This window comes from Corynebacterium sp. HMSC058E07, assembly GCF_001809885.1.
Lineage (GTDB): Bacteria > Actinomycetota > Actinomycetes > Mycobacteriales > Mycobacteriaceae > Corynebacterium > Corynebacterium macclintockiae.
In genome coordinates this window covers 57,516-113,355 of the sequence record NZ_KV799275.1, presented here as the reverse complement: position 1 = coordinate 113,355, position 55,840 = coordinate 57,516, and the positions used below count along the sequence as shown (strand labels likewise).

The 55,840-nt window shown below is 63.1% G+C and carries 55 protein-coding genes and 1 tRNA gene (2 of these 56 only partly in view); 35 read left to right on the top strand and 21 right to left on the bottom strand.

Annotated features, from left to right (window positions below; genetic code table 11):
* Positions 1-395, top strand: the 3' portion of a protein-coding gene (locus HMPREF2678_RS05940) for a metal-sulfur cluster assembly factor (RefSeq protein ID WP_034967927.1). The gene continues 13 nt to the left of window position 1, outside the view; the window shows 395 of its 408 coding nt (coding positions 14-408); the start codon falls outside the window, past its left edge; the stop codon is at positions 393-395.
* Positions 396-426: 31 nt separating this feature from the next.
* Here HMPREF2678_RS05940 and HMPREF2678_RS05935 read toward each other — a convergent pair whose 3' ends face one another.
* Positions 427-1,503: a lycopene cyclase family protein gene (locus tag HMPREF2678_RS05935; protein ID WP_035001881.1), complete on the bottom strand. Its 1,077-nt coding sequence runs from the start codon at positions 1,501-1,503 to the stop codon at positions 427-429.
* Between the two features lie 429 nt (positions 1,504-1,932).
* Between HMPREF2678_RS05935 and HMPREF2678_RS05930 the strand changes: the two genes are divergently transcribed.
* Positions 1,933-3,564 carry an ABC-F family ATP-binding cassette domain-containing protein gene (locus tag HMPREF2678_RS05930; RefSeq protein WP_034981947.1) on the top strand — a complete coding sequence of 544 codons (1,632 nt, stop codon included), beginning with the start codon at positions 1,933-1,935 and terminating at the stop codon, positions 3,562-3,564.
* Positions 3,565-3,573: 9 nt separating this feature from the next.
* Here the strand turns inward: HMPREF2678_RS05930 and HMPREF2678_RS05925 are convergent, their stop codons facing one another.
* Together HMPREF2678_RS05925 and HMPREF2678_RS05920 are read right to left on the bottom strand one after the other, a co-directional pair.
* The gene (locus HMPREF2678_RS05925; RefSeq protein WP_035001884.1) at positions 3,574-4,317 is read right to left on the bottom strand and encodes a glutamine amidotransferase; all 744 of its coding nucleotides are present in this window, start codon (positions 4,315-4,317) and stop codon (positions 3,574-3,576) included.
* 5 nt (positions 4,318-4,322) lie between these two features.
* Complete coding sequence (locus HMPREF2678_RS05920; protein ID WP_070551367.1) at positions 4,323-7,751, bottom strand: DUF6537 domain-containing protein; 3,429 nt, start codon at positions 7,749-7,751, stop codon at positions 4,323-4,325.
* 236 nt (positions 7,752-7,987) lie between these two features.
* On the opposite strand from HMPREF2678_RS05920, the gene HMPREF2678_RS05915 reads away from it, so the two are divergent.
* Positions 7,988-8,467, top strand: coding sequence for an Lrp/AsnC family transcriptional regulator (locus HMPREF2678_RS05915; RefSeq protein WP_034967912.1), 480 nt, complete (start codon positions 7,988-7,990; stop codon positions 8,465-8,467).
* On the opposite strand, the gene HMPREF2678_RS05910 is transcribed toward HMPREF2678_RS05915, so the two are convergent.
* The 5 genes from HMPREF2678_RS05910 to HMPREF2678_RS05890 all read right to left on the bottom strand — a co-directional run bounded on the left by HMPREF2678_RS05910 (position 8,444) and on the right by HMPREF2678_RS05890 (position 14,383).
* On the bottom strand, positions 8,444-9,202 hold the full coding sequence (locus HMPREF2678_RS05910) for a hypothetical protein (RefSeq protein WP_034993978.1): 759 nt from the start codon (positions 9,200-9,202) through the stop codon (positions 8,444-8,446). The genes HMPREF2678_RS05915 and HMPREF2678_RS05910 overlap by 24 nt on opposite strands.
* 1 nt (position 9,203) lies before the next feature.
* Complete coding sequence (locus tag HMPREF2678_RS05905) at positions 9,204-10,577, bottom strand: PFL family protein (RefSeq protein WP_070551365.1); 1,374 nt, start codon at positions 10,575-10,577, stop codon at positions 9,204-9,206.
* Positions 10,578-10,596: 19 nt separating this feature from the next.
* Positions 10,597-10,866 (bottom strand): ACT domain-containing protein, encoded by a 270-nt coding sequence (locus tag HMPREF2678_RS05900; RefSeq protein WP_034967899.1) that lies wholly within the window; start codon positions 10,864-10,866, stop codon positions 10,597-10,599.
* 31 nt (positions 10,867-10,897) lie between these two features.
* Positions 10,898-11,467 (bottom strand): TetR/AcrR family transcriptional regulator, encoded by a 570-nt coding sequence (locus HMPREF2678_RS05895; RefSeq protein ID WP_034974378.1) that lies wholly within the window; start codon positions 11,465-11,467, stop codon positions 10,898-10,900.
* 105 nt (positions 11,468-11,572) lie between these two features.
* Positions 11,573-14,383 carry an aconitate hydratase gene (locus HMPREF2678_RS05890; RefSeq protein WP_034967892.1) on the bottom strand — a complete coding sequence of 937 codons (2,811 nt, stop codon included), beginning with the start codon at positions 14,381-14,383 and terminating at the stop codon, positions 11,573-11,575.
* 223 nt (positions 14,384-14,606) lie between these two features.
* Here HMPREF2678_RS05890 and HMPREF2678_RS05885 point away from each other — a divergent pair, with 223 nt between their 5' ends.
* Both HMPREF2678_RS05885 and HMPREF2678_RS05880 read left to right on the top strand, forming a co-directional pair.
* Positions 14,607-15,134: an Rv1476 family membrane protein gene (locus HMPREF2678_RS05885; RefSeq protein ID WP_035008163.1), complete on the top strand. Its 528-nt coding sequence runs from the start codon at positions 14,607-14,609 to the stop codon at positions 15,132-15,134.
* Between the two features lie 401 nt (positions 15,135-15,535).
* Entirely contained in the window at positions 15,536-17,335 is a 1,800-nt protein-coding gene (locus HMPREF2678_RS05880) for a DIP1281 family NlpC/P60 protein (protein WP_043015168.1), read from the top strand.
* Between the two features lie 5 nt (positions 17,336-17,340).
* On the opposite strand, the gene HMPREF2678_RS05875 is transcribed toward HMPREF2678_RS05880, so the two are convergent.
* Entirely contained in the window at positions 17,341-18,117 is a 777-nt protein-coding gene (locus HMPREF2678_RS05875; protein ID WP_070551363.1) for a hypothetical protein, read from the bottom strand.
* A gap of 25 nt (positions 18,118-18,142) precedes the next feature.
* On the opposite strand from HMPREF2678_RS05875, the gene HMPREF2678_RS05870 reads away from it, so the two are divergent.
* From HMPREF2678_RS05870 to HMPREF2678_RS05860, 3 genes are read left to right on the top strand one after another with little or no spacing between them, the layout of a single operon-like run.
* The gene (locus HMPREF2678_RS05870; protein ID WP_035008157.1) at positions 18,143-18,973 is read left to right on the top strand and encodes a DUF3097 domain-containing protein; all 831 of its coding nucleotides are present in this window, start codon (positions 18,143-18,145) and stop codon (positions 18,971-18,973) included.
* 22 nt (positions 18,974-18,995) lie between these two features.
* On the top strand, positions 18,996-19,436 hold the full coding sequence (locus tag HMPREF2678_RS05865; RefSeq protein ID WP_035008154.1) for an NfeD family protein: 441 nt from the start codon (positions 18,996-18,998) through the stop codon (positions 19,434-19,436).
* A gap of 19 nt (positions 19,437-19,455) precedes the next feature.
* Entirely contained in the window at positions 19,456-20,598 is a 1,143-nt protein-coding gene (locus HMPREF2678_RS05860; protein ID WP_034974369.1) for an SPFH domain-containing protein, read from the top strand.
* Here HMPREF2678_RS05860 and HMPREF2678_RS05855 read toward each other — a convergent pair.
* The 3 genes from HMPREF2678_RS05855 to HMPREF2678_RS05845 form a co-directional block, all read right to left on the bottom strand.
* Positions 20,595-21,215 carry a hypothetical protein gene (locus HMPREF2678_RS05855; protein WP_034967864.1) on the bottom strand — a complete coding sequence of 207 codons (621 nt, stop codon included), beginning with the start codon at positions 21,213-21,215 and terminating at the stop codon, positions 20,595-20,597. The two genes, HMPREF2678_RS05860 and HMPREF2678_RS05855, sit on opposite strands and share 4 nt — an antisense overlap.
* A gap of 5 nt (positions 21,216-21,220) precedes the next feature.
* Entirely contained in the window at positions 21,221-21,925 is a 705-nt protein-coding gene (locus tag HMPREF2678_RS05850; RefSeq protein ID WP_070551361.1) for a TVP38/TMEM64 family protein, read from the bottom strand.
* Positions 21,926-21,929: 4 nt separating this feature from the next.
* Positions 21,930-22,015, bottom strand: a tRNA-Leu gene (locus HMPREF2678_RS05845).
* Positions 22,016-22,166: 151 nt separating this feature from the next.
* Here HMPREF2678_RS05845 and HMPREF2678_RS05840 point away from each other — a divergent pair.
* A complete protein-coding gene (locus HMPREF2678_RS05840) occupies positions 22,167-22,724 on the top strand; it encodes a YbhB/YbcL family Raf kinase inhibitor-like protein (protein ID WP_034974368.1) in 558 nt (185 codons plus the stop codon).
* Here the strand turns inward: HMPREF2678_RS05840 and HMPREF2678_RS05835 are convergent.
* Positions 22,721-23,824, bottom strand: coding sequence for a quinone-dependent dihydroorotate dehydrogenase (locus HMPREF2678_RS05835; protein WP_070551359.1), 1,104 nt, complete (start codon positions 23,822-23,824; stop codon positions 22,721-22,723). The genes HMPREF2678_RS05840 and HMPREF2678_RS05835 overlap by 4 nt on opposite strands.
* Before the next feature lie 49 nt (positions 23,825-23,873).
* On the bottom strand, positions 23,874-24,995 hold the full coding sequence (locus HMPREF2678_RS05830; protein WP_237744629.1) for a hypothetical protein: 1,122 nt from the start codon (positions 24,993-24,995) through the stop codon (positions 23,874-23,876).
* A 70-nt stretch (positions 24,996-25,065) separates the two neighbouring features.
* Between HMPREF2678_RS05830 and HMPREF2678_RS05825 the strand changes: the two genes are divergently transcribed.
* Genes HMPREF2678_RS05825 through HMPREF2678_RS05815 form a run of 3 tightly spaced genes read left to right on the top strand, consistent with a single transcriptional unit; the run spans position 25,066 to position 27,698 of the window.
* Positions 25,066-25,938: an undecaprenyl-diphosphate phosphatase gene (locus HMPREF2678_RS05825; protein ID WP_070551357.1), complete on the top strand. Its 873-nt coding sequence runs from the start codon at positions 25,066-25,068 to the stop codon at positions 25,936-25,938.
* 11 nt (positions 25,939-25,949) lie between these two features.
* Positions 25,950-27,197 carry a cysteine--1-D-myo-inosityl 2-amino-2-deoxy-alpha-D-glucopyranoside ligase gene (gene mshC, locus HMPREF2678_RS05820; RefSeq protein ID WP_070551355.1) on the top strand — a complete coding sequence of 416 codons (1,248 nt, stop codon included), beginning with the start codon at positions 25,950-25,952 and terminating at the stop codon, positions 27,195-27,197.
* 24 nt (positions 27,198-27,221) lie between these two features.
* Entirely contained in the window at positions 27,222-27,698 is a 477-nt protein-coding gene (locus HMPREF2678_RS05815; protein WP_034976549.1) for a hypothetical protein, read from the top strand.
* On the opposite strand, the gene HMPREF2678_RS05810 is transcribed toward HMPREF2678_RS05815, so the two are convergent.
* Positions 27,695-28,540: a thioesterase family protein gene (locus HMPREF2678_RS05810; RefSeq protein WP_034976551.1), complete on the bottom strand. Its 846-nt coding sequence runs from the start codon at positions 28,538-28,540 to the stop codon at positions 27,695-27,697. The genes HMPREF2678_RS05815 and HMPREF2678_RS05810 overlap by 4 nt on opposite strands.
* A gap of 89 nt (positions 28,541-28,629) precedes the next feature.
* On the opposite strand from HMPREF2678_RS05810, the gene HMPREF2678_RS05805 reads away from it, so the two are divergent.
* The 3 genes from HMPREF2678_RS05805 to aspA are packed head-to-tail and all read left to right on the top strand — an operon-like array spanning position 28,630 to position 32,117.
* The gene (locus tag HMPREF2678_RS05805; RefSeq protein ID WP_070551353.1) at positions 28,630-29,628 is read left to right on the top strand and encodes a phosphoribosyl-ATP diphosphatase; all 999 of its coding nucleotides are present in this window, start codon (positions 28,630-28,632) and stop codon (positions 29,626-29,628) included.
* A 22-nt stretch (positions 29,629-29,650) separates the two neighbouring features.
* Positions 29,651-30,496, top strand: coding sequence for an ATP phosphoribosyltransferase (hisG, locus tag HMPREF2678_RS05800; RefSeq protein ID WP_034974360.1), 846 nt, complete (start codon positions 29,651-29,653; stop codon positions 30,494-30,496).
* 58 nt (positions 30,497-30,554) lie between these two features.
* Complete coding sequence (aspA, locus tag HMPREF2678_RS05795) at positions 30,555-32,117, top strand: aspartate ammonia-lyase (protein WP_080716115.1); 1,563 nt, start codon at positions 30,555-30,557, stop codon at positions 32,115-32,117.
* Here the strand turns inward: aspA and HMPREF2678_RS05790 are convergent.
* Entirely contained in the window at positions 32,087-32,890 is an 804-nt protein-coding gene (locus HMPREF2678_RS05790) for a RecB family exonuclease (protein WP_070551351.1), read from the bottom strand. The genes aspA and HMPREF2678_RS05790 overlap by 31 nt on opposite strands.
* Positions 32,891-32,944: 54 nt before the next feature.
* Here HMPREF2678_RS05790 and HMPREF2678_RS05785 point away from each other — a divergent pair, with 54 nt between their 5' ends.
* The 11 genes from HMPREF2678_RS05785 to HMPREF2678_RS05735 are packed head-to-tail and all read left to right on the top strand — an operon-like array spanning position 32,945 to position 45,039.
* Positions 32,945-33,778: a tRNA (adenine-N1)-methyltransferase gene (locus tag HMPREF2678_RS05785; protein WP_070551348.1), complete on the top strand. Its 834-nt coding sequence runs from the start codon at positions 32,945-32,947 to the stop codon at positions 33,776-33,778.
* Between the two features lie 13 nt (positions 33,779-33,791).
* Entirely contained in the window at positions 33,792-35,345 is a 1,554-nt protein-coding gene (arc, locus tag HMPREF2678_RS05780) for a proteasome ATPase (protein WP_034981929.1), read from the top strand.
* A 12-nt stretch (positions 35,346-35,357) separates the two neighbouring features.
* Entirely contained in the window at positions 35,358-36,881 is a 1,524-nt protein-coding gene (gene dop, locus HMPREF2678_RS05775) for a depupylase/deamidase Dop (protein WP_070551346.1), read from the top strand.
* A gap of 3 nt (positions 36,882-36,884) precedes the next feature.
* Positions 36,885-37,079 (top strand): ubiquitin-like protein Pup, encoded by a 195-nt coding sequence (locus HMPREF2678_RS05770; RefSeq protein WP_034967812.1) that lies wholly within the window; start codon positions 36,885-36,887, stop codon positions 37,077-37,079.
* A gap of 26 nt (positions 37,080-37,105) precedes the next feature.
* Positions 37,106-38,485, top strand: coding sequence for a Pup--protein ligase (gene pafA / locus HMPREF2678_RS05765; protein ID WP_070551745.1), 1,380 nt, complete (start codon positions 37,106-37,108; stop codon positions 38,483-38,485).
* A complete protein-coding gene (locus HMPREF2678_RS05760; RefSeq protein WP_070551345.1) occupies positions 38,482-39,417 on the top strand; it encodes a helix-turn-helix transcriptional regulator in 936 nt (311 codons plus the stop codon). Before pafA ends, HMPREF2678_RS05760 begins: the two co-directional genes overlap by 4 nt.
* A complete protein-coding gene (locus HMPREF2678_RS05755) occupies positions 39,414-40,382 on the top strand; it encodes a helix-turn-helix transcriptional regulator (protein ID WP_043012097.1) in 969 nt (322 codons plus the stop codon). The genes HMPREF2678_RS05760 and HMPREF2678_RS05755 overlap by 4 nt, the downstream gene beginning before the upstream one ends.
* Before the next feature lie 38 nt (positions 40,383-40,420).
* Complete coding sequence (gene tatA / locus HMPREF2678_RS05750) at positions 40,421-40,681, top strand: Sec-independent protein translocase subunit TatA (protein WP_034967801.1); 261 nt, start codon at positions 40,421-40,423, stop codon at positions 40,679-40,681.
* Positions 40,682-41,659 carry a twin-arginine translocase subunit TatC gene (tatC, locus tag HMPREF2678_RS05745; RefSeq protein WP_034967798.1) on the top strand — a complete coding sequence of 326 codons (978 nt, stop codon included), beginning with the start codon at positions 40,682-40,684 and terminating at the stop codon, positions 41,657-41,659.
* The gene (locus HMPREF2678_RS05740; RefSeq protein WP_070551339.1) at positions 41,646-44,318 is read left to right on the top strand and encodes a DEAD/DEAH box helicase; all 2,673 of its coding nucleotides are present in this window, start codon (positions 41,646-41,648) and stop codon (positions 44,316-44,318) included. Before tatC ends, HMPREF2678_RS05740 begins: the two co-directional genes overlap by 14 nt.
* Positions 44,311-45,039, top strand: coding sequence for an SDR family NAD(P)-dependent oxidoreductase (locus tag HMPREF2678_RS05735; protein WP_034974347.1), 729 nt, complete (start codon positions 44,311-44,313; stop codon positions 45,037-45,039). Before HMPREF2678_RS05740 ends, HMPREF2678_RS05735 begins: the two co-directional genes overlap by 8 nt.
* Here HMPREF2678_RS05735 and HMPREF2678_RS05730 read toward each other — a convergent pair.
* A complete protein-coding gene (locus tag HMPREF2678_RS05730) occupies positions 45,036-45,293 on the bottom strand; it encodes a hypothetical protein (RefSeq protein WP_034967787.1) in 258 nt (85 codons plus the stop codon). The two genes, HMPREF2678_RS05735 and HMPREF2678_RS05730, sit on opposite strands and share 4 nt — an antisense overlap.
* A 150-nt stretch (positions 45,294-45,443) precedes the next feature.
* On the opposite strand from HMPREF2678_RS05730, the gene HMPREF2678_RS05725 reads away from it, so the two are divergent.
* From HMPREF2678_RS05725 to HMPREF2678_RS05715, 3 genes are read left to right on the top strand one after another with little or no spacing between them, the layout of a single operon-like run.
* Entirely contained in the window at positions 45,444-45,881 is a 438-nt protein-coding gene (locus HMPREF2678_RS05725) for an FxsA family protein (protein ID WP_070551337.1), read from the top strand.
* Positions 45,878-47,305 (top strand): apolipoprotein N-acyltransferase, encoded by a 1,428-nt coding sequence (gene lnt, locus HMPREF2678_RS05720; RefSeq protein WP_070551335.1) that lies wholly within the window; start codon positions 45,878-45,880, stop codon positions 47,303-47,305. The genes HMPREF2678_RS05725 and lnt overlap by 4 nt, the downstream gene beginning before the upstream one ends.
* Positions 47,298-48,089: a polyprenol monophosphomannose synthase gene (locus tag HMPREF2678_RS05715; protein ID WP_070551333.1), complete on the top strand. Its 792-nt coding sequence runs from the start codon at positions 47,298-47,300 to the stop codon at positions 48,087-48,089. Before lnt ends, HMPREF2678_RS05715 begins: the two co-directional genes overlap by 8 nt.
* Here HMPREF2678_RS05715 and HMPREF2678_RS05710 read toward each other — a convergent pair.
* On the bottom strand, positions 48,080-48,454 hold the full coding sequence (locus HMPREF2678_RS05710; RefSeq protein WP_034967776.1) for an RNA polymerase-binding protein RbpA: 375 nt from the start codon (positions 48,452-48,454) through the stop codon (positions 48,080-48,082). The genes HMPREF2678_RS05715 and HMPREF2678_RS05710 overlap by 10 nt on opposite strands.
* Before the next feature lie 70 nt (positions 48,455-48,524).
* Here HMPREF2678_RS05710 and HMPREF2678_RS05705 point away from each other — a divergent pair, with 70 nt between their 5' ends.
* The 3 genes from HMPREF2678_RS05705 to HMPREF2678_RS10375 are packed head-to-tail and all read left to right on the top strand — an operon-like array spanning position 48,525 to position 49,748.
* Complete coding sequence (locus HMPREF2678_RS05705) at positions 48,525-48,866, top strand: hypothetical protein (protein ID WP_043012093.1); 342 nt, start codon at positions 48,525-48,527, stop codon at positions 48,864-48,866.
* Positions 48,867-48,886: 20 nt separating this feature from the next.
* Entirely contained in the window at positions 48,887-49,570 is a 684-nt protein-coding gene (locus HMPREF2678_RS05700) for a YceI family protein (RefSeq protein ID WP_070551330.1), read from the top strand.
* Between the two features lie 10 nt (positions 49,571-49,580).
* Positions 49,581-49,748: a hypothetical protein gene (locus tag HMPREF2678_RS10375; RefSeq protein ID WP_168163089.1), complete on the top strand. Its 168-nt coding sequence runs from the start codon at positions 49,581-49,583 to the stop codon at positions 49,746-49,748.
* 23 nt (positions 49,749-49,771) lie between these two features.
* Here the strand turns inward: HMPREF2678_RS10375 and HMPREF2678_RS05695 are convergent, their stop codons facing one another.
* On the bottom strand, positions 49,772-51,031 hold the full coding sequence (locus tag HMPREF2678_RS05695) for an alpha/beta fold hydrolase (RefSeq protein ID WP_070551328.1): 1,260 nt from the start codon (positions 51,029-51,031) through the stop codon (positions 49,772-49,774).
* A gap of 89 nt (positions 51,032-51,120) precedes the next feature.
* Here HMPREF2678_RS05695 and HMPREF2678_RS05690 point away from each other — a divergent pair, with 89 nt between their 5' ends.
* Together HMPREF2678_RS05690 and HMPREF2678_RS05685 are read left to right on the top strand one after the other, a co-directional pair.
* The gene (locus tag HMPREF2678_RS05690) at positions 51,121-52,347 is read left to right on the top strand and encodes a glycoside hydrolase family 1 protein (protein ID WP_070551326.1); all 1,227 of its coding nucleotides are present in this window, start codon (positions 51,121-51,123) and stop codon (positions 52,345-52,347) included.
* Positions 52,347-53,558: an MFS transporter gene (locus HMPREF2678_RS05685; RefSeq protein WP_070551324.1), complete on the top strand. Its 1,212-nt coding sequence runs from the start codon at positions 52,347-52,349 to the stop codon at positions 53,556-53,558. Before HMPREF2678_RS05690 ends, HMPREF2678_RS05685 begins: the two co-directional genes overlap by 1 nt.
* A gap of 3 nt (positions 53,559-53,561) precedes the next feature.
* Here the strand turns inward: HMPREF2678_RS05685 and HMPREF2678_RS05680 are convergent, their stop codons facing one another.
* Complete coding sequence (locus HMPREF2678_RS05680) at positions 53,562-54,782, bottom strand: HNH endonuclease signature motif containing protein (protein WP_083303428.1); 1,221 nt, start codon at positions 54,780-54,782, stop codon at positions 53,562-53,564.
* Between the two features lie 157 nt (positions 54,783-54,939).
* On the opposite strand from HMPREF2678_RS05680, the gene HMPREF2678_RS05675 reads away from it, so the two are divergent.
* Entirely contained in the window at positions 54,940-55,734 is a 795-nt protein-coding gene (locus HMPREF2678_RS05675) for an SDR family NAD(P)-dependent oxidoreductase (protein ID WP_034967761.1), read from the top strand.
* On the opposite strand, the gene HMPREF2678_RS05670 is transcribed toward HMPREF2678_RS05675, so the two are convergent.
* Positions 55,709-55,840, bottom strand: partial view of an amidase family protein gene (locus tag HMPREF2678_RS05670; protein WP_070551321.1) — the 3' end only. The gene runs 1,146 nt beyond the window's last position; the window shows 132 of its 1,278 coding nt (coding positions 1,147-1,278); the start codon falls outside the window, past its right edge; it ends in the stop codon at positions 55,709-55,711. The two genes, HMPREF2678_RS05675 and HMPREF2678_RS05670, sit on opposite strands and share 26 nt — an antisense overlap.

Sequence of the window (55,840 nt, the reverse complement as noted above, 5' to 3'; positions counted from 1 at the left end):
CAGAACCCACCACCCCGGAGATGGATCCCTCACCACTGGACAAGGCCCCGGAGGGGCCCGCCGAGCGCAGCCCCGAAGACATGGCCATCGCGGGCAAGGTCGAAGAGAACCTGCTGGACGTCATCGACCCGGAACTGGGCATCAACGTCATCGACCTGGGGCTGGTTTACGACATCTGGATCGAGGACAAGACCGCGGTGCTGAACATGACCCTGACCTCCCCGGCGTGCCCGCTGCAGGACGTGCTGGAGGATCAGGCACGCGACGCGGTGATCAACAACGTCGACGAGGTCACCGACCTACAGATCAACTGGGTGTGGTCCCCGGCCTGGGGCCCGCACATGATCAACGAGGAAGGCCGCGAGCAGCTGCGCTTCCTGGGCTTCACTGTTTAGGCTTCACTGTGTAGGCTTCGCCGTCTGGGCTTCACCGTCTAGCCCACACCGCCCGCATCACCTGCCAGGGGCGCCGGAAGAGCGGCTGCAGGAACTCGTGGCTCAGTCCCGTGCCCTCCCGAAGTGCCCACATGGTGCGCGCCACGGCCAGGCCATCCCGGCCGCTTAGGTAGGCCAACTGCCGCTCGGTATCCAGGGCAAAGAAATGGCCGAAGAAATCCTGCAGCGTGGCTCCGTCGGCCCGCGCGATCAGCTCTCCACCGACCTGCCGCAGCACATATGCCAGGTTCCCACCCAGCCGCCGCCCGTCCAGGACATCGTCGGCGGCCTCCAGCGCATGCCCCAGCGAGTAACCCGTCGCGGGATTGATAAACCCCGCCGCGGCGCCAAACTTTCTTTCTTTATGACGCCGCCTCGTTCCCATCGGAATCGAAACCTGTTCTTCGCGGCTCACACTCTCCGGATCTAGCCCCATCCGCGCTATCCGTTCCGCCAACCGATTCCGCAGAACGTCCAACACCTTCTGCTGCTCGACCGGATCGGCGGGGCAGTGGGTGGCAAGGATCGTCTCCTCATAGAGCCATCCCTCGCTTGTGCGCTGGATATAGCAGAAGCTCGGCGCAGCGTGTTGATCTTGAGCTTCCGCGTCTGTCCAATCCATAAAGACCGGCTGGGGGCGTGGGGCGTCACGATCAGAAAAGAACCACCCGACGGCCAGCTGCCACAGTGCGGCGTCGGTGCGCGGGGCGCCGGTGCAGTCAACGGCCGGGTGACCGTCGGGCACGTACTCGGCGACCACACGCACATCGCTCTCGCGTAGCGCCTTGACCACGGCGGCCTGATCCAACATGCGGTACTCGAAGCCGAGGGTGCGACGCGTTGTGGGAAGCCCGGCGACAACTTCCAAGGGGGCAGGCGGGGTGAACAACGCATCAGCCCACGCGGGAATCTGCGTGGAGAACACACCATAGGTGCCCGGAAAGGGGGTAGCTCGGTTGAGATCCACCGCAGGGTCGTAGGCAACGACGGAGTAGCCGCGCTGAGCTGCGCGGATGGCTAGCAAAGCACCGGCCGGCCCCAGGCCTTTGAGGTGTAAGGTCTGGGGCACGGCAGGGGACTCCTTCGAGGCATCGATTGTGGTGCAGATTACGCTTGCTACCCCCGAATTTACATGACTGTATTTTGCTCATTGCTTTCTAAGACTGAGTAGCTACCTAAATAGACAAGCTAAGGGTATAAGTCTTTCCTAATCACAGGAGAGCAGGAACAAGCTTAGGGACAACTTGAAGGTTCGGGGGAAAGCCACAGCCATATGTAACGCAAACGCTGCAGGTCGCGATCCTAGTTTCTAACATAAACATTGTCCTGCTTGGTAGGAACATACCAACAAGGCGGGGCGATGATGAATGGGGGGAACGCGGGGACCCGTCGACGACCAGACAGGCCAGCGACTCGACTTGGGGGTTCGAGCACCGCTGCGCCGGTGCATAAGGGGTGGGGCAGGTTGTCGACGGGGATGCTGATAGGCTTCTAGCTTGTGATTGTTACTAATGACCTCGAGGTTCGGGTGGGGGCCCGGACCCTGCTGAACGCCCCCGGGCAACACCTGCGAGTCCAACCCGGCGACCGTATCGGCCTGGTCGGGCGTAACGGCGCGGGGAAGACCACCACCATGCGCATCCTGGCCGGCGAAGGCGAGCCCTACGGTGGCACCGTCACCCGCAGCGGCGAGATGGGATACCTACCGCAGGATTCCAAGGAAGGCGATATCGAGCAGACCGCCCGCGACCGCGTGTTGTCTGCCCGTGGCTTGGATCGGATTCGCAGCTCCATGGAGCGTCAGCAGGAAATCATGGAGACCAGCGACAACCCCGGCCAGCGGGACGCCGCAATCCTGAAGTACAGCCGCCTGGAGGAAAAATACCACTCCCTGGGCGGCTACGAGGCCGACAGCGAGGCCGCGCAGATCTGCGACTCGCTGGGGTTGCCGGAACGCGTGCTAGATCAGCAGCTGAAGACCCTCTCGGGTGGTCAGCGTCGACGCGTGGAGCTGGCACAGATCCTCTTCGCCGCCACCGCCGGATCCGGCCGCTCCCAGACCACTTTGCTGCTGGACGAGCCGACTAACCACCTGGACGCGGACTCCATCACCTGGCTGCGTGGCTTTTTGGCCAAGCACGAGGGCGGGCTGATCATGATCAGCCACGACGTGGAGCTGCTGGACGACGTGTGCAACAAGATCTGGTTCCTCGACGCTGTACGTGGCGAGGCCGACGTCTACAACATGGGCTGGACCAAGTACAAGGACGCCCGAGCCACCGACGAGGCGCGCCGTCGCCGCGAGAAAGCAAATGCCGAGAAGAAGGCCAGCGCCCTGAGGCAGCAGGCCGAGAAGCTGGGAGCAAAGGCCACCAAGGCGAAGGCCGCCAAGCAGATGGCCGCCCGCGCAGAGAAGATGCTGGGCAACCTCGACGAGGTGCGGGTCGAAGACCGCGTGGCCAACATCAGCTTCCCGGAGCCCGCACCGTGTGGCAAGACCCCCATGAACGCCAAGGGACTGACGAAGATGTACGGCTCCCTGGAGGTCTTCGCCGGGGTGGATCTGGCCATCGACAAGGGCTCGCGCGTGGTCGTGCTCGGCTTCAACGGCGCCGGAAAGACCACGCTGCTGAAGCTGCTGGCCGGGGTGGAACGCACCGACGGCGAGGGCGGCATCGTCACCGGCCACGGTTTGAAAGTCGGTTACTTCGCGCAGGAGCACGACACGATCGACCCGGACAAGTCCGTCTGGGAAAACGCCATCGAGGCCTGTCCCGACGCCGGCGAACAGGACCTGCGCGGCCTGCTGGGCGCATTCATGTTCTCCGGCGAGCAGTTGGAGCAGCCTGCCGGCACGCTATCCGGCGGTGAAAAGACCCGCCTAGCATTGGCGACCCTCGTCAGCTCCCGCGCCAATGTGCTGCTGCTGGACGAGCCAACCAACAACCTGGATCCGCAGTCCCGCGAACAGGTCCTCGACGCACTGCGCACCTACACCGGCGCCGTTGTGCTGGTCACCCACGACCCAGGCGCGGTCAAGGCTCTGGAGCCCGAGCGCGTAATCGTGCTGCCCGACGGGGTGGAGGACCTGTGGAGCGACGAGTACATGGAGATCGTCGAGCTAGCCTGACCGGTAGTCCTAGCCCACCAGCCCTAGCGAGCTGCGGGAGTACTCCACGAAGCGCCGCAGCAGCGAGTTCGCCGCCGCCGTATCTTGTCCCTCGAAGCGGGCGTAGGTTTCCGCGATCTCTTTAGGGTCGCAGTAGCCCTCGTCCTCGTAGAAGCTCAGGCGCCGGGTGATGCCCGCTGCGTCCATCTCGGGGTGGAATTGGCTGGTCCAGAAGTTCTCGCGATAGCGGTAAATCTGCACGGGGCAGGTCTCGCCGGTGGCCAGCAGCGTGGCTTCCTCCGGCACGCGCACCACCGAGTCCTTGTGCCCTGTCAGTGCGGTGAATCGGTCGGGGAGCGCGCCCGTGATGGGGTCGATGCGTCCGGCGTCAGTTAGAGAAACCTCGCTGGTGCCCGCCGATTCCGAGTACGTGCTGTTGACCTCGCCGTCCAGGTAGTGCGCCAGCATGGAGGTGCCGTAGCAGGTGGAGAAGATGCCGAAGCGCTGCCTTTCGGTCTCGACCTGGATGAAGTCGACCAGCTTTTGCGAGATTTCCTCCTGCCACTCCGCGTCGACCGGGCGGGTGATGGTAAACGGCGAGCCGCCGATGAATACGCCCTCCACGCCATCGAAACTGCCGAGGTCCGCCCCCGGGTTATCCAGGGGGCGCTGCTCCAGCTCGGCGGGGGTGAGGCCGCTGTAGCTGAGGAAGTCGGCGTATTCCGCGGCGAGCACCTCGGCTCCGCTGCGGGGGCATAGCAGTACGAAAGTCACATTCGTTACTGTAACAGACCGCTTGGTCTATTTCCTATTTTTTTGACGCCCCCGCGTGCCAACTTTCCCAACACTTCCTTCGCGCTGTCGATCTTCTTCTGCTCGAATCCCCGCACCCCGTCCGCGGCGCCCGCCAGCTCAGCCAACTGTGCCACCTGCTCGGGCGTGCGCAGTTGCCGGGCTTGGCGCAGAATCTCTGCGCGGTAGGTGCGCACCAACTCGCGCTCCAGCTTGCGCACCTCCGCGTAGCCGAACACGTCCAGGCGCGTACCGCGCAGGCGCTTGGCCTTCGCCAGCGCGCCCAGTACCGGGCGCATCCGGGGACCCAGCCCGATCTTCCGGTTCAGCCCCAGAGCCCGCAGCAGCGGCGGCTGGAACTGCACGGTAACCTGCGCATCTCCCTGTGCCTCGGCGAAGCCGGGGTCGAGGGCCAGGCGGGCGACCTCGTACTCGTCCTTGTAGGCCGACAGCTTGTGCAGCCCGGTGGCGAAGCTCCGGGTGAGCTCAGCCGGCCCATCAGGGTTCACCCGGCGCTCGTGGGCGTACACCGCGCGCACGTCGGTCAGATAGCTCTCGGCATCCTGGTCGGAGCCCCAGCGCCCCATCTCGTCAAAGAACACCGCAACCTCGTCCACCAGGCTCGGCTCCAGCACCTTTTCGATGCGCGCCCGGGTGTGGGACTGTGGCTCAACCTCCATGTACTGGGCATAGTCGGGCTCCACACCCAGCAGCTCGATGATTGCCTCCGGTCGGCTGACCAGCTGACGGCCACGACGGAAGGCCTGGATGTTCGCCCCCGCCTTCTTGCCATTGATCCGCAGCGCCTTTTCAATGGATTCCGGGGTGACTGGCAGGGCACCGGCCTGCACCGCCGCACCCACCAGCAGCAGGATCTGGAAGGTCGATTCGCCGAAGAGCTTGCTGGATACGCGGATGGCATCCGTGATAATCGCGCGGCGCGCAGCCTGCCCCAGCGCACCTGCGATCTGCACGCCGTCCGGGCGGGTCGCGGTGACGTCCGTGCACATCTGCCCGGTGGGAGTCGCGGAGTTCGAAAGCACCGCAGTCGTGCGCTGTGCGTTCAGCACCGAGGTGCTGGGATCCTCCGCGCCGGTCACGCCGTCCAGCGCGATCAACAAATCTGCGCCGCCCTGTGGAACGGTTCCCGTGTGCTGGCCAATCTTCTTAGAAATCCGCAGGTCGGAGACCACAGACCCACCCTTCTGCGCCAGTCCCGTCATGTCCGTGCCGCGCACCGCAAGTCCGTCCAGGTGCGCGGCGGTGGCGATCACCGCTGAGGCAGTCATCACGCCCGTGCCGCCGACACCCGAGATGCGTATGTTCCACGGGCGCGCGCCGTCGAGGTCGCAGGCGGGGGCGGGGTCAAGCATGTCGGCGTCAATATCCGGCAAACGGCGTACCTCGTCGGTCGCAACAACGGTCGTGAACGCCGGGCAGTCACCGGACAGGCACGAACGGTCGACGTTGCAGCTTGTCTGGTCGACGCGCGTTTTGCGGCCGAACTGGGTGTCTACGGGCTGCAGCGACAGGCAGCCGGACTTTTCGCCGCAGTCGCCGCACCCCTCGCAGATGCGCTCGTTAATGACGATCTTCTCGGCCGGACGGGCGCGCTTCTTGCGGTTGCGCGCGCGGCGCTTCTCGGCGGCGCACTCCTGGTCGTGAATCAGCACGGAGATTCCCTCCATGCCTTCCAGTTCCTTTTGCACCTGCGCCAACTCCTCGCGCGGGCGCACCTGCACGCCTGACTTTGCCAGCGCCTTGCGGGTACGGCGCACATCGTCGCTGGTCACGACGATCCTGGCTGGGTTCTCGGCCCGCACCATGTCGACCAGTCCCGCCAGGCTCGGCTGCCCGACAGGATCCTGGCCACCGGTCATCGCCACCGTGCCGTTGTGCAGTAGCTTCAGGGTCGCATTTACTTTGGACGCCACCATCGCCCGCAGAGCCAAGGATCCCGAATGCAGGAATGTTCCGTCGCCCATGTTCTGCACGAAGTGCTCTTCAGTGACAAAGCGGTGCATGCCGATCCAGTGGGCACCTTCGCCGCCCATCTGCGCGGTGCCCATCACCTTGCCCACGCGCTTGTCGTCCATCATCATCACCATGGCGTGGCAGCCGATTCCCGCCCCGACCAGCGTGTCCTCGTCCGCACGGGTCGATAGGTTGTGCGGGCAGCCGGAGCAGAAGTGGGGAACGCGGTTCGGCACGGCCAGGGGAAGGGAGATGCGCGTCGGGCCGGTTTCCAGCCCTGCAACCTCGATTCCCTCGGCGCGCAGCAGCCGCGGCAGCTGCTTGAGGGGATCATTGACGTGCTCGATGCACGGGCGAACCGGCAGGTCGTACAGGCATGCTCGCACGGATTCCACGAGGTGGGTACCCAGTTCCTCGGCCACGACCAGCACATCGAGGCCAGCGCAGAAGCTCTCGAGCTCCTGCGGATCCAGTGGGTAGGTCATCGCCAGCTGCAAAATTCGCACCTGCGCGTCGCCCACGACCTCCGCTACTTCCAGGGACGTATTGCCGGCGCAGATCACGCCCACCCGGTCGCCTTCTTGGGCGTGCCACCAGCGGTTGAGCTGGTGTTCGCGGGAGTACTCCAGGGCGCGCTCCAGGCGCTCGCCGACGCGTGTGTCATCCAAGTCCAGTAGTCGCTTGCCCAGCAGGCGCGCCTCGGGCACGTGCTTCCCGCCGCGCTCCACACCGCGCGGGGTCGTTGCCTCCCGGATGGCCTCCAGGTCAACGCTGGCCGAGCCGTCGGCGACGGGCGTGGTAATCCGCAGCGCGGTCCACAGCCCGCTGTAACGCGACATCCATGCGGCGTGCGCGCCAAGGCGCAGGATATCTCCCGCATCCACCGGAACCAGCGTGGGTAGCCCGAGGTCAGCCAGAATGCGCCCCGATGCCGAGGGAATAGTGGAGGACTTCGCCGTCGGATCGTCGCCCACGAAGGCCACCGCGCCTCCCGTTCCGCTGGTGCCGGTCATGTTGGCGTGGCGAAACGCATCCGCTGCGCGATCCAGACCCGGTGCCTTGCCGTACCAGTAGCCGACCACGCCGTCGACTCCTTCTTTTGCCGTCGCTCGGTCAGTCATCTGCGAACCTGCGACGGCAGTGACGCCTAACTCTTCATTGACGGCAGGGAAGTGCTGGACATCAAATTCCTCCAGCAGCGATCCCCGGCGTCCCAGTTCTAGGTCGTATCCACCCAGGGGAGAGCCCTCGTACCCGGACACGAAGCTGGAGGTTTTCAGGCCCATCGCCCGATCCGCTTCCGCGCGATCCAGTACCACGCGAACCAGCGCTTGGATGCCTGTCAGGTGAACGTTCCCGGACTTCTCCCGGTAGCGCGACTGGGTGTAGTCGGGGAGGCCCTGTTCGGTGGGAGTCGTAGTGGGGATGAAGGTGGAGGTCATCGCTGCTCATCCTTTCGTCTATTCCGTCAATGTGTGGTTTGAATCACAATAGGTTGAGACAACAGGCACTGAAAGCAACCTCGGGAAAATATTTCACAAAGCAAAGCTTTTTTAGAATTACAGCCAGGAAATTAGGCCAATGGCTTAATGTCTTACCCATGCGGCAATAGATTTGGCTGCGAAAGTATGTGTCTTTTTAGCAATAGGCCTGTGGCGTCACTAAGAAGGGAAGAACGATGAAGGACCTCGACAGAACAGACATCGAGTTATGCAGGCTCCTCAGCGAAAGTCCCAAGGCCGGGATGCGAGAGTACGCGCGCGCACTCGGGGTGGCCCGCGCGACGGTCAGTAGCCGCATAGAAAAGCTGGTGGAAAGGGGAGTGATCGGCAGCTTTGCACCCCACTTCGATCCGGCCGCCCTGGGCTTCCCTTTAGGCGCCTTCGTGCATGTCACGCTAGATCAGCGAACGCTCACCCGCGCGACGCAGGAATTCTTGAAGATCCCCTGGATCACCGAGGCACACTCGATCGCTGGCCCTTACGATCTGTCGTGCCGAGTGGTGGCGCGCGACCACGAACACCTGGAACAGATCACGCTGCAGCTGCAGGAGGTCGACGGGGTGCAGCGGACCAGGACGGAAATCATCCTGCGTTCCCGCATCCCGCCGCGGCACGATCAGCTGCTGGATGCCCTAGCGGACCTGGGCGGCCTCTAGCGCGGCCTTGACCTGCTTGGCGGAAAGATCGGTGGCAATCGTCGCGGTTTCCGGCTGCCCCGCGATGTAGCGGCAGATGGTCCAACCGTTGGTGTACTCCGGTTCCAGGACATCCATGGGTCGGTCAGCCACTTTCAGGTCGTAGGGGCGGCCCTCCCAATCGGCCGGCGCGTTGAACTCGCCGGTGCGGAAGGTAAATGGCTCGCTACCGTCTGTGGGGTGAGCCTGTGCCATCGCTTTGTAGTAGTAGCGGTGGTCAGTGTTCGTAGCATCCCCGTTGTCGTTATGGGTGGACACACGCGAGATCCACACCCCGCCCACGCGGACCGGAGCAAAACGCAGCCAGCCATTCGCCCAGGCCTTGCCCAAAATGCGCAGCCTCCCGCGGCGCTTCGTTGCACTGTACAGTGCAATCCCCACCATCAACAGGCCGATCGCTCCCAACACCGCACCAATAACCAGCGGTTGCGTGCTGCCGCGGGTGGCCAGAAAACCGCCGAATGCGGCCAGCGCCACACCGACGACAAGCACAACAATCTGTACCGCGCTGAAACCGGCGGAGTTGCCCGCCACCGGCATGCGCCCATTGCTGGACAGGGCGGCATTGATGGCAGCGGATCCGGCAGGCAGCGAACAGCGTTCGTCGAACGTGCCCACTTCCTCGCCATAGGCCAACCCGTCGGCCGGGTCGTCGATGATCACGGAGGAGCGACCGTACCTGAAGATATCTGCCACGCTAATTCCTGTAGCCGTGTAGGGGTGCGGGGATGAAGCCACCGCGGTTAATAAACTCCGCGCTGCTGGCCGAGTTCACGCCGATGACCGGCGCGTAGCCGAGCAGCCCACCGAAGTCTACATTGTCGCCGACCTTGGTACCGGCGGCCGGGATCACGCGCACGGCGGTGGTCTTATGGTTCATCACACCAATGGCGGCCTCGTCGGCGATCATGCCAGCAATGGACTCTGCCGGGGAGTCGCCCGGGATGGCGATCATATCCAGGCCGACGGAACAGATAGCCGTCATGGCCTCCAGCTTGTCGATACTGATCGCGCCAGAACGCACCGCGTCGATCATCCCCTTGTCCTCCGAGACTGGGATGAAGGAACCAGACAGGCCACCGACGCGCGAGCACGCCATCATCCCGCCCTTCTTTACCGCGTCGTTGAGCAGCGCCAGGGCGGCGGTGGTGCCGTGGGTGCCCACCTGCGCCAGACCCATGTGCTCCAGGATGTGTGCCACGGAATCGCCCAGCTCCGCGGTCGGCGCCAGCGACAAGTCCACGATCCCGAAGGGCACGCCCAGTCGTTGCGCGGCCATCACGCCGACCAGCTGGCCGGTGCGGGTGATCTTGAACGCCGCGCGTTTGATCTCCTCGGAGACCTCGTTCAGCGTCGCCCCTTCCATCTCGGCGACCGCTCGGTCGACCACACCCGGACCGGACACGCCAACGTTGATCACGCAGTCCTGTTCTTCCACGCCGTGGTAGGCGCCCGCCATAAACGGGTTGTCGGAGACAGAGTTGGCGAAAACAACGAGCTTCGCGCAGGCCAGAGTGCCGCCCGGGCCATAGGTGGAACAGTCCTTGATGACCTGCCCCATCTCCCGCACGGCATTCATGTTGATGCCTGCCTTCGAACTGCCGACATTCACCGACGCGCACACCACATCGGTCTCGTTCAGCGCCTCGGGAAGGGAACGGATCAGATCCAGCTCGCCGCGAGTGGCTCCCTTATCCACCAGCGCCGAATAGCCGCCGATGAAGTTAACCCCCACTTCGCTCGCCGCGCGGTTCAGCGCTTCAGCGATCCGCACCGGGTTTCCCTCCACCGCGGAGGCGAGGATTCCCACCGGGGTCACCGAAATACGCTTGTTGACGATCGGGATCCCCAGCTCCCTTTCGATCCCTTGACACACCGGCACGAGGTTGCGCGAGTAGTCGACCACTCGCTCGTACACCGCCTCCGCGGTGGCTTCCATCGTTTCCCGTATACACGGCATCAGATTGATGCCCATTGTCACCGTTCGGATGTCGAGGCGGTATTTCTCGATCATCTCGATGGTCTCGAGGATGTCGTTGCTCTGATTAGTGACGCCACGCCGTGGATTCATGCCTTATACCCCCGGCCCCTTATACATCGTGCATGGCGGAGAAGATGGCCTCCGACTGCACGCGGATAACTAGCTTTTCCTGCTTCTCGACCTCCGCCATGCGATCCTGCACGTCGGCGATGCCGAACTTCGCATCGTCGATGCGCACGTGCAGGATCATGGTGAAGTAGTCGTCCATGATGGTCTGGGAGACGTTGAGGATATTGACGTCCAATTCAGCCAGGGCAGTGGACACGGCGGCGATAATTCCGGTGTGATCCAGCCCGGTCACAGTCATGATTGCGATCATGAACTATATGCTACTCACCGGGCCAGACACCCTAGTGCCCGGGGGAACGCAAGGAGTTCTCTACGAAATCCAGTGCGTCGGACAGCCCCAGCGTTCCCTGTTGTTGCGCCAACCGACCGAGCACGCCTTCCAAAACCAGTTCCAGGGTCTGGGCGATCGTTTCCACGTCGACGTCCGCCCGTATTCGACCGCTGGCGCGCTGCTCCTGCAGGCGGGTGCGCACCGTGTCCCGCAGCGCCAACTGATCTAGCTCCCACTTGGCGGCAAAGCAGGGGTCCATATTCACTCGACGGGTGATCTCGACCCGCATTCCCCACCAATCAGTCAAGTCATCTGACTGGACTAGGGTTCGAATTGCGCCGATAAGCCCTTCGTCGGCAGCCAGTTCCGCCATCTTGCGCATGTCTTCGTGCGCCACCGCTAGAAACAGTTGGTCCTTGTTCCGGTAGTGGTGGAAGATCGCACCTCGGGACTTTCCGATCGTTTCTTCCAGGCGCGCGACGGTGGCTCCGTCGTAGCCAAAGGTGGCAAAGCAGTGGCGGGCTCCGGTGAGGATCTCAACCTTGCGTTCTGCCAGGTCTGTCTCGCTTACTTTGGGCATTCTTTTCTAAACCTCTAGTGCTGTAGGGGCGAAAAAGCGGTGACCCGCGCTCTCTTCTGGTCGAAGAGTGCGCCGATCACCGCTCTATGTGTAAGGAGTTAATCCTTATTTGCCGGACATCATGTTGCGCAGAACGAACTGCAGGATGCCGCCGTTGCGGTAGTAGTCTGCCTCACCGGGGGTATCGATGCGGGTCACGGCGTCGAACTCAATCTTTTCACCGTTCTCCTTGGTAGCAGTCACCTTAACGGTCTTCGGGGTGGAGCCGTTGTTGAGCTCCTCGATGCCCTCGATGTCGAAGGTCTCGGTGCCCTCGATGCCCAGGGACTTCCAGGACTCACCCTCCGGGAACTGCAGCGGCACAACGCCCATACCGATCAGGTTGGAGCGGTGGATGCGCTCGAAGGACTCGGCGATAACGGCCTTCACGCCCAGCAGCAGAGTGCCCTTGGCAGCCCAGTCGCGGGAGGAACCGGTGCCGTACTCCTTACCACCCAGAACGACCAGCGGAGTGTTCTCCTTCTGGTAGTTCATCGCAGCGTCGTAGATGAAGGACTGCGGGCCACCCTCCTGGGTGAAGTCGCGGGTGTAGCCACCGGAAACGCCGTCCAGCAGCTGGTTCTGCAGGCGGATGTTCGCGAAGGTACCGCGAACCATTACCTCGTGGTTACCACGACGTGCGCCCAGGGAGTTGTAGTCCTTGCGCTCCACACCGTTGGCATCCAGGTACTGAGCGGCCGGGGTGCCCGGCTTAATGGTGGATGCGGGGGAGATGTGGTCGGTGGTCACGGAGTCGCCCAACAGAGCCAGGACGCGTGCGCCCTTGACGTCGTTGACAGCCTCCGGCTCCTTGCTCATGCCGTCGAAGTACGGAGCCTTGCGGATGTAGGTAGAGCTCGGGTCCCAAGCGAAGGTCTTGCCGGACGGTGCCTCCAGGGAGCGCCAGCGCTCGTCACCCTCGAAGACATTGGCGTAGTCCTCGGTGTACAGGTCCTTGGTGATGGAGGAAGCGATAACGTCCTCGATGTCCTGGGTGGACGGCCAGATGTCCTTCAGGAAGACGTCGTTGCCGTCCTGGTCCTGGCCCAGCGGCTGGGTCTCGAAGTCGAAGTCCATGGTGCCGGCGATGGCGTAGGCGATAACCAGGATCGGGGAAGCCAAGTAGTTCATCTTGACGTCCGGGTTGATGCGACCCTCGAAGTTACGGTTACCGGACAGCACAGCGGTGGCAGCCAGGTCACCCTCGTTGATGCCTGCGGAGATCTCCTCCGGCAGCGGACCGGAGTTACCGATACAGGTGGTGCAGCCGTAGCCGACCAGGTAGAAGCCCATGGCCTCCAGGTCCTTCCACAGGCCCGCCTTTTCGTAGTAGCCGTTAACAACCTGGGAGCCCGGCGCCATGGAGGTCTTAACCCACGGAGCGGACTTCAGGCCCTTGGCAGCAGCGTTGCGTGCCAGCAGGCCAGCGCCGACCATGACGGACGGGTTGGAGGTGTTGGTGCAGGAGGTGATGGACGCGATGGCGACCATGCCGTGGTCCAGCTCGATGTCCTCGCCGTTGTAGTTGACGGTGACAGGGTTGGACGGGCGACCTTCTGCACCAGCAGCTGCGGACAGGACGTTGCCCTTAGCGTCTGCAGCGGATGCCGGTGCGTCGGCAGGCTGGGAAGAGGTGTTCTCGGTAGCCGGGCCCTCTGCGTCGAATTCCGGGGTAGCAGCGGATGCGTCGGCGTCGATGTAGTTGTGCAGATCCTTGCGGAACTGTGCCTTGGCGTCGGTCAGTTCGATGCGATCCTGCGGGCGCTTCGGGCCAGCGATGGAAGGAACGACGGTGGACAGGTCCAGCTCCAGGTACTCGGAGTACTCTGCCTCGTTCTCCGGATCCAGCCACATGCCCTGAGCCTTGGCGTAAGCCTCGACGCGGTCCAGGGTCTCCTGGTCGCGGCCGGTCAGTTCCAGGTACTTCACGGTCTCTTCGTCGATCGGGAACATAGCCGCGGTGGAGCCGAACTCCGGGGACATGTTGCCGATGGTGGCGCGGTTTGCCAGAGGCAGCTCTGCAACACCCTTGCCGTAGAACTCTACGAACTTGCCGACCACGCCGTGCTGGCGCAGCATGTCGGTGATGGTCAGAACGACGTCGGTGGAGGTCACGCCCGGCTGGATCTCGCCGGTCAGCTTGAAGCCGACAACGCGCGGGATCAGCATGGAGATCGGCTGGCCGAGCATTGCAGCCTCAGCCTCAATGCCGCCGACACCCCAGCCCAGGATGCCCAGGCCGTTTTCCATGGTGGTGTGAGAGTCGGTACCAACACAGGTATCCGGGTATGCCAGGCCGTTGTTGTCGAAGACGGAGCGTGCCAGGTACTCGATGTTCACCTGGTGGACGATGCCGGTTCCCGGAGGAACAACGCGGAAGTTCTCGAACGCGCCGGTGCCCCAACGCAGGAACTTGTAGCGCTCGTCGTTGCGCTGGTACTCGATCTCAACGTTCTTCTCCAGAGCATCGGCGTTGCCGAATGCCTCGATGATGACGGAGTGGTCGATAACCATCTCGGCCGGGTTCAGCGGGTTCACGTCGTCTGCGTCGCCGCCCAGTGCCACAACCGCGTCGCGGATGGTAGCCAGGTCAACAATGCAGGCCACGCCGGTGAAGTCCTGCATGATGACGCGGGCCGGGGTGAACTGGATCTCGAAGTTGGGCTCTGCGGAAGGATCCCAGTTGGCGATGGCCTCGATGTGCTCGCGAGTGATGTTCTTACCATCCTCGTTGCGCAGCAGGTTCTCGCCGAGAACCTTCAGGGAGTAGGGAAGCTTCTCCATTCCCGGCACAGCGTTCAGCGCGAAGTAGTCGTAGGACTTCTCGCCGACCTCCAGCTTGCTCTTGGAATTGAAGGAGTTGATGCTTTCAGCCACAGTGAGCTCCTTTAATCTCTTCTCTTAGTCGTTGTTTCGTCGTCGATGTGGTCGCCACGACACACAGCGTTTATGTGCGCCGGAGGCTCTGCTTACCATTGTGGCAGCATTCTTCCCGCGACGTCACGCCAAATTTTAACAGTACGTTCGTTCTGCTGCGAATCCTGGGCTTTTAAGCGTGTCGCCAGCACCCCCACCCCTCTTTCGGTGCTAAAACATCCCCATGACAGATTCGCCTTCGCCCCACGCCTCGGACGTCACCGCGCAGCTCATTGCTACTTTTAATGACGCCCCAGTCTATGTGGCCGAAGGTTTCCCCACCGAGGTTGAATCCGGAACCGCCGGGCTATCCCAAGAACTGAAAGAAATCGTGGAGGCGGCGACCAGGGGAGAGTCGGCGTCCAAAATAGGCAACTTAAAGATCGGCTACATCAACAACGATGGCCCGATGCACAACAGCCTGCGCGACATTGCGCAGAAGATCCTCGATCAGACGAATGCGGACACGGTCATCCTGAAGTCCCCGAATCAAGCAACGGCTGTGTCGGAGAATCTGCCACGCTTTGCGATTGAATCCAACGCAAAGATTCTTTACGGCGCAAACAGTAATCCTGGCGCAACGCAAGAGTTCCTTCAGCAAGCAACGAGCTACGAGGCGCCCACGGGGCTGGCCAACATTGGAGTGCTTCTGGCGCTGCTCGTTGCAGCCTTAATCACTTCGTTATTTAACCTGCGAAACAAGCGTGCTTAGATAACGTTTTAAAAAGGTCAAGCCTGAGTGCTTGACCTTTCTTTATGTCAAGTTTAAAGATTTGAGTGCACCTCACGTTAGGTGCAACGAGACACGCCGTCACGTTAACAAATGTGACATAAATCACATTAAGTTCTTTTCACTTACTCTTTGCAGGTCAAGGCATTTGCCGTTACTTATGTGACTATTGCGATTCGTGAGATTCGTGGTGAAAAAGTTTACGGCCTTGACTGAAGTGGCCTAGGGTTCCGTATGTCAACTTTTGAAACGAGTTGATCTCGAAGTGAATCTTGAGAGAACACTCGACGGGACCTGTACTGATCGCATGGGGAAGTGCGGCCAGCAGGACCGAGGGTTTCACTCGCTTCAAAGCCAGTTGTAAACATTCAGGAGAATCGATCGTGACACCACGACCTACAAGCCGTAAGCGCACGGTGTTGGCCGTTGCAGTAACCGCCGGTGTGACGCTGCAGTCCACGACCCTCGCGGCTCACGCCGACGACGACAAGCGCAGTGTAGAAAGCTTCCTGGCCGATCTTGTCGGCCAGGTTTCTCGTGCAAAGACCCAGGTTTCCAACATGGAGACCCTCATGGGATCCCTGCGTGAGGATGCGAACAAGGCTCGCGTTGATCTGACGAAGAGCCAGGACCAGGCGCAAAAGGCGCAGAACAAGGTCGTTGATGCTCGTGGCCGTCTCAAGAGCTCCGATTCCGCGGTATCCAAGGCGCAAGCCAAGCTGAACGACATTGCACGATCCGCTTACGCACAGGGCGGGGATGCATCGCCGATCAACCTTGCGGCCAGCGGCTCGGATGCTGTGGGCGACACGCTCGATCGTTCCTCCTACATTCAGGCTGCGGCCAAAAAGCAGCAGGGCGAAGTAGACCGCCTGGATTTGGCACGCACCCAGAATGCCAACGAGGAGTCCTCGCTGCGCGATTCACGCGACAAGGCGAACTCCGCTGTCGGCGATGCGGTGAAGAAGTACAACACCGCTCGCGATACTCTGCGGGATTCCCAACAGAAGCTCTCCGACAAGCAGGCTGAGTACAAGCGACTGCTCGACGAGAAGAAGAAGACAGAGAAGGCGCTGCGCGACGCCCGCGCTGCAGTTGAGGCCTTCACCAAGAAGAACCCGGAGGCTTCCAGCTGGGATAAGCGCAAGGTCGCTGAAAAGGCAGCTGAGAAGGCTGGCGCCTCTGTAGACAACACCACTGTAGACAACACTGACGCCACGCCGACCGAAGAAACGACCCCGGCGGACAAGGCTCCGGAGACCACGTCGGAGACCACTACCGAGGCTCCGAAGGCTACTGAAACCAACGAGTCCACCGAGCCGACCAACGATTCTCCGGCACCGCAGGGTTCCCTGGGCAACCCCGCAGCCCTGCCCGAACTGCCGGCGGAGCTGCGCAGCTCCTACGACCAGAACGTCGGCGGAGACAACCAGCGCCAGTCTGCGATCGACGGCCTAGCGAAGGCTGCTCAGTCCGCCGCGATGGCTGGCTTCAACACCGCACTGTCCGGCAACCCGGAGGGTGCACTGGATGCTGCCGCTCGCGCAGGTCGGGAAACCGCAGGCAAGGAATACGACCGCGCAATGGGGCGGGTTACCAACGTGGATAACCCAATTACGGCACCGGAAGCTCCCGCAGCCCCAGAAGCCGAGGCACCGGAGACCCCCGCAGCCGAAGCTCCCGAAACTCCGGAGGCAGAAACTCCTGCCAACCCGGCTGATGTCCTCACTCAGGCCCTCGATCCGAACGCACCGGACACCTCCGGCACGGCGGAAGAAAAAATCGAGCGCGTGATCAAGCGCGCAGAGAGCCAGCTCGGCCTGCCCTACGCCTGGGGTGGCGGCAACTTCTACGGCCCAACGAAGGGCATCCGCGACGGCGGCGTGGCCGACGCACACGGCGACTACAACAAGGTCGGCTTCGACTGCTCTGGTCTGATGATGTACGCCTTCTACGGTGTCGGCTTCAAGCTGGATCACTACAGCGGTTACCAGTACACCGCCGGCAAGCAGGTTCCGTCCTCGGAGGCCAAGCGCGGTGACATGCTGTTCTGGCCGGGTCACGTTGCCCTGTACCTGGGCGACGGCAAGATGATCGAGGCCCCGCAGTCCGGCGATGTCGTGAAGATCTCCGACGTTCGCTGGGGCGGCATGCAGCCTATGGCTGTCCGAATGATCGAGTGATCCCCCTAGCGCAGCAACTCCCGCTGCGCATAATCCACAGCCACCATCCGGGCAGTACGCACTGCCCGGAGCATTGGCATGAGATGGGGGTCAAGGCTCGCTCCGACCTCGGAGCGCCGGGTGACCTCCACAATCGCCGCCACCTGATCCGCCCTGGCCATCAGCTTCGCCGCGCGGCTGGGCACCCCGGGTGGCATCCCGGGCAGTCCGAACGCGTCATCGAGCGCCCCCACGGCCAGTTCTGCCCGCTGGAACGCCGCCGCACCACGGGGAACATGGCCCGCGGATTTCACCATGGCCGTCGCCCGGTCGGCCGCCTCCCGCAGCAGCTGATCCGCCTCGCCGGGAGAGTACACCGGCAGGGGCGGAGTCGCTCCTTCTATCTGATCCCAGGACCAGCTGACCAGGTGGGCGTCGATAAACTTGGGGCTAAGCACGTGACTCACCAAAGGATCGCGATCTGCCACGATGAGTGACGCCCCCTCGGTCCCCACCGGCAGCAGTGGCGCGTCGCCGGGGCCAGACAGCATCAGTTGGATCAGGGGGCGCTCATTCACCCCGATGGCTGCCTCATCGGTCACGGCCCGCACCTGGCCAAGAAGTTCCACCAGGCCACCACCGTCGGGCTCCAGGCGATGGTGTCTACCCTGCGTGGCGTGGAAGGCATCGATCACTTCGTCGGCGCCGATGAGGCCGTGCAGCCACCAGGCCAACCATAAGGAAGTGTTTTGCACGGGCGACCATAGTTGCGCCCCAAGCCACGTCGGTACCGGATCAGTCATTTTTCCTAGCCTAAGCTGGTTGGCCATGAGCTTCAATTACGGTGACATCATGAAGGGCCACTCCCGCAACCACAAGCCCAGCTTCCCGCGCGTCACGCCGGAGCTGGGAATGGTGGTCGAGGTCATCGCCGATGACTTCGTCGGCGCGGTCGTGGGTGGGGAGAAGACGGCCGACGGCGATTTCATCCGGTTGGAGGACCGCTACGGAAAGACCCGGCTTTTCAAGCTCCGCGAAGGCGCCTTCCTACTTGAAGGCAAGCCTATTACCTTGACTCGCTACGTAGATCCCAGGATGCTTCCGCCGAAGCAGCGCACGTCGAACTCCGGCTCGCGTCGCGTGGAAGGAGTGCAGGCGAAGGTTGCCGCCCCCTCGCGCATCTGGGTGGAAGGCATCCACGACGCTGCGATCGTCGAACAAGTCTGGGGGCATGACTTGCGGGTGGAAGGTGTGGTGGTCGAGTACCTAGAAGGTCTCGACAATCTGCCGGAGCGCCTGGCCGAGTTTCAGCCTTCCGCAACCCGTCGCGTCGGCGTACTCGCCGATCACCTCGTGGAGGGGACGAAGGAAGCGCGCCTGACCGAATCCCTTGGGCCGCACGTGATGGTCACCGGGCACCCATACATCGATATTTGGGAGGCTGTGAAGCCCAGCAGCGTGGGCATCCCCGCATGGCCGAAGATTCCCCGCGGCATCGATTGGAAGACGGGCGTGTGTCAGGAGCTCGGCTGGGGCACCCCGCAAGACGGATGGCGCCGCGTCGCCCGGGCGGCCAGGACTTTCCGCGACCTAGATTCCACGCTGATCGGCGCAGTAGAAAGGCTCATCGATTTCGTGACTGTTCCGGCGGAGTACTGAACTAACAATTAGGCTCTTATACATGGGTCCGATCATTTGGTTAATCGCAGCCGGATTATTATTCCTCGGCGAGCTTCTGGTAGCCGACATGTCCTTGTTGATGCTGGGCACCGCGGCGGCTATTACCGCCGGCGTATCGGTGATGGATATTCCCGTGTGGGCCGAGATCCTGGTGTTTGGTGTAGCTTCCGTCGCACTGATCTTGGCCATCCGCCCCATGCTGCGCAGACGGCTGCTTAAGAACAGCCAAGAACGAAAGTTCGACGATTCCGAGCTGACAGGCAAGCGCGCAGAGGTTATCGAACCCGTCTCCGACCAAGCTCAAAGCGGTGGCATGGTGCGAGTCGCCGGCGAGCTGTGGTCCGCCCGTTCCGCCAACCCCGGGGACAAGTACTCCGCGGGGGAGTCGGTACAGGTGCTAAGCATCGACGGCACGACGGCGGTCGTGTGGAAAAACAAATAGTAGTAAGGACTCTTAGAGAATGAACTTCACAATATTCCTGGTGATCCTTCTGGTCATCATCGCAACGATAATCATCAAGATGGTTGCCCTGATCCCGCAGGGTGAAGCTGCGGTCATCGAACGCTTGGGTACCTATACCCGCACTGTTTCTGGTGGTTTGACGCTGCTAGTTCCCTTCGTCGACCGTATCCGCGACAAAGTCGATACCCGTGAGCAGGTCGTGAGCTTCCCACCTCAGGCCGTTATTACCCAGGACAACTTGACGGTCGCCATCGACACGGTGGTGACCTTCCAGATCAACGACCCTGCACGCGCGATCTACGGAGTGAACAACTACATCGTGGGTGTGGAGCAGATCTCTGTCGCCACGCTACGCGACGTTGTCGGTGGTATGACGCTGGAAGAAACCCTGACTTCCCGGGAAATCATTAACCGTCGCCTCCGTGGCGAGCTGGACGCTGCCACCACCAAGTGGGGTCTGCGTATTTCCCGCGTGGAACTGAAGGCCATCGATCCGCCGGCATCCATCCAGCAGTCGATGGAGATGCAGATGAAGGCCGACCGTGAAAAGCGCGCGATGATCCTCACGGCAGAAGGCCGCCGCGAGTCCGATATCAAGACCGCCGAGGGTGAAAAGCAGGCCCGCATCCTCTCGGCAGAAGGTGAGAAGCACGCACACATCCTGGCCGCAGAAGCCGAGCGTCAGGCCGCAATTCTGCGCGCCGAAGGTAACCGTGCCGCCAAGTACATCGAAGCGCAGGGTGAGGCGAAGGCCATCCAGAAGGTCAACGCAGCCATCAAGTCTGCACAGGTCACCCCGGAGGTACTGGCCTACCAGTATCTGGAGAAGCTGCCGGAAATGGCCAAGGGCTCTGCAAACAAGACCTGGATGATCCCGATGCAGTTCGGCGACTCGCTAGAGCAGTTCGCCAAGGCCCTGGCCAAGAAGGACGAGGAAGGCGTGTTCCGCTACGAGCCGAAGCCGGTGGACGAGGCCACCCGCGAACAGGCCAACGAATCCAGTTCCGCCGACTGGTTCAGCACCGCGTCCTCTCCGGAGATTGCCGAGGCCGTCGCCGCCGCCAACGCCGTGGCCAACAAGCCGGTGGACGAAACGCCGGAACAGCCGGTCAATGAGAACAACCCGTATAACCAGGGTTAATCCCGCAGCTGATCCGCCCTGGCCAACATATGCACGGCCAGGGTCCACCCGGCCTGCTCCGCGTGCCAGCCAGCTGCTGCCAGGCGCTGGCTCATCGCCTGCTTGCTGATTCCCACGATCTCCGCGGCCTCGGCCTGCAAGTGACCCGCGCGCAGTAGGGCAGTGGCCTCCCGCCCTTCCTTCGTACGGCGCGCCAGCACATGCGCCAGCAGTGTGAAAGCCGCCGCAATGTCTTGAGCTACCTCCGCCGCCAGTCCCGGCGCAATAACGCCGCCTGGTCCGGGCTTCTCGATTCGCACCGACACCGCCCCCGCACGCTGCGACCGGGCGACCGCGCGCGTGGCCGCGCCGATAGCTTCTTCCGTGGAAGACGGGGCGTCCCCCTCAAGATCCGCAACCACCGTGCCAATGCCGAGCGCGAAGTCACCCGCTTGCAGCAGCGACAACACCAGTCCGCCGGCCTCGTCGGGGCCGGGAGCGATACACACGAATTCCTCGATGCCCTTCATCTCCACAGAGTCGACCATCGACGATTGCTCGAGTGCCGCGGCAACGTCGCGCACGTACTCTCCACGACGCTGAGAACGGCCCCTATATGCGGCATACACGGCAAACATAGGTATTAACTTACTTCATTGACTTTGCTGAGCTGACGCCAGAGTCGGATCTCATTGGCCGCCAGTGCGAAGCCGATGCACACCACCACAACGCTGAAGAGCAAGACCCACGGCTGGCCTCCCGTGGCCAGCGCGTCGGAAGCCATGGCGGTCGCTATTGTGTTCGGCGCGGAGCCAAGCACGGTAGCCGCGACATAGGGTACGAAAGGGATGTGGCTGAGCCCGCAGGCGTAGTTCAACAGGGAGAAGGGGATCGCGGGGACCATACGCAGCCCCAGCACGGCGATCCACCCGCGCTCCGAGATTCTTTCCTGCAGCAGCTGAATGCGCTTATCGTTGCGTGTCTTCTTTTCCACCCACGAGCCACCCACGGCACGCACCAGCACCAGGGACAGCGCCCCCGAAGCGCCCACGCCTATCAACGCAAGGGCAGATCCCAGCAGCGGGCCGAACATCACTCCCGCCGCAATGGTCCAGATGGTTCGGGGCAGGGGTAGCTGCGTAAACCCGATCATAAGCGCGAGGTAAGTCAGTGGGGCCCATGCGCCGGTGGAGTCTACCCAGGATCGGATGTCACTCACCGCTGGCTTGGGCACAAAACAAACGAAAGCGACCAGCAGGATCGGAACTGCAACGCTGAGGAATCGATACCTCAGCTTCAACCCCCACCACGTGCTGAATGCACGGGCAACAAAGCGTGGGATCTTCATGTTGTGTCCGGAGGGGGACTTGAACCCCCACGTCCGTTAATAGGACACTAGCACCTCAAGCTAGCGCGTCTGCCATTCCGCCACCCGGACAAGGTAAGGCGCGCACCACATGCGTGGTGGCAACTGAGGCCACTTTAATGCCAAGGCGGGGATTTACACAAATACCCAGGTCACACCCAGGTAGTTGTGCCAGCATAAGCACTTTAGTGCGGTGGGGAAACACTTTGACTAGCGTGGTGCTATGTCCGAAAACAATGCACAACACCAGCCCACTTACATCGACGATCGCTTCCCCGGGCCCGACCCCTACGCGCCACTGACGGATCTGCCTCCGCTAGAGGTCACCAGCGAAACTTTCGCCGACGGCGATCGCCTGCCAGAGGATCAGCTGGGCGGCAACGATGTATCGCCTCAGCTGAGCTGGTCTCCGGGTCCGGAGGGCACCAAGACGTACGCGGTTACCTGTTTTGATCCGGACGCCCCTACGGCCAGCGGCTACTGGCACTGGGCAGTCTTTAACATTCCCGCCGATGTAACCTCCCTGCCACTCGGCGCGGGCAACGAAGATCTCAGCGGCCTGCCCGAGGGTGCGGTGGCGCTGCGTGGAGATAGCCGCTCCTGGGGCTACTACGGCGCGAACCCGCCGGCCGGCCACGGCCCACACCGCTACCTGTTCGCGGTGCACGCGGTGGGCGAGGAGCTGGAGATCGGCGACCGCCAGACCCCCACCGTCCTGGGCTTTAACCTGAATTTCAAGGCCACCGCCCGTGGCATCATCTGGGGTTGGGCGGAGAACTAGCTCTCAATCCACGGCAACCCGCTGCCCACGGCCTGCGAAATATTCTGCAGGCCGTGGGCTTTCACCTGCGCGGCCAGCCCTTGGTGGATCTCTCGGATCCAGTCCGGGCCGCCGTAGATGAAGGGGGTGTAGCCCTGGATCAGGCTGGCCCCGGCGCAAATCCGCTCCCATGCCGCGCGTGGGGAGTCGATTCCGCCCACTCCGATCAAAACCAGCTTGCCGTCGGCGCGGGCAGCCAGGCGACGCAGCACCTCCAACGCCCGGGCGGCGACAGGCGCACCAGAGATTCCACCGGCGCCCATGGCAGTCACCTCATGTGCTGGGGTATTCAGCCCCTCCCGGCTGATGGTGGTGTTCGTCGCGATCAGGCCGGTCACCCCCATGTCGATGGCCAGGTCGCAGACCTTGTCGATGTCTTCGTCGCTGAGGTCCGGCGCGATCTTCACGAACAGTGGCTTGGAGCTTTCCTCCTGCACCGCGCGGATGATCGGCCGCAGCGATTCCACCGCTTGCAGGTCGCGTAGCCCGGGCGTGTTGGGGGAGGAGACGTTGATCACCAGGTAGTCGGCAACGTCGCCGATGGCTTTGGTGGACTCTCGGTAGTCCCTATCGGCAATATCCGCCGCGACGATCTTGGACTTGCCCAGGTTCGCGCCCACCGGGATGTCGGTATTGCGCTTGCGCAGTCGCATGGCCGCCGCGCGCGAGCCCTCATTGTTGAATCCCATGCGGTTGAGGATCGCCTTGTCCTGCGGAAGGCGGAACAGTCGCGGTGTGGGGTTACCCGGCTGCGCCAGTGCAGTCACCGTGCCGATCTCGGCGAAACCGAAGCCGATGGGACCCCAGGCGTCCACCTCCTTGGCATCCTTGTCGAAGCCCGCGGCGAGCCCCAGCGGGCGGGGGAAGGTCAGCCCTGCGATCTGCTGGCTCAGCACCTCGTCGTGTACGACCAGCGCGCCATCCAGTGCAGACAGCGCCGCGCGCGAGCCCGCCACCTGCTGCAGCCCCTGGGACATCAGCCCGTGGATATGCTCCGGGCGCAGGGTAAACATTCCCTTTAGCGCTACCTGGTACGCGCCGTGGCGAATCTTTTTCAACATTCTTGCTCCCTTATTTCGATCCCGCTGTGTTAGTCGGCTGTGTTAGTCGTTAGTCCCGCTTCACGGGGTAGTCTTCCGCGGGCTTGTCCTTCATCGATGCGATGTCCTTGTCCACGCTGTCGGCGCTGTAGACGTTGACCTTTCCATCCTCCGTCACCAGCACTAGGGCACCATTGGCTGCGTCGCACACCCAGCGCAGCTTGCCGGGCACCTCCGTGTGCGCAGCCTTTACCGGCGCGCCCGAGTCGATGCGGTAGGCCTCCAGGCTGTTCGCGGCGGTCGAGGCCACCCACGCCAGCTTCCGCTTCGCATCCCACGTCACGCCCCAGGGCGAATCCTCGGTCGGCGCTGCCTGGTGCAGGCGCACCACGTCGTTCATGGTGTAGATCAACATCTGCCCCTGGCGGGCGTCGCTGGCTACGACCACGCCGTCGTCCCCACGGCCAGAGGCAACCTGCCCCACACCCTGGCCAATACGCAACGCGGCGTTCAGCGAACCATCGTTGACGTTGACGTCGCTGATGCTGGTCTGTCCCCGGTCGATCAACGCTGCACGCTGATCGCGATCCCGGGGCTTGACTAGCACGGCCTGGTCCAGGCTGCGGCTCACGATCTCGCTGCCAGTCTCCTTGCCATCCTTGTCGTAGAAGCGGGCTTTATCCTCACCCGCCTTGCCCAGCACGGCCTTGCCATTATCCAAGAAGGTCACGGTGGTCACCTTGCCCTCGACGTCCAGGCGACGAGTTTCCTTGCCGTCCGTCCCCAGCTCAATAGCCTTGTCCTGGCAGGCCACCGCCACACCCTGAGCTGTGGTGGTAATGCTGTCGCAGGAATCGTCGATGTCTACCTGGCGTGGCTTGTCTTTGGGATTAGTGGCGTCAATAAAGTGCACCTTGCCCTGGGTAAGCACCGCAACCAGATTGGCGCCCGGCGCGTTCTCGTCGGCGGACAGCCCCACGCGCGCGGCTCCCAACGCGGGCTTGCCCAGGTCGAGCTGTTCGCCCGGCCCCTGCGACGAGGTGGGGGAATCCTTGGGCTGAGCCGGATCGCCGGCCACGGGCCCGTCGTTGGGGGAATCATCGGATCCACAGGCGGACAAAGCCCCTACGGCCAGGCCAGCCGCGACGATGCAGGAAAGAGTACGACTAAAGCGATTGACGTGCACGTTCACAAGCCCTAACGCTACCAGCCCGGCCATGTCACACCCGCAAGGCGGGGCGGAAGGACTAGGCTTTGTGCCCATGACTACAGACATGACTTGGGCGCAGACGATTATCCTGTCCCTAATCCAGGGCTTGACGGAGTTCCTCCCCGTATCTTCGTCCGGCCACCTGCGCATCTTCTCCACCCTGTTGTGGGGCGAGGATGCCGGTGCATCGTTCACGGCCGTTATCCAGCTGGGCACGGAGCTGGCGGTGCTGGTGTTCTTCGCTAAGGACATCTGGAACATTGCCAGCGCTTGGTGCCGTGGCGTGTGGGAAGGCCTCACCGACCTGACTGGTAAGCACGGCCGCCGCGTGCACCGGGATCGCTTCGATTACCGCATGGGTTGGATGGTTATCGTCGGCACGGTGCCCGTCGCCGTCCTGGGCTACCTGGGTAAGGACCTAATCCGCGATAACCTGCGCAACCTCTGGATCACCGCCACCATGCTGGTGCTGTTCTCCTTCGTCTTCATCCTCGCTGAGCGCATGGGCCGCCGCGAGCGCAGCTTCGACCAGCTGACCATGCGCGATTCGGTGATCATGGGCTTTGCTCAGTGCCTGGCGCTGATCCCGGGAGTCTCCCGCTCCGGAGGCACGGTCTCGGCCGGTCTGTTCCTCAACCTAGATCGCGAGGTCGCCACCCGTTACTCGTTCCTGCTCGCCATCCCTGCGGTGCTGGCCTCGGGGCTTTTCTCTCTTCCGGACGCCTTTAGCCCCGAAGCCGGTCAGGCCGCCTCGGGCGCCCAGTTGTTCGTGGGTACGGCAATTGCCTTTGCCGTGGGCTATGCGTCGATTGCCTGGTTGCTAAAGTTCGTGGCCAACCACTCCTTCGCCTGGTTCGCGCTGTGGCGCATCCCGCTAGGCCTGGCGGTCATGGGCCTACTCGCATTCGGAGTACTGCAGGCTTAGAATCTGAACCCATGCACTCTTGGCCCGAACCGGAAGTCCCTCAGCTGCCGGGTGAAGCTCCGCAGCTTCGCCTGTACGACACCGCCGATGACGCGCTGAAGCCCGTCGACCTTGCGGGAGACGAAGTGGGGATGTACGTCTGCGGCATCACCCCCTACGATTCGACGCACCTGGGCCACGCCGCTACCTACCTGACGTTCGACCTGATCCACCGCTACCTGCGTTCGGCAGGTGTGGGCGTGCACTATGTGCAGAACATCACGGACGTCGACGACCCGCTGTTCGAACGCGCCCAGCGCGACGGGGTGGACTGGCAGGATCTGGGCAGTAGCCAGATCGACCTTTTCCGCTCCGACATGGAGGACCTGGCGGTGATCCCGCCGCGCGAGTACGTCGGGGCAATGGAGTCCATCGAAGAGGTCATCGAGATGGTGAGCACACTGCTGGACGTCGGCGCCGCCTACCAACTGGAAGGCGACGAATACCCGGATATCTACGCCGACCACACCTTCCTGCCCCAATTCGGCTACGAGTCCCGCTATACCGAGCAGGAAATGGCCAAGTTCTTCGCCGAACGTGGCGGAGACCCCGAGCGCCCCGACAAGCGCCACACCCTGGACGCACTGCTGTGGCGGGCCCACCGCGACGGCGAGCCGAAGTGGGAATCCCCGTTCGGCCCCGGCCGTCCCGGCTGGCATATCGAGTGCTCGGCCATTGCCGTCAACCGCCTGGGCGCGCCCTTCGCAATCCAGGGTGGCGGCAGCGACCTGCGCTTCCCACACCACGAATTCTCCGCCACCCACGCCGAGGCCGCCCACGGGGTGGATCGCATGGCGCAACACTATGTGCACACCGGCATGATTGGCCTGGATGGCACGAAGATGAGCAAGTCCCTGGGCAACCTGGTGTTCGTCTCCAAACTCACGGCCGCCGGCCATGAGCCGTCCGCCATCCGATTGGGCGTGTACGCAGGCCACTACCGCCAGGACCGCGACTGGGCCGATGAGGTGCTGGCCGCGGCCGAGCAGCGCCTAGCCAACTGGCGGGACGCCCTGGCTGCCGGTGGCACCACCGTCGAACAGGCCCGGGAGCTCATCACCACGGTCCGCGGCCACCTGGCCTGTGACCTCGACACACCCAGCGCCTTGAAGGCAATCGACCACTGGGCTGCGGCCACCGAACCTGGGGCTGCGGGGGAGGAGGCTGCGGCGTCCGAAATAAAAACCGCAATCGATGCGCTGTTGGGCGTGCGCCTCTAGCTTCCACAGGGCAGACTGTGTTCTATGAGCACCACACAGCTAAGTACAGCCACCGCTGATGCCCGCGACGAGTTCCTCGACAACCTACGCCAGATGGCGACAGGCAGCTACCTGCGCGACGAGGATCGAGAGTTCTGGGAGGCCCCCTACCCGGAGTCCGCAGTAGACGAAGCACAGCAGATCGTCGACGGTATGCTGCAGGCCGCCCAGACCGTAGCAGCCGGCGACGAGGCGGAGCTAAAGAAGATCGCCGCTACGCTCAACCTGCAGAACAGCGACGAGAGCGCGGACGAGCAGCCCAACGCCACCACCCTCGCCGTCACCGCCGTCGTCATCCAGCACGTCACGAAGCTCAAGGAGCTGTCCGCCCGTCACGAGGACGCGCTGCTGGAAGACGAGGAAATCAAGGATCTGCTGGCGCTGGTAGAAAAGCTGGCCGTGGACCTGGACGCCGACGATATGTTCGTGACCAGCCAGGCCGAGGCCGTCTGCGAAGCCTAGCGCGGCGCCAGCATAATTCCCTGGTTGCAGGTGCCGATGAGGCCCTGTTCGTCGTAAATCCGGGTGACCGTCGTGCCGATGCCGTCGGTGCCGTAGTTCGCCTCGGCGGATAGTCCCAGCCACTCGCCTCGCATCTCGTGGTGCAGGTAGACCGTGGTATCTACGTTCATGTACGTCCACTTGTCCGTGTCCAGCAGGTTGTTCAGGCCGTTGGCGATGTCCACGGTCTTCATCAGGCGCACCCAGTTGGAATCTTCCTTCCCCTCGACTGCGGGGAGGTCGGTGCGCGACCAGTAGATCGCCGGGTTGCGCTTCTCCGCGACCTCCAGCTGGTGCTGTTCCAGGTGAGCCTTACGGGCGTCAATAGAGTCGATATAGCCGCTGGCCCAGCGTTCCAAGAAGTCCGTGCCGTCCTCCGCACCGACCGGCCCTGGCATGGGCTCGCCGACGGTGCGCTCGATATCCTGAGTATCTCCGCGGCGGATCCACCAGCCGGAACCGCGGACGAACTCGCGGCCGGATTCGTCGGTGACGACGGCCTCCAGGAAGCTGATGCGCTTGCCGGGGCGCACCACCCGCGCGTGGGTGCGCAGCTCGCTGAGAGGCACCGCCCCCAGAATCTCGACGGTCATGCGGCTGAAACGACCCTCTTCCAGCGACATGCCCGCGTCCCGGGCGCCGTCCTCCAGCACCGTCGCAATCAGCGCGGCGGGCGGCGAACCGTGCTGGAATCCCGGCCCCCAAGGGCTTTCGGTGTGCTGGGTCGGGTGGTAGTTGCGGTAGATGTGGCCGCCTTCTTCCGTGACCTTGCCGGGGATAAAGTACGCCGATTGCTCGTTCATTGCTTTCCTTTCCAAAATGTGGGCTACATCACTTACTACCACATACGCCCGGGGGCTGGTCGCACGTTTGTCCTAAACTGAACGACATCATGAAAGCAATACTTTGGGACATGGACGGCACCCTGGTCGATACCGAACCACTGTGGGGGATCGCAACCTTCGAAATGGGCGAAAAGATGGGGCGCCCGCTGACCCCGGAGGTCCGCGAAAAGACCGTCGGCGCCACGACCCCCACGACCGTCGAGATCTGCGCGGCGCATGCGGGTTTGGATCTTGATGACGCCGCCAAGGCTGCATGGCTCGACTTCATGTACACGCGCGTAGGGGAGCTCCTTGCACGGGAGTTGGAATTCCGCCCCGGGATCAGGGAGATCCTGCACGAGGCCAAGGCCGCTGGGTTCCCCATGGCGCTGGTTACCAACACCAACCGCGCACTGACGGAGCTGTCCTTGGATTCCATCGGCCGGGAGTTCTTCGACTTCACGTTGTGTGGCGATGAGGTTCCCAATGGCAAGCCCGCCCCGGATATCTACGCCACTGCGGCAGCCCGCTTCGGCTTCGCACCCGTCGACTGTCTGGTGGTGGAGGATTCCACGACCGGTATGACGGCTGCCCGCGACGCGGGCTGCCGCGTGCTGGGCGCGCCCACCGACCCGCACACCGCGATCCCCACCGGGGTGCAGACCCTGGCCGAGCTGCGCGGGGGAGCCCAGGATCTGGGTGGCTTCGCACTGGAGGATCTGCGCCAGATCCACGCAGACTTGGGGCACACAGCACCGGCCAGTGTGCGATCTGCCACAATGGAAGACGTGAACGAACAAGAACTTAAGACCTTCGAATCTCTCTTCGCCGAGCTGTCCTCCCGCGCCAAGGAGCGCCCGGAAGGTTCCGGCACGGTTAAGGCCTTGGATGCGGGCGTGCATTTCCAGGGCAAGAAGATTGTCGAAGAGGCCGGCGAGGTGTGGCTGGCCGCGGAGTACGAATCCGACGAGGAGCTCGCCGAGGAAATCTCCCAGCTTCTGTACTGGCTGCAGGTCGTCATGGTCGGCCGTGGCCTCACCCCCGAAGACGTTTACAAGTTCCTCTAAATAAGAAAGGCAATCGTAAATCATGCTGCGCGTCGCAGTGCCCAACAAGGGCTCCCTGTCTGAGAAGGCCACGTCGATCCTCAAGGAGGCCGGCTACGCCACCCGTGGTGACTCGAAATCCCTGACGATTGCCGACGAGGATAACGGGGTGGAGTTCTACTTCCTGCGCCCCAAGGACATCGCGATCTACATTGCCTCCGGCCACCTGGATATCGGCATCACCGGGCGCGACCTGGCGGCGGATACCCGCGAAGAGGTCGACGAGTTGCTGCCGCTGGGCTTTGGTGCTTCCACGTTCCGCTACGCCGCCCCGCAGGACGAGGAGTGGACGGTGGAGCAGCTGGACGGCAAGCGCATCGCCACCAGCTACCCGAATCTGGTTCGCAAGGATCTTGCCGCCCGTGGCCTGGAGGCTCAGGTGATCCGCCTAGACGGCGCGGTGGAGATTTCCATCCGCCTGGGTGTGGCCGATGTCATCGCCGACGTCGTCTCCACCGGCCGTACTCTGCGACAGCAGGGCCTGAAGCCCTTCGGCGAACCCCTGTGTGTCTCCGAGGCCGTCATCGTCGGCCGCAAGGATGCGGAGGTCACGGCGGAGCAGCGCGTGCTGATTAACCGCATCCAGGGCATCCTGCACGCACACAACTACGTGATGCTGGATTACAACATCGCGCGTGCCAACCTGGACAAGGTCACGGCCATCACGCCGGGGCTCTCCGCGCCCACCGTGTCCCCGCTGGCCAATGACAGCTGGGTTGCGGTTCGCGCCATGGTGCCAAAGACGCAGGCCAATTCGCTGATGGACGAGCTGTCCGCCCTCGGCGCAGAAGCGATTCTTGCTACCGATATACGCATTGCTCGCATCTAGTCACTAATTCGTTAGGGTGGGGTATACATTGCAACCCCTAAATACCCAAGGATGTTTTGTGACTGATCAACCCATTCCCTCAGCAGCAGCGGCAGAAGTTTATGGCGATAAGGTCGTCAACTCGACCGACATCATCACGTCAGCTGAAACACACTCCCAGCTGGCGCGCGCCGCGAAAAGCTTCCGCACCGAGGAAGACCTGTTGGGCACGATGGAGGTTCCGGACCATGCCTACTATGGCGTCCACACCCTCCGCGCCGTGGATAACTTCCAGGTCTCGCGCACGACCATCAACCAGATCCCGGAGTTCATCCGCGGAATGGTAATGGTCAAGAAGGCCACCGCCATCGCCAACAACGAGATCTTCGCGCTGCCGGATGAAAAGGCAGAAGCGATCATCTGGGCCTGCGACCAGGTGCTGGAAGAGCACCGGTGCATGGATCAGTTCCCGATCGACGTGTTCCAGGGTGGTGCGGGCACCAGTGTGAACATGAACACCAACGAGGTGATCGCCAACCTCGCACTGGAGTACCTGGGCCACCCGAAGGGCTCCTACGACATCATCAACCCCAACGATGACGTCAACATGTCCCAGTCCACCAACGACGCATACCCCACGGGCTTCCGCCTGGGTCTGCACTTCGCGATCGACCAGCTAATCAAGCACCTCGACGCGCTGGAGCGCGCCTTCCTGGCCAAGGGCCAGGAGTTCCGCAACATCCTAAAGATGGGCCGCACCCAACTACAGGACGCGGTTCCGATGTCCCTGGGCCAGGAGTTCCGCGCCTTCGGCTACAACATCGCCGAGGAGCGCCTGCAGCTCGAACGTTCCCAGGCACAGCTGCGCGAAATGAACCTGGGCGCCACCGCCATCGGTACGGGAGTGAACACGCCTCCCGGCTACCAGAACGCGGTCATCCGCGCCCTCAGCGATGTCAGTGGATTGAAGATCGAACCGGCCCGCGACCTCATCGAGGCCACCAGCGATACCGGCGCGTACGTCAACGCTCACGCGGCGGTGAAGCGTGTGGCAATGAAGCTGTCGAAGATCTGTAACGACCTGCGCCTGCTGTCCTCTGGTCCGCGCGCGGGTCTGAACGAGATCAACCTGCCGGAGCGCCAGGCGGGTTCGTCGATCATGCCTGCCAAGGTCAACCCCGTGATCCCCGAGGTCGTCAACCAGATCTGCTTTAAGGTCTTCGGCAACGACCAGACGGTCTCCATGGCGGCGGAGGCCGGCCAGCTGCAGCTCAACGTCATGGAGCCGGTCATCGCCCAGTGTGTGTTCGAATCCGTCCGCTTCCTGGCTCGTGCCTGCACCACACTGCGCACCCTGTGCGTCGTGGACATCACTGCCAACGCCGATGTGTGCCGCAAGTATGTGGAGGATTCCATTGGCATCATCACCTACCTCAACCCGCTGATCGGTCACCACAACGGTGACCTGGTGGGTAAGGAGGCCGCCCGCACCGGCCGATCCGTCCGCGAGCTCGTGCTGGAAAAGGGCCTGTTGGACGAGAAGACCCTCGACGAGGTCCTCAGCCCCGAGAACCTGTTGAACCCGAAGTTCCAGGGCAAGCTGTACACCGACTACAGCGAAGAGGAAACCTCCCAGGGATAATCCGGCGGGGTGCCACCGAAGGCAGGGCACAGATCCTGGAAGTGGCACCATCCGCATAGCTTCGTCGTGCGCGGCTGGAAGTTTCCGCTGCGCACATCCGCCTGAATGCGCCCCCATAGCTCGCCGAGCTCCCGCTCGAAGGCGACCAGCTCGGCAGCGGTTGGGCTCAGCACCATATCGTCGCTGACCTTCAAGTACATCAACCGCAGCTGGGTCGGCAGCTCGCCGGTCATGCGCCACCACACCAGGGCGTAGAACATCATCTGGAAACGGGCCGAGTCGGCGAAGCGAGGGGCGGGTTTCTTTCCCGTCTTATAGTCCACCACGCGCACCTGCCCGGTCTCCGCTATGTCCACTCGGTCGATGAATCCCCGCACCGGCACATCATTGGGCAGCGTTAGATTCACGAATTGTTCGCACTCGTGGGCGTCAAAACCCTCCGGATTTTCCATCTGGAAGTAGCCCTTCACCAGCTCCCGGGCCTCCTCCCAGAACGCCAGGGTAGATTCCTCCGGCACCAGCTCAGCCAGCTCCGCTTCCGTAGCCAGCATCTTTTCCCACTCCGGGCGGATCATCTTCACCGCCGCCGGGTAGGTGCGCTGCCCGCGCGGTAGCTTGTGTAGGTTCTCCAGCACCGCATGTACCAGCGTGCCTTTGACCTGTGCGACCGTCTTCGGCTCCTCCAATTTGTCGATGGCCCGAAAGCGGTACAGCAGCGGGCACTGCTTGTAGTCGTTGGCGCGGGAAGGAGACAGGGCTAGTTTCTTACTCACCCCGCCCAGCCTAGTAAAGTGGTGCAGATCCCTTAAAGCAGGAAGGAAGACCACATGGCATATTCCGGCCGTTTCACCGAAGGCGACCGCGTGCAGCTCACAGACGCCAAGCGCAGGCACTTCACCATCACCCTGGCCAAGGGCGAGAGCTTCTTTACCCACAAGGGCGAGATCCGCCACGACGACATCATCGGCCAGCACGAAGGCACCGTGGTGAAGTCCTCCGGCGCGGGCGAATACCTGTGCTTCCGCCACCTGCTGGTCGACCACGTGTTGTCCATGCCCCGCGGCGCTGCGGTCATCTACCCGAAGGATGCCGCCCAAATCCTCGTGGAAGGCGATATCTTCCCCGGCGCCACCGTGCTGGAAGCCGGCGCCGGCTCCGGCGCAATGAGCACCTGGCTGCTGCGCGCCGTCGGCCCGACCGGCAAGGTCATCAGCTATGAAATCCGCGAAGATCACCTGGTCTACGCCAAGGACAACGTGGAGGACTACTTCGGCGGTCACCCCGACAACTGGGACCTGCGCCTCGGCGACCTGAAGGCCGTCACCAAGGAGGACGTCGGGGAAGTCGACCGCGTGCTGCTGGACATGCTGGAGCCCTGGGAGATGCTGGATACCGTCAAGGACGTGCTGATCCCGGGTGGCGTGTTCATGACCTACGTCGCCACCGTGCCGCAACTGATGAAGGTCATGGAAGGCATCCGCGAAACCGGTTGCTTCACCGAACCCAAGGCGTGGGAATCCCTCGTTCGCGAGTGGAAGGTCGACGGCCTGGCCACCCGCCCCGAACACCGGATGAATGCGCACACGGCATTTCTGATCCTGGCGCGCAGGCTGGCTGATGGCGTCACCGCACCTCGACCGCAACGCCGCGCACGCCGTTAGTAGACTGGTCAGTATGACCGAGAACACAGCAGCGGAAGGACCGAAGACCCTACGCGAGTTGCAGATCGCAAACCGGCAACTCGGCGCGCGCAACGCGAAGCTCGTGGAGCTGCTGCAGGCCAGCCGCGCGAAGCTGGAGGAGATCAACGGTCGTCTGGAAGCGCTCGCGGAACCGCCCAGCACCTACGGCACGTTGCTGCAGGCCAACCGGGATTTCACCGCGGAGGTATTTACGGCCGGCCGCCGGATGCGCCTGATGGTTTCTCCACATGTTCCGCAGCACGAACTCGTCCCCGGCGCGATGGTGCGCCTGGGGGAGGGGCAGCAGGTCGTGGAGGTCACCGGCCAGCCGGACTTCGGCGACATCGCGCAGGTTGTGGAGGTCACCGGGGATCGATTGATCATCGCCGACAAGGTGGGCGAGGAGTACGTGGTCAAGGCCGCCGCGGACCTGGTCGGCAACGTGGTCACCGGCGATTCCGTCATTGTGGACCGCAAGTCCGGATGGGCTTTCGAGGCCGTACCCCGCGCGGAAACGAACAACCTCATCCTGGAGGAAGTCCCGGACGTCACCTACGACGACATCGGTGGCCTTGGCCAGCAGATCACCCAGATCCGCGACGCGGTCGAGCTGCCCTTCCTGCACCCCGAGATCTACACACGCTATGGCCTACGTCCGCCGAAGGGCGTGCTGCTCTACGGCCCGCCCGGCAACGGCAAGACCCTCATCGCGAAGGCTGTGGCGAACTCCCTGGCGCAGTCGGATTCCCCGTACTTCCTCAACATCAAGGGCCCCGAGCTGCTGAACAAGTTCGTGGGCGAGACCGAGCGCCAGATCCGCGCGATCTTCGAGCAGGCCCGCCGCGTGGCCAGCTCGGGCCGCCCTGTCATCGTCTTCTTCGACGAGATGGAGGCGCTGTTCCGCACCCGTGGCACGGGCGTCAGCTCCGACATGGAGTCGACGGTCGTCCCGCAGCTGCTCGCCGAGCTCGACGGTGTGGAGGCCGCAGGCAACGTCATTATCATCGGTGCCTCGAACCGCGAGGAGCTCATCGACCCGGCCATCCTGCGCCCCGGTCGCCTCGACGTTAAAATCCGCATTGCCCGACCCGACGCGGCCGGTGCGGAGGCCATCTTGTCGAAGCACCTCGTTGCTTCTCTTCCTATTGACGCCGACTTTTCCGCCACCGCCGGTTCCAGCGACGCAGCAGCGGCGGCCCTGCGGCAGAGCATTGTCGACGAGCTCTTTGCCCGGGACGAGGCGCACCGTTACGTCACGCTCCACTATGCCGACGGCAGCCACGAGGACCTGTACTGGGCGGACTTCGTTTCCGGCGCGATGCTGGCGAACATCGTGGATCGGGCGAAGACCTTGGCCATCAAGGATGCGCTGCACAACGGCGCAAACGGTACAGACGGCCTGCGCCCGGATCACGTCTCCGCGGCGGTGCTTGCCGAGGTGGCGGATTCCGAGGACCTGCCGGATACCACCAATCCCGCGGAGTGGGCGCGCATCTACGGCCATGGCACGAAGCGCGTCGTGGACATCGACGTGCACAAGGTCTAGGAGGGAAGAATCTTGTTTGGCCCGCACATCATTGGCTCGGAGACGGAATACGGCATCGTCGCGGTGAACGACCCGGCTGCCAGCCCGATCCTCACCTCCACCCAGGCTGTCATTGCCTACGCAGAGCACAGCGGCCAGGGAGTCAATCGTCGCACCCGGTGGGACTATGAAAACGAATCCCCCCTGCGCGACATCCGCGGCTTCGACCTGCGCCGCTATCGCCGGGGGAGCGCACCGGTACTGGATCCGAACGCCCTCGGCGCGGCGAACGTCATCACGGCCAACGGTGCGCGTTTCTACGTCGACCACGCGCACCCGGAGTACTCCGCACCGGAGACCACGACCGCCCACGATGCGGTGGTGTGGGATCGGGCGGGGGACATCATCATGCACCGCGCAGCCGAGGCCGCCGAGCCGGAGCTGAAGATCTACAAGAACAACGTCGACGGCAAGGGCGCCAGCTACGGCGCGCACGAGAACTACCTGTACCCCCGGGACTTGAACGTTGAGGACGTGCAGGCCGCCCTAATTCCGCACTTCGTCACCCGCCAGGTTTTCTGCGGCGCTGGCCGCATCGGGTTGGGTCCAGCAGGCGAGCAACCAGGATTCCAGATTGCCCAGCGCGCCGACTACATCGAGACCGATATCTCGCTGGAGACCACCCTGAACCGCGGCATCATCAACACCCGCGACGAACCCCACGCCGAGGCCGATAGGTGGCGCCGCCTGCACGTCATCATCGGCGATGCAAACCTCAGCGAGTTCTCCAACTACCTAAAGTTCGGCACCACCTCGCTGGTGCTGGCGGCTGTCGCCGCGGGCGCCTACTACGGCGACCTGCGCCTGCTGGAACCGGTAGCGGACGTCCAGCGCGTCTCCCGCGACCTGGACTGCACCTACCGCCTGCGCTTCTACGGTCAGGTCGAGCGCACGGCGATCGAAACGCAGCGGGAGATCCGCAAGAGGGTCTGGGAGATCCTCGATCTGCGCGGCGACGACCTGGAGGTCTACGAGCTCTGGGGCGAGATCTTGGACGACCTGGAAGCCGACCCGCTGTCCACCGCCGATCGGCTGGACTGGACGGCCAAGCTGCAGCTGATCAACGCCTACCGCGCCCGCGGGCTGGAATGGACCGACCCGCGCCTGGCGTTGGTGGATCTGCAGTACTCGGACATCGACCCGCGCCGCGGGCTGTATCACGCTCTGGTGAACAAGGGCCGGATGCGCACCTTGGTCGACCCGGCGGAGGTAGCGGCAGCGGTGGACGCCCCACCACGGGCCACGCGCGCCTGGCTGCGCGGGCACCTGGTGGCGAACTACTCCGCCGACATCCTCTCGGCGAACTGGGATAACGTGATCGTCGATACCCCCGACGGTGCCGTGCGGATCACCATGGACGACCCCCGCGCGTTCAACCAGCTGGAGCTGCGCGCGCTGTTGGAATCGGGGTCTCGGCCCACCATTGCCGAGCTCGTGGCAGGCTTGAAGGACATCCACCCGGACAAGGTCTCCGGGATTGGCAGAAAGGAAGATTAACCAATGACTCAGGGCGGACAGATCAGCGCCGGCGGCGGTCGGCGCGACGACGACCAACCGCTGGATCAGACGACCGGCGCCGGCACCCAGCAGCTGAACGTCACCGGCACCGACGATCTGCTGGACGAGATTGACGGGCTGTTAGAAAACAACGCCGAGGAGTTCGTCCGCTCCTACGTGCAAAAGGGCGGGCAGTGACCTCCCCAGCTATCCGCCGCCGCATCATGGGCCTGGAGACGGAGTATGGCATCGCCAACATGCAGGATTCCTCCCGTCGCCTGGGACCCGACGAGATCGCCCGCAAGCTCTTCGCCCCCGTCGTGGAGGAGCACCGCAGTTCGAACATCTACACCGAGAACGCCTCGCGCCTCTACTTGGACGTCGGCGCCCACCCGGAGTTCGCCACCGCGGAATGCGATAGCCTGCACCAGCTGATCGCCTATGATCGCTCCGGCGACCTGATGTTCCACGACCTGGCCGACCGCGCCGAGAAAGCCGTCGGCGGCAAGGTCTACCTGCTCAAGAACAACACGGACTCCCTCGGCAATTCCTATGGTTGCCACGAAAACTACCTGGTCAGCCGCGATATTCCCCTCAAAGGGCTCAGCAAGCAGCTGCTGCCTTTCTTGGTCACCCGCCAGCTGATCTGCGGCGCGGGCAAGCTCGCCATCCCGTACCCCGGCGCGCCGAACGAGAACTTCAGCCCGGGCTACACCATGAGCCAGCGCGCCGACCACGTCTGGGAGGGTGTGTCCAGCGCCACGACCCGTTCGCGCCCCATCATCAACACCCGCGACGAGCCGCACGCCGATTCCTCCCTGTACCGCCGCCTGCACGTCATCGTGGGCGATTCGAACATGTCGGAGGTCACCACGGCCCTCAAGGTCGGCTCCACTCTACTGGTGCTGGAGATGATCGAGGCCGGCGTTTCCCTGCCCGACTTCGAGATGGCCAACGAGATTCGCTCTATCCGCGAAATCTCCCGCGACTTCACCGGCCAGGTGGACATCGCTCTGCGCAGCGGGTCGACTGCCACGCCGTTGGAGGTGCAGCGCGCTTTTTATGACGCCGCCTGCGCCTACCTCGCCTCGCGTGAAGACACGGAGCAAGGCACCTCCAACGCGGAGTTAGCCCCCGTGGTGGATCTGTGGGGCCGCGTGTTGGATTGCTTCGACACGGGCGACTTCGCTCCGGTCTCCACGGAGATCGACTGGGTGATCAAGAAGTCCCTCTTGGATCGCATGGCCGCCGCCCGCGGCCTGGATCCCATCGATCCGCGTTTGGCGCAGATCGACCTGATGTATCACGACATCCACCCGGAACGTGGTCTGTTCAATGTGCTGGCCCGGCGCGGGCTGGCCAAGACTCTGCTGGCGCCGGAGGTCATCGAGGAGGCCGTCCGTCACGCCCCGCCGACCACCCGCGCGGCGGTGCGCGGCCGCTTCATCTCCGCGGTGCGTGCGCATCCCGAGCTCTCCTACACTGTGGATTGGATGCGGGTGAAGGTCAACGGCGAGAATGGGGCAGAGGCTCTGCTGGCCGATCCTTTCGCCAACTCCAACGAGGATGTCGACCGCATTATCTCCTCCCTGGAAGCCCGATGAACCGAAATCGCCCCGTCGAAACCCACTGGATGCCCGGCGCCACCCGGCTGTTTAACTTGGTGATCGCACTTCTCAACTCCGACGGTCCGCGCTCCGTCGAATGGGTGCTGGCCAATGTTGATGGCTATCAGCACGACAACGACGATTCCGCCCGCCGCCAGCTCAGCCGCGACCGCCGGGACCTCGCCGCGTTGGGCGTGCATATCGGCGGCACGGACGAACTGAGCCTCGACCCCGCCCAGACTTTCCTTCCCGACATCGAGTTCACCGATGCCGAGGCTGCCGTCATCGCAGCCGCCAGCCACTGGGCCCAGTCCAGCGGCATGCATCACGCCGCCCAGTCCGCGTATGCCAAGCTGGCCGCCGCCGGGATGCAGCACCGCATCTCCACCGGCGAGGTTGCCATTCCCTCCATCCCGGATCACACTGACCTGGATGGCGATTCGTTCGACGCTATCTTCCGCGCCCTCGATAACGGCCTGGTCTTGAGCTTCAACTACTATCCCTCGCTGGTCGATACGCCCCAGGAGCGCCGCCTGGAGCCGTGGGCGTTCGGCGCCCAGGACGGCCTGACCTATGTCACGGGCTTCGACCCCGACCGCGCGGCCCAGCGCACCTTCCGACTGGCGCGCATCGATTCCGTCGTAGCCCTCCCGGAGTTTTCCCAGCACCCCCGCCCGGAAGGCACCCCGCAGCAGCTCATCGCCCAGGGGTTGGAGCACAGCCGCCAGATGGTCATGGCGACCGTGGAGTTCCCGGATGACGGCGCCTGGGAGCTGCGCCGCCTCACCGATGACAACGGCCAAATCGGCCCCGTGGAGCGCACGTGGTTTGTCCGCACCGCGGCCGCCTATGCACCCCACGTCATCGTTACCTCGCCACCGGATCTCGTCGCCGATGTTGTTGCCGTTCTCAAGGAGGCTGTTAAATGACGCCCCTTCGTTCCAACGCCGAGCAGTTCCAGCGCACACTGTCGGTGGTCGCCTGGTTCCGCAATCACCCGGACAGCAGCCTGATGGAGGCTGGGCGCGCCCTTAACCTGTCGACCGCGCAGATCACCCGCGAGCTCGGTCAGGTCAGCATGTGCGGCCTTCCCGGCTATTTCCCGGGATCCCTGGTGGAGGTCACGGTCGACCGCATGCGCGCCACCGTGGAGTTCTCCGCCGGGTTGGATCGCCCAGTGGCGCTCACGCCGATGGAGGCCGGTGTACTGTTGCTGAACCTGGAGGCGTTGCGCTCCACGGCGCCAGCGGAGACGCAGCAGACGATCGACACGGCCAGCGAGAAGATCCAGACCCTCCTGCGCGCGCGACGCGCCCATACCGAAACTTTTACCCCCGAGTTGGCCCCCTCGGAGGCGTCCTTCCTGGATCTGCGCCACAGCCTGGCTGAGGCGATCCGCACGCGCCGTCAAGTCAGCTTCAACTACCAATCCGTCTCCAGCGACACGTTCAGCCCCCGCACCGTAGACCCCGACCACGTGGGCCTGGTCGACGGGGAGTATTACCTGTGGGCGCGGGAAGGTGGCGTCACTAGAAAAACCTTTGCACTGTCCCGCATCGAGGGGCTTGACCTGGGAGAAGAAGGCACAGCCAGCCCGCTCGACGTACCCGAGATCGACCCGCAGGATCCCTTCGGCTTTGCGGGTAGCGACCGGTGGGCTCGCATAGAGCTCGACGAATCACTGCGGTGGATGCTGGAGTACTTCCCGATGTGGGTGGTGGAGGACGAGTCGCGCCTGGTCGTCGACGTGCCCGAAACCGGCCCGTGGCTTCTTAGGTTTTTACTCGGGTTTTCGCACGGAATTCGCGTGCTTGAACCGCTACCATTGTCCGAGAACTTAAAAGCCCTAGCGCGGCGCGGCCTCGAAGCATACGAGGCTCACGGGCTAGGATAGAAAGACCGATTCCAACAACAGAAAGCTCGTGGAAAACAATGCCGAACCTTGGCGTTCCTGAACTAATTATCATCGCTCTGGTCATCTTCCTGCTGTTCGGAGCGACCCGCCTGCCCAACGCGGCACGTTCCCTGGGCCGTTCCATGCGCATCTTCAAATCCGAGATGGACGAGATGAAGACCGATGGCGACAAGAAGGAGCTGGCCGAGAAGAAGGCTCCGACCGCCGAGCAGCAGCAGGCACAGAACCTAGCCCAGCCGCAGGCCCAGCCGAAGACCGAGCAGCAGCCGAACGAGTAAGTGGCTAAGAAGCTAAAGAAGCCCGCCGATGGTTCGATGACCATCGTCGAGCACATCAATGAGCTGCGCAAGCGCGTATTCATTTCCCTGGTTGCCATTTTCATCGGCACGATCATCGGCTACATCTGGTACAACGTCGAGGTCGGCCCGATCGCTTCGCTGGGCGAGGTACTGCGCGGACCGTATTGCAACCTGCCGCCCGAGGCGCGTTTCGGCTCTGAGGCGGGGGAGTGTCGCCTGCTGGCGACCAGCCCGTTCGAGATGTTTATGCTGCGCCTGAAGGTCGGTGCGCTGGCCGGCATGGTGTTTTCCTCTCCCATCTGGCTGGGTCAGATCTGGGCTTATATCACCCCGGGTCTGCACAAGAATGAGAAGCGCTGGACCCTCGGCGTGGGCATTTCCGCCGGCGTGCTGTTCGCCGTTGGTGCGGTGCTGGCTTACTTCGTGCTGGCCTTCGGCCTGGAGTTCCTGCTGACGATCGGTGACGAGGCGCAAATCGCCGCGCTGAACGGCGAGAAGTACTTCAGCTTCGCCATGGCGCTGCTGCTGATTTTCGGCGTGAGCTTCGAGGTGCCGCTGATCACCGTGCTGCTGAATCTGGCGCACGTGGTGAGTTACCAGCAGCTAAAGGAAAAGCGCCGCTTCATCTGGGCCTTCCTGTTCCTCTTCGCCGCGTTCGTCACGCCGGGTCAGGATCCGATCTCTATGGTCATCCTGGCGACCTCCCTGTGCGCGATGATGGAGATCGCCACGCAGATCGCCCGCCTCAACGACAAGCGCCGCAAGAACAACCAGGAGGACTGGCTGGAACTCGACGACGATGACAGTTCCGACATCGCCGCACCGCAGCCCATCCAGCCTGCCACCGCCACGCCCGCCCCGCAGTCCACTAGCGCGGCTCGCCCGATAGCCACGCCGAAACGTCAAGACCCCAAGGCTCAAGACTTCACTCACAGCGATTTCGATGACATCCTTTAGCCCCCAGGTAGAGCGCTTCTGCGCCCAGTACGACTTCCCTCTGGACGATTTCCAGGTCCAGGCGGCCGAAGCCATCGACAGGGGGCAGGGGGTCCTGGTGGCCGCCCCTACGGGCGCAGGCAAAACGATCGTCGGCGAGTTCGCCGTCTTCGCCGCCTTCCACGGCGACGGCACCTGCTTTTACACCACGCCGATCAAGGCCTTGAGCAACCAGAAGTTCCACGACCTGGTGGAGCGCTACGGCGAGGCCAACGTCGGTCTGCTCACCGGCGACATCACCATCAACGGCGACGCACCCATCGTTGTGATGACCACCGAGGTCCTGCGCAACATGATCTACGCCGATTCCGAGCGGCTGGAGACCCTCACGCACGTCGTCATGGATGAGGTGCACTTCCTGGCCGATCGCTCCCGCGGCCCAGTCTGGGAGGAGGCCATCCTCAACCTCGACCCGCGCGTGATCCTCGTGTCCCTGTCCGCCACCGTCTCCAACGTCGAGGAATTCGGCGGCTGGCTTTCCGCCGTCCGCGGCGATACCGAGATCATCGTCACCGAGAAGCGCCCCGTGCCGCTGACGCAGTTTATGATGGTCGGCCGCCAGATTCTGCCCCTATTCGAAGGCTCGGAGCAGCATCTCGGCGCTATCAACCGCAAGGTCGTCGCAGCCGCCGCTAAGGCCGAGGAAACCGGCAAGCGGCGCGGCCCGAAGCGCGTGGACGTGATCCAGCACATGGCCACCGCCGGCATGTTGCCTGCGATTTACTTTATCTTTTCGCGGGTTGGTTGTGACGCCGCCGTTCGCGCCCTCCTGGTCGATCGCGTGGACTACTCATCCCCAGCGGAGAAGGAGGAGATCCTGCGCACCATCGACGCAGGAGTGGCCGACCTGACGGAGGATGACCTGAACGTCCTCGGCTTCCGCCAGTGGCGCCGCGCAGTCTCCCGCGGCTTCGCCGCCCACCACGCCGGCATGCTGCCGGCCTTCCGCCACATCGTGGAGGACCTCTTCGCCCGCGGCCTTCTGAAGGTCTGCTTCGCCACGGAGACCCTGGCGCTGGGCATCAACATGCCCGCCCGCTCGGTGGTGCTGGAGAAGCTGGTGAAGTTCAACGGCGAGACCCACGCCGACCTAACCCCCGGCCAATACACCCAGCTCACGGGTCGCGCGGGCCGCCGCGGCATCGACACGAAGGGCAACGCGGTGGTGTTGTGGAGCCATGGGCTGGATCCTTATGGAGTCGCCGACCTGGCGTCGACAAGAACCTACCCCCTAGATTCCACCTTCCGTCCGGGGTACAACATGGCCGTGAACCTCATCGGCACGATGGGGCTGGATGAGGCACACCGCCTGCTGCTGCGCTCCTTTGCCCAGTATCAGACCAATGGCGCGGTGGTGGAGAGCGCCGAGCAGATAGAGAAGCGCCGCCGCGAACTTGCCCAGCAGGAAAAGCAGCTCAAGGCCGCGATCCGCAGCGTGCGCCGCCCGTCAAACAGCCTGAACGAGGACTTCCAGCTGGTCACCGAGTACGGCCAGCTGCGCCGCGAATTGTCACAGGAGGAGCGCCGTGCCAAACGCATGGTCGTCGACGAGGCGGCGACGGAGACCACCTCACTGTTGCAGTCTCTGCAGGCCGGCGACGTGATCGCCCTGCCCACCGGCAAGAATCCCACGACGGCTGTCATCGTCCGCTCCGACCACCGCGGCCGCCCGACGATCATCACCGATGACGGCTGGGTGGAGCGCGTGAACCCCGACATGTTCGGCAACACCCCGGTACACATCGGCCACATGCGCCTGCACAAGGGCGTGGCGCGCAACCCGAAGCGCCAGGCCAGGGGAGTGGCCGCCAACCTGCGGCGCCTGCAGCTGGATAAGCCAAAGAAGCTCAAGCCCCGGGCGCGCCGCCGTTCCCTGCACGCACTGGAGCTGCGCGAGCAGGTCCACGCCCACCCGGTTCACGCCTGGGAGGGCCGCGAGGAACTGTGCCGCGCCGCCGAGCAGTACCTCAAGGCCGGCCGCCGCCTGGAGTTCGAACAGAAGGAACATCCGCAGGAATCCGATTCCCTGTCCGCCCAGTTCAACCGTATCCTCGCGCTGCTGGCGGAGCTGGACTATGTGGAGCTCGGCGACAACACCGCCCGCATCCCCCTGGAGGGCGAGCGCCTGTCCAGAATCCACCACGAATCCGACCTGCTGGTCGCCCAGTGCCTGCGCCGCGGAATCTGGGACGACCTGGATCCGGCGGAGCTCGCGGCCGTGGCCAGCACTTGTGTCTTCGAGAACCGTCGCGATTCCGGTGCCAAGGACGATGGCGTGCCGACCGAGCCCCTGGCCACCGCCATCAGCCAGACCTGGCGCATCTACCAGGAGCTTTCCACCGACGAGCAGCGCCACAACCTCACCGTCACGCGCGAACCGGAGCTGGGCTTCGCCACCGCAGTGCACCAGTGGACCGCCGGTGCCCCGCTGGAATACTGCCTGCGCGCGGCCGAGGCAAGCGGCGCCACCCTGACCCCCGGCGATTTCGTGCGTTGGTGCCGCCGCGTGATCGACCTGCTGGATCAGATCAAGCTGACCGGTTATTCCAATGAAGTGAAGGCGGCCTCCCGCAAGGCGGTCGCCGCTATGAGACGAGGAGTTGTAGCCCTCGATGGCTAAGAAAATCGCAATCTTCGGCGCGACCAGCGAGATCGGCGGCGAGATCGCCCGTCGCCTCGCCCCTGGCAATCATCTGGTGCTCGCGGGCCGACGCACGACGGACCTCGCCGAGGAGCTGACCCGCCTCGGCGCCACGCAGGTCGATTCCTTCTTTTTTGACGCCACCGACGTGGATTCCCACGCCGACCTCATCGCGGAGATCGAGGCCACCGGCCCGCTGGACGTCGCACTGGCGATGTTCGGCGTGCTGGGCGACCAGGAACTCGCGGAGCGCGATTCTGCCGAGGTCTACCGCATCCTGCACACGGACTTCACCGCCCAGGCGGTCCTGCTGACGGAGCTGTCCCAGGTGATGAAGTCCCGCGGCAGGGGAGTGCTGGTGGCCTATTCCTCCATCGCCGGTGCCCGCGTGCGCCGCCCGAACTATGTGTATGGTTCCGCGAAGGCCGGCCTGGATGGCTTCTGCCAGGGCATGCAGGACGCTTTGCAGGGCACCGGCGTGCGCCTGGTGATCGTGCGCCCGGGGTTTGTCATTGGCCGCATGACCCGCGGCATGGATCCGGCGCCGTTGTCCACCACGCCGGACGTGGTCGCCGAGGCCACGGTCCGCGCCATAAACGACGACAGCGCGGAATCCGTGTGGATCCCGCGCTCCCTTAAGCTACTTGCCGCCGCCATGCAGGTGGTTCCGCGCTGGCTGTGGCGGCGTGCGCCACGCTAGACGTGGAAGATGTTGTAGAAGATCGTCCGCAGCACGCCGAAGGCGACGGAGATGCCGGTGGCAGCGGCGATACCGATAGCTACCTTGGCGAAGGGGTTCAGGTTTTCCCACCACTCATCGGATTCCTTGGTGCTGGAGCCCTCGGTGGTAGTGCTGGAACCCTGAGTAGTCGTTTCCGCAACCGCCGGAGTGACGGTGGCCAGAGCCATGGTGGGGGCCAGTACAGCGGCGATGATAGAGCGACGTAGACGCATCGAGGTTCTCCCTAAAAGTATCGTTTTTCGAGTTGCGCAGGAACGATTCTTCCCACACCTTCGTTATCGTTATGTAAGCACGATTCCGTTACGAAGATCGCGATTTCATAACAAATTTTCAGACAGAGACTATAGGAGCTTCCAAGTCTTATGCAATTTCCCCCCGCCGTATACCTCGTAGTGGAGGTCATCGCCTTCATCCTGCTTGGCCAGTGGATCGGCTGGCTCTGGGCATTGCTGCTGCTCCTAGGCCTGTTTGTCCTGGGCATTGCTGTTGCCACATGGCAGATGCGTGAGCTCACCGTCCGCGCTCTGCAGCACAACGACCAACCGGGGAAGCTGTCGGCCGATATGGCGCTCTCCATGGTTGGCGCGGTGGGCGTCGCCGTTCCCGGTATCGTCTCGAGCTTCCTGGGCCTGCTTTTCCTGATTCCCCCGACGCGCACCGTGATCCGCAAGATGCTCGGCCAGGCGGCGCGCCGTTCACTGGAAAGCTTCGGCGTCACGACGTATTCGCGAGTTAACCGGATCCAGGATTCGAATGGGTGGGGCGACGTCATCGACCACCGTGCGGGCGAAAACGAATGATCCTCAGGCTCCTCGTCGCTGTATTCAGCGGCGTGATGATCTTCGCTTCCTTCGAGCCGACTGGTCTGTGGTGGGCAGCGCCGCTGGGGTTTGCGCTGCTGTTCTACTTCGTCGACCACCGGCGCGCGATGCTAATGGCATGGGCGCAGGGAGCCACGATCTATGCCCTGTTGCTGCCCTGGGTGGGGGAGTTCGTCGGCGCGGCTGCGTGGATCGCCCTCGCTCTTGTCCAGTCCCTGTATAGCCTGCTGTTCGGCTGGGGTCTGAAGCATTTAGTACGACGCCCCCTCCCAGCCCAGATCCTCGGCATCCCAGCCTGGTTCGTCGCGGTCGAGTGGCTGCGTTCTTCCTTCCCCTTCGGGGGTTTTCCGTGGGGACGCATCGCATGGGGCCAGGCCAGCGGCCCGCTGAGTTGGCTTATCCGCCTCGGCGGCCCGGCGGTGGTCACTTTCGCCGTGGTGCTGTTCGGCGTGCTGTTGGCCTTGACTGTCCGCAAGCAACGGATGCCGGCATTCACCCTGGCCGGGGTAGTGGCCGTGGTGGGCGCCTATGTGCTGCTGATTCCCGGAACCAGCGCAGAGCGCAGCGTCGATGTCGTCGCCGTGCAGGGCAATGTGCCGCGCCTGGGCTTGGACTTCAACGCTCAGCGCCGCGCTGTGCTGGATAATCACGTGCGCCGCACCGAGAAGCTGGACTCGCACCCGGACATCGTCATCTGGCCGGAAAATTCCGCGGACGTCAATCCTTTCACCGACCGCGCCGCCCGCCAGGAAATCGAGCGTGCGCAGAGTTCCATCGGCGCCCCGATCCTGGTCGGTACCGTCAGCCCGCAGCACAACACGATGGTGGTGTGGGACGGCAACGGGCCGGGGGAGAGCCACGTCAAGCGCTTCCTCCAGCCCTTCGGCGAATACATGCCCTTCCGCAGTTTCCTGCGCAACTTCAGCGAGTACGTCGACCGCGCCGGTAGCTTCCAGCCCGGCGACGATAATGGCGTGGTGCACATGAACGGCATCCCCGTTGGCGTGGCTACTTGCTACGAGGTCAGCTTCGACGGGGCTTTCCGCATGGCTGTACAGAGTGGCGCGCAGATCCTGACGAGCCCGACGAATAACGCGACCTTCGGGTTCACGGATATGACCTACCAGCAGCTTGCAATGTCGCGAATGCGCGCACAGGAGTACGATCGTGCGGTGGTGGTTGCCGCTACCTCGGGTGTCTCGGCGATTGTCTCGCCGGATGGGAAGGTTCAGCAGCGCAGCGATATCTTTACTTCTGACGCCCTCGAGGCCGAGTTGCCTCTAAACGATACAATGCCCCTGTCAGCTCTCGTCGGCCCATGGGTGGAAAGGATCCTAGCTATCCTGGGTCTGCTGTCTGTGATTTTCACTTTTAGGAAAGGTAAGAAAGCTTTTCATGAATAAGCTGAGCGATAAAACGCTGGTCATCATCCCGACCTACAACGAAAGGGAGAACCTTCCCCTGATCATCGGTCGGCTGCTGAAGGCCGAGCCCGATCGTGTGGACGTGCTCGTTGTCGATGATTCCAGCCCGGACGGCACCGGTGAGCTGGCCGACGAGATGGCCGCTGAGAACCCGAAGATCCACGTGATGCACCGCGGCGGCAAGGGGGGTCTGGGTGGCGCTTACATCGCAGGCTTCCACTGGGGCCTGGAGCGCGACTACGAGATTCTGTGTGAGATGGATGCCGATGGTTCTCACGCTCCGGAGCAGCTGTACCTGCTGCTGGATCGCATCGATTCCGGCGCGGAGATGGTGCTGGGCTCCCGCTATGTCAAGGGCGGCAAGACCGTGAACTGGCCGCTGAGCCGCCAGGTGCTTTCCCGGGGCGGCAACGTGTACGCCTCCATGGCTCTGGGCGCTGGCCTGTCCGATATCACCGGTGGCTACCGCGCTTACCGCCGCGATGTTCTGGAGGGCATCGACCTGGACGCCGTTGATTCCGCCGGCTATGTCTTCCAGGTGGATCTGGCGTGGCGCGCTGTCGAGGCCGGCTTCGACGTGCGCGAGGTTCCGATCACCTTCACCGAGCGCGAGATCGGCGATTCGAAGATGAGCGGCAACATCGTCTCCGAGGCTCTGGTTCAGGTGACGAAGTGGGGTGCGGCGCACCGCTTTAACCAGGTGAAGTACCTGGCGCAGGAGTCCTGGCGTATCGGCGCCGGCACCGTTAGCCGCTACTTCTGAGCGGCTTCCTGCTCCTTCATGAGCTTCACCGCGGTGCGACGGCGCTTGCGAAGAAGCTCGATGCGCTCCTCGAGCAGCTCGTCGAGCTCCTCCAGGCTGCGGCGCTCACGCAGCATGTCCCAGTGAGTGCGCGGGGGCTTCACCGGCTTGGATTCCTGGCCTTCGCCTTCTACAAGCGTGCCTAGCTGGCCATTCTTGCACATCCACTCCTGTGGAATCTCCGCATCGTCGGCGAACGGGACCTCGTAGATCTCCCCGTCCTCGGTACGGTACTTCACCATCTGGCGGGGAGCCAGATCGTGATCGCGATCCGTCTCATAAGAAACGGCACCCATGCGACTTCCGCGCAGCACGCGATCGGCCATAAGAATCATCACTCCTCATAGTGTTTGAACTAACTCATCATAACAACGAAACCCTACGAAGAATTGTTCCATGCCCCGACCACAGTCCCGACCCAAGCACTGCGCCTGGTGCGGCAGGGTAGTCGAACCCGGTCCGACGAATCGTCCCCGCAAGTTTTGCAATCAGTCGTGCCGCCAACGGGCCTATGAACAGCGTGCCCAACTCGCGGGCACGTCCATCCCGGCCGACTCCGTCATCTTGTCAGCCAGCGCTGCCCAGAAGTTTCACGATGACCTCTTCGAGCTCCGCTGCGCCGCTGAAGACCTGTGCACCGCGGCGCGGGAAGGGGAGTCCGCCGAGGTGGTGGAGGAGTTGGCGTCCGAACTAGAAGGGCTAGCCACCCGCGTCGAGCAACTTCGGGGTCGCAGGTAGGAAGGGCTATGCTATAGAGCATGCGTAAGGGAATCATCACTCTCGCCGTAATTGGCATGGTCGTTGGCGTGCTGATGGCGTTCGGGCCGCTGGTTGTGAATTTCTTCAACGATCGCGGGCTCCGCACGGCCGACATAACCGCAGGTGGCGAGCCTGCCAGCGTGGGCGTAGACGGCACGTGGCAGGTGGTGAGCGGCGCCGGAGACAACACCTCACAGGCCGGATACACCTTCGACGAGAAGCTGCCGGCGGGCACCAAGACCACCTCGGGCCGCACCGAAGAGGTTGAGGGCGAGCTCAAGGTCGTCAACAAGAAGCTGACAGAAGGCCAGGTCACGGTGGATGTTGCCAGCATCAGCAGTGACGTGGAGAAGCGCGACATCAACGTGCGTAACAGCATTCTGCACACCGATAAGTTCCCGAAGGCCTCGTTCACGCTGACGGAGCCCGCCGACGTGTCCAAGCTGCCGGACAATGGCACGACCGACACGGTGAGCATCACCGGCGACCTGGAGCTGCACGGCAAGAAGAACAAGGTGACCACCGAGCTGAAGGTTTTGCGCACCGGCGAGCACGTGATCCTGCAGGGCAACATTCCTTTTAAGCGCGGCGACTTCGACATTCACACGCCGCAGTTCGTTGCCGCAACGATTGCCGATGAAGGCACCATCGATCTGTTGCTGGTGCTAGAGCAGGTTAAGTAGGCTCGGTCGCATGTCTCCGGAGATGCTCAAGTACTCGCGCATCATGCGCATCGTCGTGCTGTTGTTCTTTATCGGCTATCTGCTGTGGAAGGGCACGGGGCTGACGTATTTCTTCGCCGCGTTCTGTGTGCTGTTCCTGGCCGCCACATGTTACCAGCTGTGGCAGGCCAGGGATTAGCCGATAATATACATTATGACACTTTAAATTCCCATCACGTTGGGCAGCGCCGCACTACCTTCCACGGAGCCCTGCGCCTGCCCCACCGGCCCCTCGCATGTACGCCCCAGCGGCTCGCCGCGGAAACGCTTCAGAATGAAGTCGATACCGAACGCGCCGCCCGTCACCGCCTGAATGAAGTGATTGTATTCACCCACCGGCGGCATGATGTCGTCGCGGTATTCGACCTGCGCGCCCTTTTCGCACCACTTACGCGCTAGTTCCTTCGCCTGGTTGTATTCGACGTTTTTGTCATGACGCCCAGATATCACCATCACCGGCGCCACCGGACGTTTAGTGCCAATGCGCTGACGCTCCATAGCCTCCCGCGCCTCGGGCATGTCATCCAACAGCTCATCGAGCGACTTGCCTGACTTGGTCCACTCGCTAGTCTTCTGGTGGCCGTACTTGTCCGTAATCTCGTTGGTACACATCGTCGACAGGTCCTTGAGCGCCTGCTTTCCCTTGTCGTTCAGATGTTTGTCCAGCAACGGCTGCAGGTGCGGATAACGCTCCAACAGCCCGTTGATCGTAAAGCCGATCGCGCCCACCAGGTCAGATCCATCAATGTTGCGCTGCACCGCCTCCAGGTCCGCCGGCGGCGCGGATGCATAGGCGCCGACCACATTCAGCTCCGGAGCGTACTCAGCCGCCGCCTCGACCGCCGCTGCCGACGCGCCCCCGCCCTGCGAGTGCCCGTAGAACGCCACCGGACCGTCACCCACGCCCGCTGCGCGCGCTGCATCCAGCATCGCGTGCGCCTGGTCGTCGCGGTTCATGTACGTGTGCGTTTCCGGCGTTCCCATGCCGATGTAGTCCGTCACCACCACGCGCACCCCCTTGGAGGCGAACACCCAGTCGTAGATACCCTCCAGGTTCACCAAACGCTTCGACTTGATCGGACCCGGCTGCCCATCCAGCGGCCAGTTCTTACTCGGCGCGCACTGGTCGCCCTGCCCGACCGTTCCACGGCCGATCACCACCGTTGGGCGTGGCCCCTTACCCTTCCACTCCACGACTGGCTCCACGATATAGCCGCTAACCTGGGTTTTCTTCCCATCCGAGGTGGTCGTCGTGTATTCGATCCGGTCCACCGTCTTCGGCATCCTCATGTGCAGGTCACCGAATACATTGGAGTATGCGACCTTCTCCCTCTTCGTCACCTCCGCCGCCTGGGCTGGCGAGATGAAACCGGCAAATGCAATGGCTGTTGTGCATGCGAGCGCTGCTGTCTTTTTGATCATTGTTTTGTTTTAACAAACCAAATACCCCCAATGGGGTAAAAATGAAAAACTTTGCCAACAGAAACTAAGGGCGTCAATAAGTTAGGTGCATGGACCTCAGCAACATCCGCATCGGCACCGCATCGGCCGGCCTCCAGATCGAAGGATCGCCGCGCCCCAACAACTGGAGCGAGTGGGTCGCCAAAGACGGCACCACCCCGCACCCCACCACCGACCACTGGCGCCGCTGGCGCGAGGACAACCAACTCATGAGCGAACTCGGCCTGCAGATCGCCCGCGTCGGCGTGGAGTGGTCGCGCGTAGAGCCCGAACCCGGCCGCTACGACCACGACGCGCTAAAGCGCTATCGAGAAGAGTTCCTCGACCTGCGCGAACGCGGCATTGAACCGCTGGTCACTCTGCACCATTTCGGCCATCCCGCCTGGTTCGAAGCCACCGGCGCCTTCACTCGCGAAGCGAACGTCGAGATCTTCCTGCGCTACGTCGACGTCGTGCTTGACCACCTGGGCGACGTGGTCACCGACTGGATCACCATCAACGAGCCAAACGTCTTCGCCACCGAAGCGTACCTCTTCGGCTCCACCCCACCCGGCCGCGGTGGCCTCGCCAAGGTCCGCCCGTGCCTGCGGAACATGGCAGCCGCGCACCTGCTGGCCTACCAGCGCATCCACTCGCGCCTGGACAATCCGCGCGTGACCTTCGCCCACCACCGCCGCGTTTTCGCCCCCATGAACCCGCGCAACCCCATCCACCGCGCATTAACTCCCCTGGTCGAATGGCTTTTCCAAGGGGCAATCGAGCCTGCCTTCTTCGAAGGCCGCTTCCACCCACTCTTCGGCCACCCCGGCGTCGACCTCCCCAGCGGCGGGGTCTTCGCCGATGCTGTCGCCATTAACTACTACTCGCGCACTGCGGTTCGCGGTTTTTCTGACGCCACCTTCCCCAATACCCCCACCAATGACCTCGGCTGGGAAATCTACCCGCCGGGGATTGCTGAGGTCTCCGCCGAGCTCGCGGAGCGCTACCAACTGCCGGTGTGGATCACGGAGAACGGCACCGCCGACGCGGACGAGCGTTTCCGCTGCGCATTCATCCTGGACCACCTGGCGGAACTCTCCCGCGTTCCTGCCGTGGAGCGCTACTACCACTGGTGCTTCGTGGACAACTGGGAATGGTCCGAAGGCATGGCGCAGAAGTTCGGCGTAGTCGACGTTGATCGGCAAATCAAGCCAGCCGCCCGCCTATTGCAGGCGCTGATCCGCGAAGGCGCCATTACCCCGGAGATCAGCGCTCAATTCAGAGAGGACGGCCACTGATGCTGCACACCCTCACCGCCGCCGAGCGCGAGCCGAAACTGTTCTTCTGGAAGTTCGGCATAGCCTTCTTTGGCTCCGTCATCGCCTGGGCCGGACCGACTCAGCTGTTGCTGGGACTGCAGATGATCGAACTGCGCCCGGATAGCAAAGAGGAATCCCTCGCCCTACTCATGATGCTCGGCGGCGCGACCGCCGTGGTATCCAGCCTGATCACCGGTTATGCCGCCGACCGCAGTTGGTTCTGGGTGAACCGCTGGGGCAAACGACTGCCCTGGGCGTTGCTGGCCGCTCCCCTGGTCACGGTCGGCTTGTTTCTGATGTCCTTCACTCCCAGCTTCTGGGTCCTCACCGGATTGTGGTGCCTAGTGCAGGTCTTCGTTGCGTTTGTGACGAACAACCTCATGACAGTCACCGCCGACGTCGTGCCGCAGGAAAAGTTTGGGCTCGTCTCTGGCATTGTCGGCGCCACATACACCTTCGGAATTGTCGGCGGGACTGCTGTCGCAACAGCTTTGCCGATTACGCAGGCCTACTGGGCTGTGGGCGTCATTTCCCTTGTATTCATCTTCCAATTCGCCGTCGGGCGCGGCCACGTTGATTCGCACGTTCGCCCGCATAATTCGCTGTCTGTCACGGTCGGCGACGAAGGGTCCTACCGCAACTATTGGCTGGTTTTCGCCAGTCGCTTCGTGATTCATCTGGCCAATTACACCAGCCTGTTCTATTTGCTGTACTACCTGCGGGATCACATCGGCGTGCCGGATCCAGACGCAGGCGTGCTGATGCTGACCGTGCTGTATGCAGTGTTCACCATCATCACCGCGATTGTCAGCGGCAATGTGTCGGATCGGATTGGCCGGCGGAAGATCCTGGTTGTCGTGTCGGCGTTCGGGGTGGCGGCGGCTACGGGCATGATGACGATCGCCACCGGCATGGAGTTGGTTTGTGCCGCGGCGATTCTGTTGGGTATCAGTTGGGGTGTTTTCAGCAGCGTGGATCAGGCCATGGTCAACGAGTCGTTGCCCAGCAAGAAGAACCGCGCGCGCGACGTGTCGCTGATGTCGCTCACCCAGGGGGTCAGCAACATGTTCTGTGGCGGCCTAGCCGCACTCGCGCTGAGGCATTTTGACTACCCCGGCATGTTCCTCATGTGCAGCATCATCTGCATCGTCGGCGCGCTGATGGTGCTGCCCGTCACCTCTTCGAAGTAGTGGCTAGTACGGCGGTTCCCCTTCGTTGCGTTGCATTATTTCCGCGTTCAACTGGCGCACAACCCGTGCCTTCCGAACCCCGCGTTCTGCGAAGTTCTCGCGAGCGAGAGGGCCGTCGGGCGTGGTCACAACCTGGTGGCCGTCACCGTGGGAGGTCCACACCTCCGTGCCATCGGCATGCAGCGCAACGTCCCAGGTACCAGCCGTTTTGAGCCGGTGATGGGTACGACACAGCAGGTGCATGTTCGCGGTGCTCGTCGGACCGCCATCGGCATGTCGGTGTACATGGTCGACGTCGCACGCGTACCCCGGCACGTCGCACCCCGGGAAACGGCAGTGCCCATCGCGCCCTGTTACTGACGCCCGCAGCAGCTCCGTCGCCTCGTAGCCCTCCGTCGCGGTGTACCCGGGGGCCGCCAGGTGGGTGACTTTCTTGAGCCACTCGCAGCTGGCGGCCTCTGACAACCAGTGGTCCTCGGCGAATACTCCGCGAGGTTGCGGGGTGACTGCCTTGTACAGGTTGAGGGTGACTTCGGTGGTGATACTTTGGTCGAGCATTGCCAGGAAGGCCTCGCCCATGGAGCAGGCACGCTTGGTTGCAGCCGACTTCACGGCTTTGTGCAGTTCCACACCACGCAGACGCGGAACGATGAGGGTGATCGCCGTGGTCTCGTTCTGACCGCGGTCGAAAAAGAGCTCGGGAGCATTCGTATCCTTTGGCGGGGCTTTATCGTGCGGAGTCGCCAACACGTCCCGATTGCCCACGACCGTCTTCACCTTGTTATAGGCAGCCCGCGGAGTGGGAACATGCTGGTTGGGACGGGTAGGGCTGAGGGCTTTGAGAATCCCTTCCTCAACATGGGCGCGCTTCTCGGGGGCCACAGCCTGGACTGCTTCAGTGATCTGCTGGATGTGGCGGATGGTAAACGCACCGCTACGGAAGAGTTCGTGGATCCGCGGGAATGCGGCAAGCATCAGGCCCGCGTCGGCGTAATTGGCCGCCACCACCTTGCTAATACCGAAGCGCACCGCGATCTTCGATACATGATCGGGAACGAGGTCGTCCGGGGCCGGAGTAGACTGCTCGACCATAGCAAGATGCGTCAGGTTTAAGGTGCGGGACGTGACCGTCAGCGGATCGTCGGAACGCGCGAGACGGTAGTAGGGCTCAGTGGTATCTGGTGGTGGTTCGGCGGGTGTGGTGGCGTGTGCAGTAGTGTTCATGCGATCCCCTTGTGTGAACTAACACCATTCTAGAACACACGTTCCAACCTAGTCAACACTTTTGCCGTATGAAAAGCTAACTCTGTAGTATAACTAGACTGTTTGTTCGAATCCAATCAGGCTGCCGAACTCCCCCGAATCATGTAGAAATAGAGGCATGAGCACTTTGGATCTCTCCCAAGAAACCGTCCTTATTACAGGCGCCAGCTCGGGTCTCGGCAAGGAATTCGCCCTCCAGCTGGCAGCCAAGGGTGCGAACCTCGTTCTGGTCGCACGTCGTCAGGATCGGCTGAATAGGATTGCGGCGGAGATTAAGAGGCGTCACAAAGTAAAGGTCGAAGTAATAGCCAAAGACCTATCGGAACACGGCGTGGCAGGCGAGATTTCGTGGGAGCTATCGACGCGCGGAATCACGGTAACCTCACTGATCAACAACGCGGGCTTCGCCAACTACGAATCCTTCAGCGACGTGCCGACCGACAGCCTGCGCGCAGAGATCGCGGTGAACGTCCACGCGCTAGTAGAGCTGACGCACATGTTCCTGCCGCGGTTCGAAGAGCGCGGAAATGGCTTCATCCTGAATGTGTCGTCGATCGCGGGGTTCCAGCCCTCCCCCGGCATGGTGGTCTACGGTGCGACGAAAGCTTTCGTGCTGTCATTTACGGAAGGGCTGTACGCGGAGCGGAAGGGCTCGGGGGTGCGGATCATGGCGCTGTGCCCCGGACCGACGGAGACGGAGTTCTTCCGGGTGGCGGGCAGCGACCGCGCCGACGGCGGACTCAAGCGCATGAGCAGCCACGACGTGGTCGCTGCGGGCATCGAAGCGCTGCTGCGCAAGTCGCCTCCGCCCTCGGTCGTCGCGGGCGCCCGCAACAAGCTGCTGACGAGTGTGTCGCAGCGCATGCCAAGGCGCGTGATGACGGAAGTTATGGGCCGGCTGATGAAGCGCTAGCCAGGTCCAGCAAAAGCCGCTCATCGCGCGCCACCAACTGCACACCAACCGGCAGGCCATCGCGCCCCTTACCTGCGGGAATGTTCATCGCGGGATGGCCGGACAC

Bases quoted from the DNA above. Each gene is read 5' to 3' on its own strand.
- HMPREF2678_RS05920 (WP_070551367.1), bottom strand. From the start codon at position 7,751: ATGACCTCCACCTTCATCCCCACTACGACTCCCACCGAACAGGGCCTC.
- HMPREF2678_RS05915 (WP_034967912.1), top strand. From the start codon at position 7,988: ATGAAGGACCTCGACAGAACAGACATCGAGTTATGCAGGCTCCTCAGC.
- HMPREF2678_RS05905 (WP_070551365.1), bottom strand. From the start codon at position 10,577: ATGAATCCACGGCGTGGCGTCACTAATCAGAGCAACGACATCCTCGAG.
- HMPREF2678_RS05900 (WP_034967899.1), bottom strand. From the start codon at position 10,866: ATGATCGCAATCATGACTGTGACCGGGCTGGATCACACCGGAATTATC.
- HMPREF2678_RS05895 (WP_034974378.1), bottom strand. From the start codon at position 11,467: ATGCCCAAAGTAAGCGAGACAGACCTGGCAGAACGCAAGGTTGAGATC.
- HMPREF2678_RS05885 (WP_035008163.1), top strand. From the start codon at position 14,607: ATGACAGATTCGCCTTCGCCCCACGCCTCGGACGTCACCGCGCAGCTC.
- HMPREF2678_RS05875 (WP_070551363.1), bottom strand. From the start codon at position 18,117: ATGACTGATCCGGTACCGACGTGGCTTGGGGCGCAACTATGGTCGCCC.
- HMPREF2678_RS05870 (WP_035008157.1), top strand. From the start codon at position 18,143: ATGAGCTTCAATTACGGTGACATCATGAAGGGCCACTCCCGCAACCAC.
- HMPREF2678_RS05865 (WP_035008154.1), top strand. From the start codon at position 18,996: ATGGGTCCGATCATTTGGTTAATCGCAGCCGGATTATTATTCCTCGGC.
- HMPREF2678_RS05860 (WP_034974369.1), top strand. From the start codon at position 19,456: ATGAACTTCACAATATTCCTGGTGATCCTTCTGGTCATCATCGCAACG.
- HMPREF2678_RS05855 (WP_034967864.1), bottom strand. From the start codon at position 21,215: ATGTTTGCCGTGTATGCCGCATATAGGGGCCGTTCTCAGCGTCGTGGA.
- HMPREF2678_RS05850 (WP_070551361.1), bottom strand. From the start codon at position 21,925: ATGAAGATCCCACGCTTTGTTGCCCGTGCATTCAGCACGTGGTGGGGG.
- HMPREF2678_RS05840 (WP_034974368.1), top strand. From the start codon at position 22,167: ATGTCCGAAAACAATGCACAACACCAGCCCACTTACATCGACGATCGC.
- HMPREF2678_RS05835 (WP_070551359.1), bottom strand. From the start codon at position 23,824: ATGTTGAAAAAGATTCGCCACGGCGCGTACCAGGTAGCGCTAAAGGGA.
- HMPREF2678_RS05825 (WP_070551357.1), top strand. From the start codon at position 25,066: ATGACTACAGACATGACTTGGGCGCAGACGATTATCCTGTCCCTAATC.
- mshC (WP_070551355.1), top strand. From the start codon at position 25,950: ATGCACTCTTGGCCCGAACCGGAAGTCCCTCAGCTGCCGGGTGAAGCT.
- HMPREF2678_RS05815 (WP_034976549.1), top strand. From the start codon at position 27,222: ATGAGCACCACACAGCTAAGTACAGCCACCGCTGATGCCCGCGACGAG.
- HMPREF2678_RS05810 (WP_034976551.1), bottom strand. From the start codon at position 28,540: ATGAACGAGCAATCGGCGTACTTTATCCCCGGCAAGGTCACGGAAGAA.
- HMPREF2678_RS05805 (WP_070551353.1), top strand. From the start codon at position 28,630: ATGAAAGCAATACTTTGGGACATGGACGGCACCCTGGTCGATACCGAA.
- hisG (WP_034974360.1), top strand. From the start codon at position 29,651: ATGCTGCGCGTCGCAGTGCCCAACAAGGGCTCCCTGTCTGAGAAGGCC.
- HMPREF2678_RS05785 (WP_070551348.1), top strand. From the start codon at position 32,945: ATGGCATATTCCGGCCGTTTCACCGAAGGCGACCGCGTGCAGCTCACA.
- arc (WP_034981929.1), top strand. From the start codon at position 33,792: ATGACCGAGAACACAGCAGCGGAAGGACCGAAGACCCTACGCGAGTTG.
- HMPREF2678_RS05770 (WP_034967812.1), top strand. From the start codon at position 36,885: ATGACTCAGGGCGGACAGATCAGCGCCGGCGGCGGTCGGCGCGACGAC.
- pafA (WP_070551745.1), top strand. From the start codon at position 37,106: ATGGGCCTGGAGACGGAGTATGGCATCGCCAACATGCAGGATTCCTCC.
- HMPREF2678_RS05760 (WP_070551345.1), top strand. From the start codon at position 38,482: ATGAACCGAAATCGCCCCGTCGAAACCCACTGGATGCCCGGCGCCACC.
- HMPREF2678_RS05755 (WP_043012097.1), top strand. From the start codon at position 39,414: ATGACGCCCCTTCGTTCCAACGCCGAGCAGTTCCAGCGCACACTGTCG.
- tatA (WP_034967801.1), top strand. From the start codon at position 40,421: ATGCCGAACCTTGGCGTTCCTGAACTAATTATCATCGCTCTGGTCATC.
- HMPREF2678_RS05740 (WP_070551339.1), top strand. From the start codon at position 41,646: ATGACATCCTTTAGCCCCCAGGTAGAGCGCTTCTGCGCCCAGTACGAC.
- HMPREF2678_RS05735 (WP_034974347.1), top strand. From the start codon at position 44,311: ATGGCTAAGAAAATCGCAATCTTCGGCGCGACCAGCGAGATCGGCGGC.
- HMPREF2678_RS05730 (WP_034967787.1), bottom strand. From the start codon at position 45,293: ATGCGTCTACGTCGCTCTATCATCGCCGCTGTACTGGCCCCCACCATG.
- HMPREF2678_RS05725 (WP_070551337.1), top strand. From the start codon at position 45,444: ATGCAATTTCCCCCCGCCGTATACCTCGTAGTGGAGGTCATCGCCTTC.
- lnt (WP_070551335.1), top strand. From the start codon at position 45,878: ATGATCCTCAGGCTCCTCGTCGCTGTATTCAGCGGCGTGATGATCTTC.
- HMPREF2678_RS05715 (WP_070551333.1), top strand. From the start codon at position 47,298: ATGAATAAGCTGAGCGATAAAACGCTGGTCATCATCCCGACCTACAAC.
- HMPREF2678_RS05710 (WP_034967776.1), bottom strand. From the start codon at position 48,454: ATGGCCGATCGCGTGCTGCGCGGAAGTCGCATGGGTGCCGTTTCTTAT.
- HMPREF2678_RS05705 (WP_043012093.1), top strand. From the start codon at position 48,525: ATGCCCCGACCACAGTCCCGACCCAAGCACTGCGCCTGGTGCGGCAGG.
- HMPREF2678_RS05700 (WP_070551330.1), top strand. From the start codon at position 48,887: ATGCGTAAGGGAATCATCACTCTCGCCGTAATTGGCATGGTCGTTGGC.
- HMPREF2678_RS10375 (WP_168163089.1), top strand. From the start codon at position 49,581: ATGTCTCCGGAGATGCTCAAGTACTCGCGCATCATGCGCATCGTCGTG.
- HMPREF2678_RS05695 (WP_070551328.1), bottom strand. From the start codon at position 51,031: ATGATCAAAAAGACAGCAGCGCTCGCATGCACAACAGCCATTGCATTT.
- HMPREF2678_RS05690 (WP_070551326.1), top strand. From the start codon at position 51,121: ATGGACCTCAGCAACATCCGCATCGGCACCGCATCGGCCGGCCTCCAG.
- HMPREF2678_RS05685 (WP_070551324.1), top strand. From the start codon at position 52,347: ATGCTGCACACCCTCACCGCCGCCGAGCGCGAGCCGAAACTGTTCTTC.
- HMPREF2678_RS05680 (WP_083303428.1), bottom strand. From the start codon at position 54,782: ATGAACACTACTGCACACGCCACCACACCCGCCGAACCACCACCAGAT.
- HMPREF2678_RS05675 (WP_034967761.1), top strand. From the start codon at position 54,940: ATGAGCACTTTGGATCTCTCCCAAGAAACCGTCCTTATTACAGGCGCC.